A 57,671-nucleotide genomic window follows, 5' to 3' on the forward strand; every position below is an offset into this window, starting at 1 on the left:
GCGCCGGGCCGGTGGCCGTCGTCGATATCGGCTTGCTTGAGCCAGTTCTTCACACAGCTCTGCGATATTCCGAAGTCCTTCGCGATCTGGGTCAACGAGATCTCGCCCTTACGGGCGACCGCGACGATGTCACGGCGGAACTCTTCGGGATATGGCTTCGGCATGAGGGACATCCTTCCAGCGAGGAGCGATCCTCACAGGTCAGGAGTCAACCAAACCGGGGGCAGTCCCGACCTATGTTCGGGAAATTCGTCTGTTCCGTTGCGAACGGAACAGACGAATTTCCCGAACATTCTTCATACCTGCGCCCTCCAGGGATGGTCGAGTTCGACGAAACGCGGGCAGCCGGTCTCGTCAACATGCCCGCCCCGCGAACCACAGATTTCCGCAGTTCAGAGCTATCCGCAGACATCGGAATATGGCCGGTTCATGAGAACGCGCCCTTGAGCAGATAGCCGACGACCTGGAGGCGTCCCTGGACGATCGACAATCCCTCGCCGAGCCACCGACACTGGAGAAGGCCCCGATCAGGTCTCGAACGCCATCACAATCCTGGCCCAAGACCTCCTCACTGAGATCCGCGCCATCGAGCAAATGCCGTAACAACAGGCCCGATCTCCGGCGGGTGACATACTGCGCAGCCACACCGGTAGTGATTTCGGCCGGGCACACCGGACTGCTGGCCGGGAAACCTACTCGGTCTTGGCGTCGCGGTAGGCGACAAACATGCCCAAGACGGCGACTAGGACGCTGACCGCGGCTTCCCAGCCGACGAGGACGCCGACTGCGGTGGCCAGCGAGACCGCTGCCGCCAGGGCCAGCAACGGATGATCGTTGGGCGACTCGGGCGGTCAGGGTCGGAATTTGCGCCGGTAGGCGTTACGCTCATAACTGCTCCGTGTTTCTGAGTTGGCGCTCGGGATCATTGGACGAACGGTTGTCCCCTTTGCCTGCGTCACCAGGCTGGGGGCAGCGCCCGTTTCGGGGTTGTGTTGGCCGGCACCTGGATTGAAGCCGGATAGTCACCACGTTAAACCATACTGGTCAAGAGTCTATGTGCCACGCCAAAATTCATGCGTCATAGCAAATGTGTGGTTACCGTTCATTCGCTTTGAATACGGCAACCGCCCTGGAATGCCATTCCATAGCAATCGATCTGCGGCGATATTCTAGATATTCAGGCATCTCACGATGACGTTCCCGAACGGAATACTCGCCGATCACTCCGCGGTGCACCACACCGCGCGACCGGTGGCGCCGAACACAATTCCCCACGCCGGCCAGCATCTCCGGAATACCCCGAATGGGAACAACACCCCCGCGCAGTCAAGGGCAGCGAGCGGGATTCGCCGGAACGTGAGCTGGTGGAGCGGCCGACATCGCAGGTCACCGCGGAGGTATAGCAACACAAACGATTTAGAAATTCGGGCACTCTGTGTGCGTAATTTCATATCGAGGGAATCGCGGGAGTTTGCAGCAGCAATGCATTTCTAATCAATAGGCAAACAATCGATAACTTTTCACTGACCTCGGTCAGTAAAGTTTTGCATCGGCGCTGATTTCCACCTTGTATCACCCTCGGCAAGCTGAGACAGAATCATGTCCGGCCTGTCGGCCAGCGACGAGACCTCGTGGAGAAACCGGTTCTGAAAACGTAAGGCATTGAGTCCAGCAAGCGTCGCGGTATAAGCATTCCGCCGTACTAATCAGGACTCCCTTACCCCTCGGCGATCTGCGCAAATGCCTCGGCTTCTCGTTCCAGAAAGATCCGCGTCTTCCGAGAGAAGGCGGCCCGCGCAAGCCACGCACCTCGACCCAACCACTCAACCCCAAGGGTGAGGCGGGTAACCATCTCGTCGGCTGCCTCGAGAGAATGAGACGCCGAAACAACTACACCGGCCACCTTCGTCTTCCATGTGAACCCCGCCACCGGGCGCCATTCTGTCACCGTGTACACCGCAGCCATCAAGCCTGGTTGACGCACACGAAATCGGGCACCCACAGCGGTTCGATCGCACGGTTCGATCCGTGAAATCTCCTCGATCGTAGGCAACATGCGATGCCAGGAATCCAGATCCGCAAGGACCCCCCAAACCGTGGCGCAATCGGCGTCTATCGTCCGGTCAACCTGGATCATGAACAGGATGGTATCGCTGACCGAGCACCTCCGCGACGGTCCGATAGCCCATTCAGTGAGATGAGCCGTTCACCGGTACGTGAGCCCGCCGCGCCCCAGAGCACCTCCCCGTCTGCCGACTGCGCACATCCCCCGAGACCTTCCAGCGCGGCCGTTTTCGCCGGTAAGCCCAGCACAACTTCCTGATCACTTCCACATGTCAACACACGTAGGCCAACGGCCGTTGACATACGCGGCGACCCTCCGCTAATCTGATGTCAACAGGCGTTGGCTTATACAGGAGGAGCTATTATGCCAAAACCTACGGCGGACGTTCTGATCGTCGGAGCCGGGCCTGTCGGCCTCACAGCCGCAGTTGTGCTCGAGCAGCTCGGTCACGGTGTGGTGATCGTCGACGATCAGCGTGAAGGCGCAAATACCTCTCGCGCGGCTGTCGTCCACCCACGAACTCTCGAGTTACTCGAGCCATACGGCGTCACCCACGCCTTGGTGGATCGGGGCGTACACACCCCCACCTTCACCATTCGTGACCGTGATCAACTACTGGTACGGGTGCCGTTCGACACGCTCCCCACCCGGTACCCCTACACATTGATGATCTCGCAGGCCGATACCGAGAAGTTCCTGGTGGAACGGCTTTCCGAACTCGGCGGCAAGGTCGTCAGGCCAGCTGTCGTTTCCGAGATATCGCAAGATGAAGACGCCGTCACCGCCACCTTCGACGACAACGCACAGATCCGGGCACGCTACCTGCTCGGAGCGGATGGAATGCATAGCACCGTCCGGACACAAGCTGGAATCACGTTCTCTGGCGAGACATACGCAGAATCGTTCACTCTCGCTGACGTGCGCCTGTCGGGCGGAGTGCCGCAGGGCGAAGTAATCCTATATTTCTCCCCCGCTGGCCTGGTGGTGGTCGCACCGTTGCCTGACGATATGTACCGAATTGTCGCGACCGTCGACGAGGCGCCGCATGATCCGAATGTCACGTTCGTACAGCGTCTTCTCGATGAACGGGGTCCGCAAGCCTTTCCGGCCAAGGTAGAACGCGTCGTGTGGGGCTCCCGTTTCCGCGTCCACCACCGAGTCGCTGACAGCTTCCGGTCGGGCCGGATTCTCCTGGCAGGCGACGCCGGCCACATTCACTCGCCAGCCGGCGGACAAGGCATGAACCTTGGCATCGAGGATGCCGTTACCACTGCAGAGACATTGTCAAAGATCCTCAATGGCGCACCCGACGTGCTGCTCGACGAGCACGCAACAGGTCGCCGCGAGGCCGCGGAGGAAGTCGTCGCGATCGCGCGGCGGCTGACCGATATGGCAACAGCCTCAGCGCGAGTACGCCCCGTCAGAAACGCAGGCATGCGAATTGCAGGCAAGGTCCCCGCCGTGCAACAACGCATTGCTTGGCGACTGTCCGGCCTCGAGCGACGGTGAGAAATCCATCGTAAGTACCCCCCCCCGGAAAGGAACTCTCATGCAAATTGTTAACGATCACCTTGCCATCAAGGCGAAGCTCAGCACTCCGACAGACAGCGGATTCCTACTCATGGCTGCAGAGATCGGAGGATGGCTGGGGCCGATCGCTCGACCGTCCAAGTCTCGGCGCGAGCTGGTCCGGCAGCTCCGGCACCTGTGCGAACGACTCTGCCACCGTCACGATGTGGTCGAGGCCACCACGTTCCGGGCAGCTTTGCGCCCCCCCGGCGAGGGCGAGGAACTCCTTCGACGTGCGGGTGTTGCACCCGCACGCTATGACGTAGCCGTGCTAGTCCGAACTACCGACACCGATCAAATCGCGGCTGTGCGAGCCGACGAAACATGGCGTGAGATAGTTTCCCTTGTCGAAACGCAGTCGAGGCACACTTTCACCACTGCTACCTTCAGCCCCGCTCGCATCGCCGACGTTGACCATGATCCGGACAGCTGGTTCCTCTTCAACTACTTCCATTGCAAAGACGTTGCTGTCAATTATGACGCATGGGAATACACTGCTGGATGGTTTCAGCGTAATACCAAGCTCCCTGACTCCGTTCCTATGCAACCCCTTCAAGGCGAACCGCATGATTACAGCATCATCAACCATGCCAGCTGGCCCACGCTGCGCACATTCCTGCCGAGCCTCCTATTCCACCCTCATTTCCGGTCCTTCGTCCTAGCGAACTTCGAACGCAATGACATAGCGGCCCAGCCGATCATCTACCGTCGCGTCCGCTGAGCGTCTCGTCGTGAGCAGCCGCACACAAGTGACTGCACCCGGTGAACCCGCCCATCCGGAATTAGGGTCCTTTCTGGCCCTGACCAGGGCCAGAAAGGACGAGACAGGCCGCGGAGGGCTTGACCGGCGAGCAAATCGCCGCCGACCTGGAAGTATCGGCTGCGACGCGCTATAACTGGCGCCGCCAGTACAGCGACATGGACGCCGACGCCGCCCGCGAACTCAAGGAACTGCGGGAGCAGAACGCCCGACTGAAAAGCCGATGGCTGACGCAGAGTTGGAGAAAGACTCGCTGCGGGAGATCAGCAAGGGAAAATTCTAGGCATGGCGGCCAGCCGGGGGCCATCGACGTGCTCCGGGATATGCGGACTGTGTCCGGGAGGTTCGCGTGCAAGCTAGTCGGGCTCACTCCACCTATCACGGGTGCCGGCCTCGCAGACACCGGCCGAGCAGACACCGGCCGAACCCCCATACCGGGCGAAGAACCGGTTGCGCGGCTACGTCGGCAAGAATACGTGTCACGGATTCCGTAGGATCCGGGCCACGCTGCGGTTCGACATGGATATCGGGTGGATGGCAAACGGGCGCATCGGCTCTGACACGAGGAGGGTCTGCCGGTGCGGGCACTTTCGCTGCCCGCGGGATACCGAAAGTGCTGCGGCTGGACAACGGCCGGAAATGATTCAGCTGCACGGCATACTTTTGTGCTGATCGGCTCGGGATATCCTATATCCCGCCGGACACCACATAACAACGGCTACTTGGAATCGTTCAACGGAGCCTGCGCATGGAATGCCTGAGCCGCAATCATTGGATTTCCCCACCCGAAGACCGGGAGTGGTGATCGCCGGTTTCAAAGTCGAACACAACCACGCCCACCGGCACTCTGGCCTGGGCTACGCACCCTGCCGAGCACGCTGCGGCCTGCACATACACCCGTCACGCGGTGGGCTGCGGCATCAACTGAACACCGATGCAACAAACCGATTCTGAAACCGGTTGGCCGTTGATCGGGAGATTGGTCAAGGCGTCGACCACCCGCGCCGCGCGCGTAACACCGGGGTAGCCCCGTACGGAAGTGCGCTCGACTGATCACGATACTGCTCATGTGAGGGTAATGCGTAGTCAACGCTAGTTGACTATACTCGATGGAATGAGAAGGTCCTCAGACAAGACAAAAGCCGAAATTCTCGCTGCTGCTCGTGAGCGCTTTGCGGCCGACGGGTACGACAGAACTACCATCCGGGCTATTGCGGCGGATGCCGCTATCGACCCCGCGATGGTCATGAGGTACTTCGGAAACAAGGAGCGGCTGTTCGCTGCAGCGGTCGAGTTCGACCTCGAACTGCCGGACCTGTCTTCAGTACCGCAAGAGCAAATTGGAATGACCGTGGTTGTACATTTTCTCGAGCGGTGGGAGCGCGACGAGGCGTTACAAATCCTACTTCGCGTCGGCGTCACCAATCCAGCCATCGCGGAACGGATGAGAGCGATCTTCGCCGAGCAACTCGGTCCCGTGATCGCGCGCGTGGTGGACGACCCCCACGAAGTTCCTGTGCGGGCCGGGCTTGCCGCATCGCAGATTCTCGGGATGGCGTTATGCCGGTTCGTTCTGGCTTTTCCACCGCTGGCAGCAATGACCAGTGAGGAACTGATCACGTGGATCGGTCCGACGGTCCAGCGTTATTTGACCAGTTCGCCAGGATCTGTTTAGCGTGCGCGGCGCACAGTGGGCGACAAGGCGACCAAGGTTATTTTAGAAGCTCGTGCGATGATGGCATGCTCGGAGCCGCCATGTGGCGCAAGGACCAGCGATCGGCGAATCCGTAATTCGTGACAGGATAGCGAGAGTCAAGAAGTATGCGAGTTTGAAATCGTCTGCACTCCACTGCGGCTGCCGGACGTGCCGTCGCCCAGCCGTCGAGGAACATGACCTTGCGTTGGATCGGTGTCACTCCGGCGGCCTGGATGGTCACGACGGGGTTCATGGTGGTGTCGAAGGTGGCGGGGTCGATCACCACGTTCGCATCGACGCTCGTCGTCGCGACGACGGTGTCGACGACGGCACGGAAGTGGCCGGGTTCGGCGCGTTCGTGGTGGTAGCTGAGGCAGTATTTGGTCGAAGGCGGGAGCGTGCTGGCCCACCAGAGCTCCGGCCGGGTGCCGTTGGACATTACCGCGACGTCGATGCCGAGGGCGCGCAGGCCGGCGGGGTTGCGGGGCAGCTGCGGCCACAGGGATGAGCCATTCGGCGCGGCAGAACGGCGCCAGCCGCTTATCGATGGGCCGAAGGGCGGGTGCGGCGACCGAGCTAGTGCCCCGTCCAGATAGGTTGCGCTGGTAATCCGGGTGTCGGTTTGAGCTGCTGCTTGTCGTCGGTGATGCTGCTGTTGGAGGTGGCATCGATGGCCCGGAAACCGGAAGTGTTCGTGCGGGAGGTGTCCCCGGAAGAGGGACGCAAATTGCAGAAGATCACCAAGACAAGCCGACAACCGATCAGGACTCGCCGCGCGATCGTGGTGATGGCCTCGGCGCAGCATCAACCGGTGCCGGCGATAGCGCGGTTGATGCAGGTGTCGGAAGCCTATGTGCGCCAGGTAATCCACGATTTCAACGAACGGGGGTTCGAGGCATTGGACCCAAAATGGAGCGGGGGCAGGCCGAGCAAGGTAAATCGGGCGACGCGTGAACGCATCGCCCGCATCGCCCGGTGCTGCCCCCGCGACCTCGGCCGGCCGTTCTCGACGTGGAGCCTGTCGAAACTCCGAGACATGCTTGCCACCAGCAAGATCGCTGATATCAGCCGCGAAACACTGCGCACGATCCTGCGGACCCAGGGGGTGTCTTGGCAGGCCACCAAGACCTGGAAGGGCGGCACCGACCCCGACTTCACCGCCAAGATGAACCGCATCCTCGACCTCTACGATCACCCGCCCGCCGATGGGCGAGTGGTCTGTGTCGACGAGTTCGGTCCGTTGAACCTGCAACCCCGCCCGGGACGTGGCTGGTTCCCGGCCCGCAAACCCAGACGGTTGCGGGCGACCTACCATCGCGACCACGGGGTGCGGCACCTACTCGGTGCGTTGGACCTGGTCACCGGCCGTATTCACTACCGGATCCGGGACCGGAAACGATGGATCGAGTTCCTGGCGTTTTTGAAGACCCTGCGGGCTCGTTGGCCCGGCGAGAAGCTCTACGTCATCGTCGACAACTTCTCCCCGCACAAACGCGTCGAGGTCAGGGCCTGGGCTGCGGCCAACAATGTGGAGCTGGTGTTCCTACCGACCTATTCGTCGTGGCTGAACTGGATCGAATCGGAGTTCGCCGCGTTGCGGTACTTCGCTCTCAACGGCACCGACCACCGCAGCCACACCGAGCAAGACGCTGCGATCGGCGCCTACATCCGCTGGCACAACCAACACGCCCGACCCAAACGAGACTTCGCAGTCAACTCGCCAATCCGCCGCCCGGATTACCTACCCAACGTTGCCTGACAAGGCACTAGCTGTGTGTCGGCAGGTTCTCAGAGCTCCGGGTTTCCATGCCCAGCACCCGACTATTTACGCTGCTCCACCATGCCTCTAATATAGAGGCATGGTGGAGTCATCAGTACTGGCAGCGTGGCGCAGTGGAAGCGTGGCGGCCCTGTCTACTGTCGTTGCCGAGGATGTCGTGTTCTTGAGCCCGGTGGCCGAGTATCGCGGGCGTGATGTCGTCCTGCACATGCTTGGGCTGATCGCTTCGGTCATCGAAGACCTGGATGCCACGAATGTGTGGGTCGACGAGAATAATGTGTGCTCGCGTTTCGTCGGCCAGGTCCTGGGTGACGAACTGGAGGGGGTTCTGCACGAAGAAAGGAACCGGGAAGGGCAACTGATTCGTGTCACATTGTTCCTGCGGCCGTTGGAAGTGCTGCGGAGGGCGATCCGCTCGATGCAGGTGCTGCTCGAGCGCTCGCCACTACCCGCTTGAGGCGATACCCTCGCGTTCGTGTCTCCGACTCCTCGATCCGGAAAGCCGGTACGCGGTTCCGCAACAGGGCGCCCGATCATGGCACTGCTCGATCTCGTGGGTCGACGGTGGGCGTTGCGCATACTGTGGGAACTTCATGCGGTCGAGCAGCCAGTTACTTTCCGGGAGCTGCGTCAGCAATGCGATGACATGTCCTCGAGCCTTCTTACTCGTCGGCTGCACGAGCTCGGCGAATCCGGCCTTGTCGAGCGAACGAAATCGGGTTACGCGCTGACCGGTCAGGGGCATCGGCTGGTGGCTCATCTCCAACCGCTGTCCGCCTGGTCGGAATCCTGGGCTGCGGCCCTCGCCGAACCTCCAACGTAACTCGGGCTCGTCGGCCGCCTCGTAGTCCGAGGTCGCGCGGCCTTGTCATCGGGTTGTTTCGCAGTCTCCGCATACATAGTCCCGGCCCGCTGTTGACACCAGGGCCGGTGTCGTCTCGGCCCCCGCGCTGAGGCATCGAGAGCACCATCGCCGGGTTGACCGGATATCGGCGATTGACGATCCGCTACGAACGCCACGGCCATCTCTTCGCGGCATTTCTACAACTCGCTGCCGCTCTCACCTGCTACGAGAAACTCCCCAGGTAAGACACCCTCTAATTCTCGGAACCTGTCGGGGCCTCGGGAGGGACCGAGGAGTCCGCGCGGGTTTGCTCGCGCTCTGCGAGCAGAACGAGTAGTTCTCTCATACGGTCCAGGACGCCTTCTGTTCGCTGCAGCGAACCGTAGAGGTAATGCTGCAGGATCAACCCTTCGAGAGCGGCGAGCAGTAACGCCGCCCATTCTTCCGTCGAGTCGTGGATGCCGAGCGTCTGCAGAGTCTGAGAGATATCGGCGATATAATGCTCATAACCAGCGACTACCGCGCTCTTCTCGCTAGAACCGCGGATGGCCGTCAGCGCAAGGTCGAAGTACACGATCTGACGATCCTGCTCCGCGTCGAGAACCTCGACGAAACCGCGACCGAAGTCGTCGGCCGTCTTCACGTTCAGCGGAGCAGCGGCTCTGTCGCGTTGGACTGTGGCGCGCATCGCTTCGGCGAGCATCGCTTCGCGTGTCCCGAAATAATGTCGGACCAAGCCGTGTGCGACCGACGCGCGGCCCGAGACCGATCGGTAGGTCACCTTCTGCTGGCCTTCCCGGCCGATGATCTCGATCACCGCGTCGAGCAGCCGCTCTCTGGCGGGCTTCTCTACATTGTCGCGCGCCGTTTCGGGCGTATCCACCACAACCCTCTCCGTTGCGTCCGCATGCCTGGCCTTACCAAGCGTAGCGGTTAGGGTGACGCGGCCCGGATCACGGCGTTGCCGGTTCGCTCAGCGAAATACCGCGGCTGAGGTCCGCGTCCCGGCGACAGATCTCGCGCCTCATGGGTGCAGATGGCACCTGGTCGTCCGATGATTGCCGGCGGTTGCTTCCACGTTGGGAGACACTGATTTCGGAGATGGCCGAACTACGATTCCTCCTGCCCGCGTCTACCTTTCGTTGCTAATTCGTCGACATTCCGATGTCACTCGGTCGGTGCGCGCATTCCTGCGGAAAGACCGGCCCCGGCAGATCCGCATTCGAACTCCGCCGCCGCGCGTCGATGACCGTGGCGAAGTGGCGTAAACGCTTCATCGAACATGGTCTGCCCGGGCCGATGAGCCTCGGCCGATCCGGCCGCCGTCGATCCTGCTGGACCGGGTGGAACAGGGCTGGCGTTGCCCCCTGGAGCAGCCTCCGCGTGATGCCACGCATTGGTCGCGGTCGTCGACCGTTCGCCTGGCGCAAGACCGCCGAGGAAATCCTCGACTCCCTCGCCCGATATATCCAACGTATTTCAGACGCGGGACACTAGCCTCCCCTGTTCATGGCAATTCCGGCACGAAGTGCCGGAATTGGCGAAAAGGTGCTCTGACCTGCGATAATTCGATTTGCTGAAGACCGAAATCGAGATCGTGGGAGCACCCTTTCGGTGAGTGAGTCTATGTCGTGGTATCCATCGCTGAAGATCTCGGTCGACGGGTCGCCGGTCGTGTCGCAGGCCGGGGCGGGATTGCTGCTACGGACGGTGGAGAAAACCGGGTTGAGCAGGAGGTTGTCCGAGGGATTGGCGCCGTGGCGTCGGTCGGGTGCGGTGCATGATCCGGGCAAGGTCGTGGCCGATCTCGCGGTGATGCTCGCACTCGGCGGCGACTGTGCCTCGGATCTGGCGGTGCTGCGAGCCGAACCGGGCGTATTCGGTGCGGTGGCCTCGGATCCGACGGTGTCACGGTTGATCACTGCCCTGGCCCGTGATGAGCGCAAAGCACTGGCGGCCATCGCCTCTGCTCGCGCGCAAGCGCGAGCCCAGGCGTGGAAGCTCGCGCAATCCAGTGCCCCCGACCACGGGATCGACCCGGTGTCACCGTTGATCATCGATCTCGATGCGACCCTGATCGACGCGCATTCGGAGAAACAGCAGGCGGCACCGACGTTCAAGCGGGGATACGGTTTCACCCGCTGTGGGCGTTCATCGACCACGGCCAGACCGGCACCGGCGAGGCAGTCGCAGTGCGGTTGCGGCCGGGGAACGCCGGCTCGAACACCGCGCATGACCACAAGCAACTCCTGGCTGATGCCCTGGCGCAACTGCCGGGCGCCCGGAGTTGGCGTGTCGGGCGGAAAGTGCTGGTCCGCGCCGATTCCGGAGGCTGGACCCACGAGTTCCTCGACTACTGCCACCGCCGCCGGTTGCAGTACTCGGCCGGGTTCGTCCTGACCGGCGATATCGTCGCCGTCCTCGACGAACTCGGCGACCACGACTGGCTCCCCGCCTGCGACGGCGACAGGAAAACCCGCCTCGGCGCCTGGGTCACCGAGGTCACCGACCTGGTCGATCTGTCGGGCTGGCCGCCGGGAATGCGACTGGTGGTGCGCAAGGAACGCCCGCACCCCGGTGCGCAGTTGCGGTTCACCGACCACGACGGACTGCGGTTGACCGCGTTCGTCACCAACACGCGATCAGGGTCGCTGCCCGAGCTGGAGTTGCGGCACCGCCGCCGCGCCCGCTGCGAGGACCGCATCCGCGCTGCGAAAGACACCGGCGCACGCAACCTCCCGTTCCACTCCTTCGCCGCGAACCGGATCTGGGTCGAGATCGTCGCACTCGCCCTGGACCTGACAGCCTGGATGCAGACACTGGCCTTCACCGGCGATCCCGCACGCCGCTGGGAGGCGAAAACACTACGGCTACGGCTGTTCTCGATCCCGGCCCGGCTGGCCCGCCACGCCCGCCGACTTCACCTGCGCCTGCCGGCACACAACCCTTGGACCCCTCTCACGCTCACGGCCTTCACCCACCTAGCAGTCCCCTGACCAGCATAAACCCGCCCCTCAACACAGAAGGACACACTCTCCGGGCCCGTGGAACCCGGCAGCCAACCCGCTGTTCGGGCAGCTACCGCTGCCCGAACAGCGAAACAACCACCTCAGGCCCCGACCGGACCCATCAGCACAAATCACGAAAAATCGAGGCTAGGCGGCCGCCCGCGCCGACCAGCCGTAGAAGGTCGCTGAGGTCCCTGGCGCCACGACCGCGCTGGGCGCACCCGTGCAATCGTTGTTAGCGTAGACCAGGAAGTCCCGCGTGCTGCGGTTCTCAAAATGGATATCGCGCGCAAACCCACTGGCCCAGCACGCGTTCAGATCACTCAGCTCGAGCTCGTTGTCGACGATCACGACTTCCCGTCCATCGCCGAAACCGGCAGATCCGGTCGGGAACGACGACGCGGATGGCGCCGCGATGCACGCGGCGGCCAATGAGAGGGCGCCTGCGATGACAATTCTTCCGGAATTCATCCGTCGATGGTATAGCGGCCCTGCTCGGCTCCGCCCATCCAGGCTCCAGCCCTGTTGAGAAGGCATTCGTTCTACGAGGCAGCACAGTCCGCTGACTGCCGGAGACTCTGGGCGATCGTCGGTCCAGATTCTCGATGCGAAGTTGTGATCAGAGGACAAGATGCCCTCTGGCCGAAAGCTTGAGCGAGCGCCGAAGCCGCTCTCGGGAGTGGCTCGGCACAGCGCCCGGTGATCAGTGCATCGAGAGATCCTCGACCAGCTGGGCGCCGCCGATGATTTCGATAGGAGCGCAGCGCCCCTGGATGCGGCGAGCGTGCGCGCGGAAAAGGGGTTCACTGACCGGCCGCAGCCGGTCGACCGCGAAACAGAATCCAAGATCCACATCATCTCGGATGCGAACGGAATACCGATGGCCGCCGGCGTTTCTGTCGGGAACACCCACGATTCGGTGATGCCGACGCCAAGTGTCGCCTCAGCTCCGCCCGTGCGCTCGAGGCGATATCCGCGCCGCGGCAAGCCTGCCAATCTGCGCGGCGGGCAAGGGCTACAACCTCGATGTCCATCGCCGGTGGCTGCGTGCTCGCGGAATCCTGCCTCGGATCGCCCGTCGAGGGACCGAGGACCCCACTAGTCTCGGCAAGCACCGCTGGAAGATCGAATGGACCATTGCGTGGCTGACCGAATATCGACGGCTGACGATCCACTACGAACGCTATGGCCAGCTCTTCGCGGCATTCTCCAACTCCGGCAGCTCTCGCCTGCTGCAAGAAACTCCCCACGTAAGACACCCGCTTCGTATATTGGGGGTGCTTTACGTGTATTGGGGTGCTTTACGTGGAGCCCGCTGCCATTAATACGCTGATAGCGGGCCATATCGGCTTCTCGGTCCTGGCCGCGTGGCACGCCGACGCGGGGAGGAGTAGCCGCTGTTGACGCCGCCCGTGTTGGGTTCTCCGGCCCTCTTGCCGAATACCGCAACCGCGCTGCCGCCCCGTGAATGCAGGCTCTGACCGCGAAGTCATCGACGAGTTCGAGCCCACGCAGAGGTGGATTTCCCCACGTTGCTGCGACCATCCTGCTCTGCTCGCGGTCATCCGTACTAGCTGGACATTTTTACTGGACTTCTGCAGTTATCCATGTGGATAATGACATGAGGGGCGGCGAGCAGCGGAATCGGCCGTCGGAAAGCCACGACACAGTCAGGAGTGTGGAGTGATGTTTGCGAAAAGCGATGTTCCCTCCGCGCTGAGTGCACATCCCGCCTTTGTCGGCCGCGATATCGACCGCGCGAGGGCGACTACGAGTCGCGTCGTGGACCCGCACGGTGTCAGAGTCATCGGTCCGCGGGATCAAGCGCGCGTCCGGCTGTTCGCCGCCCAGATCAGCACCGTCACCCTGGCCTATCTGGACTGGGGGACCGAAGTCGAGATCACTGCACCCGATGTCTCCAACTGTTACTGCCTACACCTGCCGGTGCGCGGAAAAGCGCGGGTGGAGAGTGGCGATCAGAGAATTGTCGCGTCGGCGGCACGGGCGGCGCTTACCACTCCCGAGGACTCGCTGCGGATGATGTGGGCCCCGGATACGGCTCAGATGATCTTACGCGTGGAGCGCAGTGCGATCGATGAGGGCCTCAGAGAACTACTCGGCCGACCGTTGCGCAGAGGGCCGATCCGGATGCCCTTGGGTATCGATCTCTCCGGGGTTACCGGAGTTCGCTGGAAATCGGTGTTGGAACTGGTCACCGCGGAGATCGTCATGCGCGATTCGCTGGAACTGCACGGCGGGCCTACGGGCGGTGCAAGCGCTGCTGCAATCAACGATCTGGTGGTAAATGCACTGCTGTTGTGGCATCCACACAACTACACCGATCTGCTGACGGCGGCCGCCGCCCCCGCGCGTGCGCCGCACATTCGACAGGTCGTGGACTACATCCTGCAACATCTGGACGAACCGTTGCAGATCGGCGCGTTGGCCACTCAGCACAATGTCAGTATCCGCGCGCTGCAGGCGGGGTTCATCCGGGACCTGGGCTGCACCCCGACCGAGTTCATCCGGAATCAGCGCTTGGAGCGAATTCATCAGGAACTGAGCAAAGCCAGTCCCGTCGAAGGGGTCAGTGTGTCGGAGGTAGCTCAACGGTGGGGATTTTCGCACCTCGGACGCCTGTCGCAGGTTTACCGGGCGCGATATGGCGAACTACCGTCTCGAACCCTGCGCGAGCTGTGAACGCCGCGCTTTGTGAAAGTCGAGCTGACAGGCGGCATCCGCGATGACGCGTCGTTGACCGCCGCGCCACGGGCTGTGCCGGTGTGAACCCTGCACGGCAGCGCTGGAGAAGCCCCCATGGTGCGCCTGTGCTGGCGCCGGGCACGACGAGCGGATCGCCGTGGACGTCGGTGCGTTGCGCGAAGGAAGTCGTACCTATTGCGTGGTCGCGGCTGGATGGCCGAGAGTGGCGACCTGTGAGAGATCCCCGCGCGTGTGGATAAATCCGGATGTGCACGCTGTGTCGTAACCGACGCCCTCAGGGGCGGCACACCCGACGGCCGGACCCTCGAACTGCTCGCCGAATACGCCCGGACGCCACTGTTTCCCGGCCTGAGCCGTGGCCGCCTCCGGCCGGGTGCTCGCTCGGGCTGTACCGAGTTGTATCGGTGCTCGCCTGCAGGAGCGGCATGCAGCAAGGGTGACGGGCATCGGCGGGCCGAACCGGTGGCCCCGGCGCGCGGAGGAGCCGGGGCCGCGGATAACGGTTCACCGTTTCGCGGACGCCTCGAGCGCCGCGAGCACGACCGGCGGCGTCAGGGGCAGGGACACTATGTTCGCTGCGGCGGGCCCACCGATAGCATCGTTCACAGCGCACGCGATCGCGGCCGGTGTGGCGATCGAGGACCCTTCGCCCATCCCCTTGACGCCCTCCGGCGTATGCGGTGAGGGTGTCGTCAGATGGTCGATCGATATCTCGGGTAGGTCGTTCGCCCGCGGGAGCACATATCCGTGGTAGCCCGTCGCAAGGGGCTGCCCCGAGTCGTCGTACACCTGCTCCTCCATGAGGGCGAGGCCCACGCCCTGTGCCACCCCCCCGCGGATCTGCCCTTCTACCAGTGCGGGGTTGAGCATCGTCCCGCAGTCCTCGACCGCGACGAGCCGCTGGACCGAAACGCGGCCGGTTTCCGGATCCACCTCGACCACGGCGATTACGACACCGTTCGAAAAGGTCGGATCGGAGTCGAAGAAAGCCTCGGCAGTCATCGATGGATCGTCGAGCACCGAACGTATGCGCAGATCGAAGTGCGCAGCCTGCGCGAGTTCGGCGAATGAAATTCGAGCCTCGGCGACGCCCTTTATGCCGACGAAGCCGTCGCGGCACTCGAGTGCTTCCTCGGGCGTATCCAGGAGCAGCGACGCGACGTGCAGAAGTTTCTCCCGTAGCCGTCCCGCGGCCGCGAGGATCGTTCCGGTTCCGAAGACGGTGCTTCGGCTGGCGAACGATCCCATTCCCCATGGGGTTCGGCCTGTATCGCCGTCCACGATGACGACATCAGCCGGGGCGATGCCGAAAGCATCTGCCGTCACCTGAGCGAACACTGTGTGATGGCCCTGCCCGTGTGAACATGTCCCGACTGCGACGGTGAGCTTGCCGGTAAGGTCAATCGTCACCCGTGCTCGGTCGTGACTGAAGATATTGACCCCGCTGGTGAGTTCCGAACGTGTCCCCATCGCGGTCATCTCGATGAACGGGGAAATGCCGATTCCGAGCAGTCGGCCCTTCGCCCGCGCCGCGGCCTGGTGTATCCGGAAGTTAGGGTAGTCGACCTGTGACAGGGCCTTGTCCAGACTGGCCGCGTAGCTGCCGCCGTCGTAGTTCATGCCGGTCAGCGACCGGTGCGGTCGGCCGTTGAGCAGGTTGCGCCGGCGCAGTTCCACCGGATCGGTGCCCGTGGCGCGCGCGAGATCGTCGAGGAGCAGCTCACGAATGAGCTGTGCTCCGGTGAACCCCACTCCCCGATAAGGCGCGATGGGTGCTTTGTTGGTGAGGACGCCCGCGATGTCGAATGCATAGGCTCCGAAACGGTAGGGGCCGGGAACGGCCTGTGCGGTCATCGCGTAGTCGATCAGCCCGCCCGGCGCGGAGTACGAGTACGCCCCGGTATCCCCGACGAATCGTCCCCGCGCGGCCAGAAGGTGCCCGTCGGCGTCGGCGGCTATCTCGAGTTCGAGTTGCTGTTCTTTCGCCTGCGGCGCGGCGGTGAAGTTCTCGGTGCGATCCTCGATCCATTTGACGGGCCGGCGAAGCTGCATGGCCGCCCAGGCGACGCAGATGTCTTCGGGAAAAATGAAATCCTTCGGGCCGAACGCCCCACCGACCGCAGGCGCCACGACGCGAATACGATTCTCGGGTAGGCCCAGGGCCGTCGCGAGGAAGAATCGCTGCTGGTGCGGAGCTTGACTCGAGATCCAGCAGGTGAGTTCCTCGGTGGCCGGGTCCAATGCCGCCACGATGCCCCTGGCCTCCATCGCAGACGACATCGCCCGCCCCAGGTGCATCCGGCGGCGCACGATGTGGGCGGCGTCGCGGAACGCCGCCGCGGTGCCCGAGTCTCGTTCGGCGCGGTGGTAACAGTTGCCGGGTACATTCTCGTGGATCAGGGGGGCGTCGGGTGCGAGAGCACTCTCGATCGAGCTGACGGGCGCCAAGGGCTCATACCGGACCTCGACCAGATCGGCCGCGTCCTCGGCGACGTAGCGGTCGACCGCGATCACGACGGCGACCGGTTCCCCGACGAAGCGAACCTTGTCTCGCGCCAGCGCACCACGCGGGGTCGGTAAGACGTCGGGGACCTCGACCAGATGCGTCAACGGCGTGGTAGACACCATGTCCACGGCGGTATAGACAGCGAGGACACCCGGCAGTTGCCGTGCGGCCGCCACGTCGATCTGCAGGATGCGGGCGTGAGCGAACGCGGCGCGGACGAATGCGGCCTCGACGGTGCCGGGAGGGGTGAGATCGCCGACGTAGCGAGCGGCTCCGGTGAGCATCTTCGGGTCCTCGAAGCGTTCGAGAGGTCGACCCACCCAGCGCCGGTCGGCGAACGATGCGGTGTCGGTGCTCACGGCCGGACCTCGTCGGAAGAGTTCGTGTCCCGGGACTCGGCGGTGGCGACGACCGCGTCGACGATGCCCTCGTAACCGGTACAACGACAGAGGTTGCCGGTGAGGTGCTTGCGGGCGGTTTCGGCGTCGATCTCCACATCCGAGTCCAGCAGGGCTGTCGCGGTCATCAGGAACCCCGGCGTGCAGAAGCCGCATTGCAAACCGTGGAATCTACGGAAGGCCGCCTGTAACGGGCTCAGCGTGCCATCTTCTGCAAGGCCCTCGACGGTACGGATCTCCTGGCCGCTGACTTGGACTGCGAAGACGAGGCAACTGCGCACAGGCACCCCGTCGACGTGCAGGGTGCAGGTGCCACATGACCCGTGTGAGCATCCCACCTTCGTACCGGTGAGGCCGAAGTCCTCTCGGACAGCATCGACGAGAAGCTTCCGGTCCGGTATCTCCGCCGAGCGCTCGATGCCGTTGACGATTAGTTCGACTCGGGTCACAGTTCCTCCTTGATGCGGTGCACGGCCGTCGCGAGAGCACGACGCGCCAGAACTTCGACGAGTTGCTTCCGGTATGTGGCTGTCGCGTGGATGTCGTCGCGCGCTTCGATCGCACGCGCCAGCACATTCGCGGCTTCGGCGAAGAGCGTTGCGCCGGGAGCATTTCCGATCAGCGTGGTCTCCGCTGTCCGGGCGCGTACAGGTACCGGTGGGGCGCCGAGTACGCTCAGCGCGGCGTGGACGATCACCCCGTCCGCCATATCGACGCGGGCGGCGACACCCGCGAGCGCGTAGCCACCGTTGCGGGGAGCGACCTCATGGAAGGCCGTTCCCGAGGCGGTGCCGAGAATCGGGACCCGGACCGCCACCAGCAGCTCGTCCGGCGCCAACGCGGTCGTTGTGGCGTCCAGGAAGAACTCGGTGGCAGGAATCGTCCGACGTCCTCTCGAAGACATCGTCACCAGTTCCGCGTCGAGAGCAAGTGCGACCGAGGGCATCTCAGCGAACGCGTCGCCGTGCGCGAGGCTGCCGCAGACGGTGCCGGCATTGCGTACCTCAGGGTAGGCGACGAATCCGAGGGCCTCGATCAGCATAGGCACTGCGGGCCCGATCTCCGTGTTCTGTTCTACAACACGCTGCCGGACCGCCGCGCCGATCTCGACGTAGCCCTCGGAAACGCCGAGAGTGTCCAGACCCTCCACGTGCATGATATCCACAAGGCGAGTGGGCTTTTCGAGTCTCTGATTCATCAGCGGAATCAAGCTCTGCCCACCGGCCAGTACTTTTGTTTCGTTGCCGTGAGCAGCCAGCGAAGCGATAGCGCCCTCGAGAGATACCGCACGCTCGTAGACAAACGGCGCGGGCTTCATCGAGCCGCCCGCAGGCCACCGTTTACTGTATTCACTTCGTCACTATCTCCCGACCCGAGCACGGCTCACTATCCGCGTGACGCGCGTCTCTATCCGGTATGCGCTGTGATACGGGCCATGCCCTTGTCGTTCATTGGCTACTGAATACATTCGAGGCGTGGATGACGAGTTCGCCCCTGTGGAAATCGTACGATTGCCAGTGATCGGCGATCGGCGGCAAGAGTTGTTGACCCTACTGCAGACGCATTCCTATTTCGCGCAGACCGATATTGCGACCTATCGGATACTTACTGCTGGGGAAAACGACGAAGTCGTGTTGCTCATCGACTGGGCCGACCCCGGCGCGCCGGAACGCGCACTGGCATCGTCGGCCGGTGTCGACTTTCTCGAGCGAGTGAGGTCGATCCTGAGCGGTCCTCCGATCATTTCCTACCACCGAAGCGTGCCATGACCGCGGGCAGGCAAACCGGTGTGTCACGTGACGAACTGCGTGACGGTTACGCAACGGTCACCGAAATCGATGGTGCGAAGGTCATGTTGATTCGGCTCGGCGACGAGATCCGGGCGGTCTCGGCTTGGTGCACGCATCTTCGCACCCTCATGGGCGACCAGCCGGTCGCCGAGGACGGCTTGGTCGAATGCCCCCTGCACGGCGCGGTGTTCGACAGTGCCGACGGTTCTCTTCAGCTCGGGCCGTTCTGCAAATCCCTGCCGGTGTACGAGGTCGAAGTCGATTCGAATGGAGCCATCGCGATCACCCTGCATACCGACACCGAGAACGCACCCGCTCCCCGAACCTCGAGTTTCGGTTCGTGGGGGGCGCCCCGCAACTGAAACGTCCTATCTACTACGACCTCACGGAGTCGCGATATGACAATCGAAACGCAACGGCCAGCGGGCCGGCTGGCCGACGGTACCAGACTCACCGACCTGGTCGACGAGAAGGAGGGGCACGTCTCCCGGCGGATCTACGGTGACGCCGAGATATTCGAGCTCGAGCAGGAGCGAATCTTCCGGCGGACATGGAACTTCCTCGCCCACGAGTCCGAGTTCGCCCGCCCGGGAGACACAATCACCCGCACACTGGCCGGGGAGCCGATCGTCCTCGTCATGGGAGACGACCGCCAGATCAGGGCGTTTCTCAATTCGTGCCGGCATCGCGGAATGCGAGTGTGCCGTGCGGACCGGGACAACTTGAAGTTCATGCGCTGCGTCTATCACGGATGGGCGTACAACCGGGACGGATCGCTCGCCGGTGTCTTCGCCGAGCAACTCTACGACGCAAAACGGCTGCGCAAGGAAGAGCTGGGCCTGATTCCCGTGACGCAGGTCGATTCCTATGCGGGATTCATCTTCGGAACGTGGAATCCGGAGGCACCCACGCTGGCCGACTACCTGGGCAACATGCGTTTCTACTTCGACCTCATCGCGAATCGCTCCGCGGAAGGTTCCGAGGTAATCGGGGTCCCGCACGTGTGGGAGGCCGCAACCAACTGGAAATTCGCCACGGATAATTTCACCGGGGACAACTTCCACCTGTATACCGCGCACGGCAGTATGGTCGAACTCGGCCTGTTGCCGCCGGACCCCATGGCCCTCTCCGGTGGGCATCTGATCACCGCGGAGGGCGGCCATGTTCTCCACGTGGTGCCCGGGCCCCCGGAATTCAACTATCTCGGAATGCCGCGTGAAATGGTGCCGGAGTTCAAGCAGCATCTGAGCATTCCGCAGCAACAGGTCATGGAGAACATCTCGTTCAGTGTGGGAACAGTTTTCCCCAACTTCTCCTATCTCCACGTGCTCGTCGCGAAGGCGGAGGGGGCGCTACCCTGTCCGTTTCTCTCGTTCCGGTTCTGGGAGCCGATCGCGCACAACCGGACGCGCATCCACTCCTATCTGGTGGTCGACAAGTCGGCCCCCGAGCAATTCAAGCGGGAGACCGCCGAAGCATATGTCCGTACTTTCGGCCCCTCGGGAACCTTCGAACAGGACGATACCGAGAACTGGGAGGATTGCACGCTGGTCAACAGCGGCAAAATCGCGCAGCGATACAACTTGCATCACGGTATGGGTCTCGACCTCCAGCCCGACCCCACATTTCCCGGGCCGGGACAAGCGTACCCGGGCTCCTACGGTGAACGAACCCAGCTCGCATTCTATGGCGAATGGCTACGCTGGCTGACCGAGCACGACCCCATCGCGGCCCGAAGGGAGCCGTTGGGATGACCGAACGAACACACCGTCGCGCTTCGCTCGGCCACGGTACCGCAATCCACGACGAAATCAGCGACTGGACCACCCGCGAGGTCCATCTACTCGATGACGGGCTGCTGGAAGAGTGGTACGCGACACTGCATCCCGATATCACCTATTCGATGCCTCTGCGGCTCAGCCTGATGCCGAAGGACGGGCCGGGCTTCCGTGATGACATGGACTATTTCATGGACGACCACGCATCGATACGAATGCGGATCAACCGCCTGAAGACGGAGATGGCGTGGGCAGAACAGCCGGGTTCGCGTACCCGCCACCTCGTGACCAACCTGTCGGTCGAACTCACCGGCGTCCAGACATACGACGTTCGAAGTCAGTTCTTCGTCACACGGGCACGTGCCGATCAGTCGCCGGACCTCTTCTCCGGTGTACGCGAGGACGTACTGGTCCGTGACGAAAGTGGTGCGTTACTTCTGAAGAAGCGGCGCGTTCTGCTCGACCAGAGCGTATTGAAGTCTTTCAACCTCAGTTTCTTCTTCTAGAGATGCAACTGGTCCAACGAAAAGGTGAAACGTGGCCATGATGCGCTATGACGTCCACGCAAAACAAGAGCTCGAGGATCGGATTCGTCGATCCGTTGTTCCGGAACAGGGAAAGATCCCGATGTTCGTCTACACCGACCCCGGTGTCTACGAACTGGAACTGGAGCGCCTGTTCGGACGAACCTGGCTGTTTCTCGGCCATATCTCCGAAGTGCCGAATCCCGGCTCGTTCGTCGTTCGCACGATGGGTGAGGAATCGGTCATCGTGGGCCGTGGAGACGACAGCGTCATCCGGGTGTTCCTGAACGCTTGCCGGCATCGCGGAATGCGTCTGGCCTGCGAGGATTTCGGGGAGGTGAACATGTGGCGTTGCCCCTACCACGGTTTCACCTACGGCTCCAAGGGGGACTTCCTCGGTACTTTCATGGGAGCGCCTTTCGAACGGGTCGCCTACCCGGAAGGACTGGACCGGGGCGCGCTACATCTGGTCGAGGCGCGTTGTGAGGTCTATCAGGGCCTGATCTTCGCGACATGGACGGCAGCAGGCCCGTCACTGGAGGACTTCCTCGGCGATATCCGGTGGTATCTGGATCTCATCGTCGGCCGTGCCGAAATGGAGGTTGTGGGGGTCCCCGAGAAATGGGTGGTCCCGACCAATTGGCGCCTACCGTCGGAAAACTTCGCCTCCGATGCCTATCACACGGCAACGGCTCATTCGTTCTTGGCACGCCTGAACATGGTGAAGGGAGTCGACTTCGGTAGGGACGGCTACCATGTCGACCCCGGCGGCGGCCACGGGCTCGGCGTCGGGGTGCACTTCGACGAGCAATCCTACTTTCCCGACGAACTCCGCCACGAGTACAAACGCCACCTCGATTCCGACCAATTGACGACGCTGTCGCGGCTGAAGAATATGCACGGCAACGTGTTTCCGAACTTCACCTTTCTCATCCCGAACTTCATCGAGATCGAAGGCCGCCGCGTCAGCGGAGCGATGCTGCGGGTATGGCAACCCGCCGGACCGGGACGCACACAGGTCTGGTCGTGGCATCTGGTGGAGCGCGACGCCCCGGCCTGGTGGAAGAAGCTCGGCCGGCGCATGTACACCCAGACCTTCAGTTCATCCGGAATGTTCGACCAGGACGACACCGAGAACTGGGAATCTCAGACCAGATCGTCCGACGCTGCCCTGTATCGCCCCGTCGATTTCGATCTCCATTACGGAATGGGTTTGGGGATGACGCCGCTCGACCGTGCCGAATTCCCCGGCCCCGGTCAGGTATTCGACGGCAAATTCAGTGAATCCGCCGCACGGTCGTACTACCGGGTGTGGCGCGAGCATCTGCTGGAGGTGAACCGATGACCCGCACAATCCGAGCCGTCGATCTGTCCACGCGAGTGGAGGTCGAGGACTTCTACTCACGAGAGGCCGAGCTACTCGACAACCGGCAGTGGGAACAATGGCTGGAACTCTTCGCACCCGAGGTGGAGTACACGGCACCGATCCGGGTGACCCGGAAGAGTCCCGCATCTGACATCATCGATGCTCTAGGGCATTTCGACGACACGCTGCCTTCGCTCACGCTTCGGGTGCGCCGGCTCCGGACCGATGTTGCCTGGAGCGAGGACCCACCCTCACATACTCGCCGCTTGATCACCAACCTCCGGGTCAGTGCTGCTGACGAGCCTGGCCGGCTGGACGTCCGAACCAATTTCCTGCTGTACCGCAGCAGGGGCGATTTGGGTGCTCACGACCTGATCGTCGGAGAACGGCAGGACCGGCTGCGACGGGAGAAAACGACCCTGCTGATCGCACGCCGCCGGATCATCATCGACCAATCCTCCATGTCCACAAAGAACTTGGGAGTGTTCCTCTGATGCTGGTAGCCATCGACCTCTCACTGTGCCAGGGCTACGGCAACTGTGTGTCCGCCGCCCCTGACTATTTCGATATCGACGACGCGGGCCAGGCCGTACTGCGGAAGGCCCACGCTGTCTCACCCGAAGAGATAGAGCAGGTGCGGGCCGCCGTCCCGATGTGCCCGGTGGCCGCGATCACCCTGCACGAAGGGGAGCGCGAGTGAGCGGCATCCGCGCCGGTGCCTCCGGCCACATTGAGTACATGGACCAAGCGCCGCGCTCGACCGGCAGCAGGAAGGTGGTCCGGTGAGTACCGCAGTCGTCTCCATCGGCCTCAGCCACACCGGTGATTCGGCCGGTACTCCCTTGGCCGGTGACGCGATCATCTGCGACGGCGGCATGATCACCTGGATCGGATCGTCGAGTGAGGTATCGGCAGCCGACCATGAACTGGTGATCGATGCCCAGGGCGCGGGAGTCGTACCCGGTCTGATCGATTCGCACGTGCACACGACTTTCGGCGACTACACCCCCCGACAGAAAACTGTCGGGTTTCTGGAGAGCTATGTCCACGGCGGTGTGACGAGGGCGCTCAGCGCCAGCGAGGTCCATGTCCCGGGCCGCCCTAGCGATGTCGAGGGAGTCAAGGCCCTTGCGGTCGCGGCTCAGCGGGCCTTCCGGAATTTCCGGCCCGGCGGAATGACCGTCCATGGCGGGTCCGTCATCCTGGAGCCCGGGCTGACGAGACAAGATTTCGACTACCTGCGGGCCCAGGGCGTACGCCTGGCGAAGGGCGGATTCGGCGCGGTGTCCTCGCCACTGGATTATGTGCAGCTCGTTGCTGACGCACGTGCTGCCGGAATCGTCACCACAGTGCACACGGGCGGCGGCTCGATTCCGGGAACTCTGGAACGGATGGATGCCGACGCGCTGCTGGAGATCGATCCGGATATCTCCTTCCACGTCAACGGCGGGCCCACCGCCATGTCGGTGCGGGACAACGAACGAGTGGTGCGAGAGAGCACCATGGCACTTCAACTCGTGATGGCGGGCAATCTGCGATCCTCACTGGATATCTGTCGTGTGGCACGCAACCACGGGCAGGAGCACCGCATCCTGATCGCCAGCGATACGCCGACGGGCACCGGTGTGGTGCCTCTGGCGTTGTGGCACCTCACTGCCGAGCTCGTCTCGCTCGGCGGCCTGACCTGGCAGCAGGCCGTTGCGAGCATGACCGGGCAGGTGGGTGCGGTCTACGGGCTCGACGCGGGCCGGTTGGAGGTCGGGCGTCCGGCCGATCTCGTGGTCCTGGACGCGCCGCTGGGATCGATGGGGAAGACGTGGGCGGACGCACTCGAAGTGGGTGACGTGCCCGGCGTGTGCGCAGTGGTCACCGATGGCGTTCTGCGCTTCACCAAGAGCCGGAATACGCCGGCGGCCCGCCGTTCCGTGCGGCTGTCGGGGCCCGCCGCATTCGACCGAGAGAACTACTGATCACCGATTGATGTGAAAGAGGACCAACGATGAGTGAGCTCAGGATCCGAGCCTGGCAGACGACGGTGGAAGAGATCCACATCGACGGTGGAACACCGGTCGAGACACCACTGGTGAAGGCTGCGGTGGCAGCGGTCGTCGAGAACCCCTACGCCGGTACCTACAGCGAGAATCTCGACGATCTGATCGCACCGAGCGGGGAGCTCGCCGAGGAACTGGTCGCTCGTTGTCTGCGGGCGCTCGGAGGCGCGGAAGCCCAGAGCTGCGGAAAAGGCGCGATCGTCGGATTGGCGGGCGAGCAGGAGCACGGTGTCGCATGCTTGACGACTCCGTTCGGCGACGCGATGCGCGACGGAATCGGCGGCACCGGGTGGGTGACCTCGGCCACCAAGCTGGGAACCGCGGGCACCAGTATCGATATCCCGCTGGCCTACAAAAAGGCACTGTTCGTCCGTGAGTTCTACGACGCGATCACCGTGTCGATCCCAACCGGCCCCCGGCCCGATGAGATCGCCGTCATCGCGGCCATGGCAACCCGCGGACGTGTACATCACCGGGTCGGCGGGCTCGCTGTCGAGGACGCGATCGGAGACGGCCTGCGGTGACCGAAGGAATCCTGTTCTCCCAGATGTCCCCGCCGCCCGGCTGGGAAGAGGACTTCGACGACTGGTACGAGAACGAGCATATCCCCGCCCGACTGGTGATCGATGGTTTCTCCCACGCACTGCGCTACCGGCAGCAAGGGGACCCGTGGCACCTGGCGTGCTATTTCCTAGACGACATGGCCGCGTTGAAAACGCCGGCCTACGAGACACTCAAGTCCGACCCGCCCGACCGGACCGCGCGAATGCTCGCGAACGTCAGCCACTTCACAAGGTATATCGCCGATCAGATCTCCGACACCGCTCCCGACGGCACCCCCAGCGACGAAACCGGTGGTGACCACGTGCTGTTCGCCGTCGCGTTCAATGTTCCGGCTGAGGAAGAGGGCGATTTCGAGGGCTGGTACGAGGACGAACACGTACCGCTGCTCATGAAGGTGCCCGGCTGGCTGCGGGTGCGCCGGTATCGCGTTCGCCCGGGCTCTGCGGGGCCCGAGTGGACGCACCTGGCACTACACGAGATCACCGGACACGACGCGCTGGCGGCGCCGGAGCGAAAAGCCGCCCGCGATACCCCGAGGCGGGCCGAGCTGGCATCGCGGCCCTGGTTCACCAGCGGGCGCTGGGTCTACGACCCGATCTCGATCACCCGATCTGTTTCGAAAGGCAATCGATAATGGCACTGCCGTACAGCCGTGGAGATATCAAGGACCGCGCGAAGAACGAATGGGAAGGCGGTTGCGCGGTCACCCTTCCCTCCTTTACCGAAGACTTCTCCGGTCTGAACGAAGCCGGGATCCGGCACGATGTGGTGCACGCCGCCCGCCTCGGGTTCTGGGGGACGCTGGTGGCTTCCGAGAGCGGCACCGATTTCGACGAGTACAAGCGTTTTCTCGAGGTGGCGGTCGAGGCGGCCCCTGCCGGTTTCAAGATCGTCGCCCACCTCAGTTTCGACACAGTGGAGCAGTCGTTGGAGGTCGCCCGGCTCGCCACCGATCTCGGTGCCGAGGCGGGACTCCTGTCCTATCCGCAGAGTTTCCGACCCCGCAGCGCCGCAGAGATCGTCGAGCACACCCGGTACGTAACCGACCGTACCGACCTGGCGATGATCCTGTTCGCGGCGTCGACCTGGGGGTTCAAACCACTGGCGCCGAACGGATTCCCGCTCGAAGCGCTCGAGGAGATGAGCAAGCTGGAAACCGCCGCGGCGCTGAAGTACGAAGGTGGCGGCGGAGCGTTCCTGTCGTCGTTCGTCGAGGTCCACGACAAGTGCGCGTCGCATCTGATCGTGCAGAACCCGATGGAGCAGCACGCACCGGCACTGTCGCGCCTGTTCGATGTGCGGTGGTGGGGGACCAGCGGATACGACTCCTTCGGCGACAGAGTTCCGGCCATGATGCGCGAACTCAACGCCGGCAATTACGACACGGCGATGCAGATCTTCTGGAGTTATAACGCCGGCCGCGAGGCCAAGAGCGCCTTCCACGCCACCTTCGCCGGGGCGAACCTGATCCACCGCAACGGCTGGAAGTACCTGGGCTGGTTGAACGGGTTCAACGGCGGGCTGCTTCGGATGCCGCAGATGAGGCTGGCCCCTGGACAGATGAAGGCGTTGCGCGCCGGGCTGGCCGCGTCGGGGTTCGACCTCCCCGCCGACGACGACGAATTCTACGCGGGTCGTGCACGGTGACCGTTCATCTCGATAGTCACACGATCAGGTCCCTGTGTACCGAGGAGGTCGCCTACGAGGCCGCGCAGATCGCGCTGGAAGGCCAGCGGCAGGGCCGCTTCGCGCTACCTCCGCGCATCGACGTGGACCTGCCGAGCGGATTCTTCCGGTCGATGCCCGCCGCCCTCGGAGACGTGATGGGCACAAAGCTCATGACATCGGCCCGGGGCGTGGGCAATCGCTACTTGTTGCTGCTCTACCGTCAGGAAACCGGCGAGCTGCTGGCAACTCTGGACGCCTCGGAAGTGACCAAGCTACGGACCGCGGCCACGACTGCCGTCGCGGGTAGTTTGTTGTGCCCGGACGGCACCGATGTGCTTGGTTTGGTGGGCACCGGATTCGAGGCGGAGGGTCACCTGCGTGCCTTCGCGCGGCTGTGGCCACTGCGGAAGGTACGGGTCTTCGGCCGCGACGCGCGAAGGCGGGGCGCCTTCGCCGCCCGCTTGAGCGCGGAAACCGGTGTCGAGATCGAGCCGGTCCAGGATATCTCCGAGGTGGTAGCCGCCTGCTCGGTCACGGTGTTGTGCACCAAATCGCCCAAGCCGGTGGTCGACGGAACGGCTTTCGCCACCGGTGCGACGGTGCTATCCATCGGATCCACGCGGCCGGATCTGCGCGAACTCGACGATACGACGTTCTCCCGCGCCAGGGCGGTCCTGGTCGACGACGTGCGCCAGGTTCTCCAGGAGTCCGGGGACGTGGCCAGCGCGGTGGACAACCTCGCCATCTCGGGGCGGTCTCTGGTGAACATGTCCGATTGGGACGCCGGTTGCACCGTTGAGAGCGAAGGCCGGGACCTGCTGTTGTTCAAATCGGTGGGTACCGCGCTTCAGGATCTCGCGCTGGGCGCGGCGATCTTCGACAGCGCTGTCCGGCGCCGGCTCGGCCGTGACATCGGGGATATCAGCGAACTCAAAACCGCACCGACATCGAACAAGGAACGAGTATGACCGCAGCAGCAGAAGCGATCGCGACAGCCCGGGACGTGCCCAGTGGGTTGTTGATCGACGGCAGGTGGTCGACAACCGGGGCGACCTTCCCGGTATGTGACCCGGCGACCGGTCAGGAACTCGCGACAGTGGCCGATGCGACTGTCGACGAGGGATTGCTCGCCCTGGAGTCGATAGTGGCCGCCGCGCCGGACTGGGCCGCGACGCCCAGCCGTGTCCGCGCCGAACTTCTTCGGCGTGCCTACGATGCGCTCATCGGCCGCCGCGAAGAATTTGCTCGCCTGATCGTCGCCGAGATGGGTAAGCCACTGGCCGAGGCGCGGGCGGAAGTCGACTACGGGGCCGAATTCCTCAGATGGTATTCCGAGGAGGCAGTGCGACCAGAGGGCGCTTACCACCGGGCTCCCGACGGAGGGTCGCGCATGCTCGTGTCCCGGCGCCCGGTCGGACCCTGCCTGCTCATCACGCCGTGGAACTTCCCCCTGGCAATGGCCACCCGCAAGATCGCGCCGGCACTGGCAGCCGGTTGCACCGCGATCATCAAACCGGCGGCCGAGACCCCGCTGACAACAATAGAATTCGCTCGACTGTTCGTCGAAGCGGGGTTACCCCCCGGAGTCCTCGATGTCGTCACCACCCGCGACTCCGCAGGGGTGTGCGGTGCGCTCCTGGATTCGGGACAAATCAGGAAACTTTCCTTCACCGGCTCTACCGAGGTCGGCCGTCGGCTCATCGCACAATGTGGACCGAAAGTGGTCAGGCCGTCGATGGAACTGGGCGGCAACGCCCCGTTCATCGTGGCGGCCGACGCCGATATCGACCGTGCGGTCGAGGGCGCGCTCATCGCCAAGATGCGGAACATGGGCGAAGCATGCACCGCGGCCAACCGTTTCCTCGTGCACCGCGATATCGCCGCCGAGTTCGCCGAATCGGTGACCGCCCGGATGACGGACTTGGTCCTCGGGCACGGACTCGATCCATCGACTCAGGTGGGCCCGGTCATCGGCGAGCGCGCTCGGCACACCCTCGCCACACTGATCGCGGACGCGGTCGGCAGAGGGGCACAGCTCCTGACCGGCGGGAATCCGGTCGACGGACCGGGCACATTCTTCGAGCCCACAGTTCTGGGCGATGTGCCGGTCGAGGCGCAGATGTTCACCGAGGAGATCTTCGGCCCGGTGATCGGAATAACGGCTTTCGAAGATATGGACGAGGCAATTCGGCTCGCGAACGCCACCGAGTACGGACTCGTCGCCTATCTGTACACCCGCGACGTCGAGAATGCTCTGCGGCTCACCGAACGGCTCGATTTCGGGATGGTGGCGATCAATCGCCCACTGGTGTCCAATGCTGCCGCACCTTTCGGCGGTATCAAGCAGTCAGGTCTTGGACGTGAAGGCGGAAGGGAGGGAATCAATGACTATCTCGACCTCCAGTATGTCGCGATCGACGCTTGAGTACGGGGATATCGGTCAGCTCGAGCGCCTGGTGGTGCGAGTTCCCGATCCCGAGGCAACAGCGACATTCCTGTCCACCGGCTTCGATCTGCGGATCGAACCGAGCGAGAGCGGGTTGCTGGCGGTCTGCCACGGAGAGTACGGGCGTGACGCGGGGCAGGGGGCCATCGAGCTGGTGGCGGGACCCGAACTCGCGGTGGAGAAAGTGGTATTCGGTCTTCCCCGCGACGCTGAGCTACGCGAGCTCGGATCGATGCTCGAGGGCAGCGAGGTCACCGACTCGGCCTTGACGCTGACCGAGCCCGGAGGCATCACGGTCACCCTCGAGACACGTGACTCACTGCGGGTACCGCTTCCTCCGTCCTCGACGATCCGGCCTCGGCGGATGGGCCACATCAATCTCAAATCTCCGGCACCCGCCGCTTCCGCGGCATTCTTCACCGACGTCCTGAGGTTGCGGCTGTCGGAGTACATCGGCGAAACGCTGTACTGGATGCGCACCGATACCGAGCACCACAACGTCGCATTGCGCCCGGGATCACGACCGAGCGTGCATCACGTCGGTCTGGAGGTCGCCGGATGGCACGGCTACCAGCCCATTTTGGACAACCTGGATGCCCAGGGATACAAAATCGAGTACGGACCCGGCCGCCATCGTCCGGGCCGGAGTCTGTTCACCTACGTGTGTGACCCGTCGTCCGGGCTTCGTATCGAGCTGTTCGCCGATATGGCGCATATCGCCGATCCTGACGCTGCGCCGATCGGGTGGGAGCCGGGAGACCGCCTGTCCACAACTTTGAACGCGTGGGGACCGTTGCCGCCGCAGTCCTTTCTCGAGTGACGCGATGAGCCAGTACCCGGGCCCGGTCGGCCCCGATCGTCGACAAGCTCCTCCGGAGGAGGGTTCCATGGATTCTGCCACTGTAGGCGGTGGGCTCGACCTGTCGATCGTGGGAGTCGACGCGCGGCTCACCGGCCGCCGCATCACGGCCGACTACATCGCGGAGTCGTTACGAAACGCCATCAACGCGGGCGACCTCGGGGACGGAGCCCCGCTCAACCAGGTCGAACTCGCCGCTCACTTCGGAGTTTCCCGGGTGCCGGTCCGCGAGGCGCTGCGCCAGTTGCAAGCGGAAGGGCTCATCGACTCCCGAGCGCACAGATTCTCGTCTGTGCGCGGTACCGACCCCGAGCAGCTCATGGAAGTGTTCTCGTTACGCGGCGTGATCGAGGGTTGGATCATCGAACGCGCGGTGCCGGTTGTCGATGCGGGCAGCCTGGCGCGAGCAGCGGGGATCAACCAGCGATTGCGCGAAGAGAGCGACCACCCCGCCTGGCTGGCCCTGAATACCGAATTCCACGACGCGATCATGGCGCCGGCCGGTACCCGTACCGGGCTCGATGTCCTGAGGCCGTTGCGGCAGCGTTCCGAGCGGTATGCCCGGTTGTGGTCCAGGAGCAACGGAGTGCACCGTCCCATTGCCTCGACCGAGGAGCACGAGGAGATCCTGCAGTTCATGGCGGCGGGCGACGCTGCAGGGGCGAGGGCAGCTGCTGAACAGCATGTTCTCCACTCCTGTGCGGCTGTTCTCGAGGCCGGGCGCCGGATGCGCGGGGACGACGCCGACCGCTCCGGCCTGTCGCCGAGCTGACCGACACATTCCCGAAGAACCAGGAGAAGATCTCGTGACCCTCGCAGTTCCACCACCACGATTCGGCTCGGACGTCATCGTCGACCTGCTGATCGAGGCCGGTATCGAGCATGTCGCCTTCAATCCCGGCGCCAGTTTCCGTGGCATCCACGATTCGCTGGTGCATCGTCCGGGAGCGCCGGAGATCACGTTGTGCATGCATGAATCTGTCGCGGTCAGCATGGCGCAGGGGTACGCGAAGGCAGCAGGTAAACCGATGGCTGCGCTGCTGCACAATGTGGTGGGCCTGCAGAACGCTAGCATGTCGATCTACAACGCGTGGTGCGACAGAACGCCGATGATATTGATGGGTGGCACCGGGCCCAAAGCCACTCAACATCGCCGACCCTGGATCGACTGGATCCATACTGCGTCGGTCCAGGCGAACATCGTGCGCGACTTCGTCAAATGGGACGACGAGCCGCACGATGTGGGCGGGGTCGAGGAATCGTTCGCCAGGGCGCTGGGCGCAGCTGCCAGCGCGCCACACGGCCCGGTGTACCTCTGCTACGACGTCGACCTCCAAGAGGAGCCGCTGCCCCCCGAATTCGCCCCCGTCGGTATCTCGGAATACACGGTGCCCCGCGATCCGGCGCCGGCAGCCGAGGACGTCGACTGGATGTTCGCCCGGCTACGCGAGGCCCGCCGGCCTGTCGTTCTGGCGGGTTACGCGGGGTCGACTCCGGAGTCGTTCGCGGCGCTGGTGGAGCTCGCCGAAGCGCTGGGTGCGCCGGTGGTCGACACTGGGGTCCGACACGCTTTTCCCACCAATCATCCGTTGGCGGGTATGCACATTCCCGAGTTCCTGGACGAGGCGGACGTCCTGCTCGCTCTGGATGTCGAGGATATCCATACCCATCTGCGCAAGCGTTCGAGCCGGCACGACCTGACGATCCTGAACGTGTCGGTGGCGAATCTGAAGCTGCGATCGTGGGCGCACGACTACCAGTCCATGGTTCCGGGACGGTACATCACGGCGACCGCCGATCACGCGGTGGCCGCCCTGCTCGACCGTGTACGGTCGGCTCCCCTCTCACCGGAACGTGTCGGGAACAGAAGCGCTGCGATCGCAGCGCGGACCTCCCAGGCCAGGCGCCACTGGAAACTCGCGGCCAGCGCTGCGACCGGTGACGGTGTCATACCGCTCGAGCGTGTCCTCTACGAAATCGCCGACGCGGTGACCGGTACCGACTTCGTTCTCGGCGGCGGCACCAACGCCCGCCTGGAGCACACGCTGTTCGACCTCGATAGGGCCAGGCAATACACAGGATGGGCCGCCGGCGGTGGACTCGGCTACGGTGTCGGTGGCGCCTTGGGTGTCGCTCTCGCGCAACCACCCGGGACGATCACCATCGATATCCAGGCCGACGGGGATCTGCTGTTCCTCCCGTCGGCGCTGTGGACCGCGGCCCACCGCTCGCTTCCGGTACTGATCGTCGTCAACAACAACCGCCAGTACGGGAACACCGTCGAACACGCGATCCAGATCGCCGAGCAGCGCGGGCACGACGACCGCCTCCGCTATGTCGGAGCGGGACTCGCGGACCCGGCGGTGGATCTGGCCGCCATGGCCCGCTCTTTCGGTGTCTGGGCATCCGGCCCGATAGACCGCGCCGATCTGCTGGCCGAGACCCTCGGGGAAGCGATGTCGGTAGTGGGCAGCGGTAAGCCGGCGCTCATCGACGTCCGCACGCCCGGATTCTGAAGTGGAAGGACTTTCTCATGTCAACAACTCAGACCACGAATCCCGTCGACGAATACGTGACTTCAGGAAGCTTCAAAATGCTGATCGACGGTCGCTTTGTCGAGGCCTCGGATGGTGCGACACAGGCGGTCTTCGATCCATCGACCGGTGCCCGGCTCACCGAGATACCCAGAGCCTCGTCCGTCGATGTGTACGCCGCCGTCGACAGTGCACGGGCCGCCCGGCCCGCATGGGAAGCTCTCGGCGTACGTGGGCGGGCGGCGTGCTTCGAGCAGTTCGGGCGATTGGTTCGTGAGAATCGTGAGCGTCTGGCCATGCTCGACGCGATCGACTGTGGCAATCCGGTGAAAGCGATGCGGTTGGATGTCGATCTCTGCGACGCGTACCTGGACGGCTGGCCGGCCTTCGCGAAATCCTTGACCGGAGAAGTTTTTCCGGCCAGCGCGGGCAATCTGCACTACACCGCGCATCGTCCGTACGGCGTGGTGGGGCGGATCACCGCCTTCAATCATCCCGTCATGTTCGCGATCACGCGACCACTGCCCTCGCTGATCACCGGAAATACCCTGGTGATGAAACCGTCCGACGAGACATCGCTGTCGACGCTGGCCCTGGCGGAACTGTTCGCCGAAGCGTTCCCTCCCGGGGTCGTCAACATCGTGTCCGGAGGAGCCGAGGCCGGCGACGCCATCGTTACGCACCGGAGCGTGAAACGCCTGGCCTTCACCGGCTCGGTGCCGACCGGCCTGCTGATCCAACGCCGCGCGGCAGAAAGCGGCCATGTGAAGCATGTGAGTCTGGAGCTCGGCGGCAAGAACGCAATGGTCGTATTCCCCGATGTGGATATCGATCTCGCCGTAGAGGGGGCGATCTACGGGATGAACCTCGACGTCTGTCAGGGGCAGTCCTGCGGATCGAACTCCCGCGTCATCGTTCACACATCAATCTACGACGAGTTCGTTGCCCGAATGCAATCCCGGCTGGGGGACTACCGCGTCGGTATCGCATACGACGAGACGACCGATATCGGACCGGTCGTGAGCAGAGCGCACAAGGAAAGGGTGACCGAGTACATCGAATCGGGCGTGCGGGAAGGCGCGTCGCTGGTGTGCGGAGGCGGCCGGCCGCCCGGACTGCCCGACGGTGGCAACTTCATCGAGCCAGCCCTGTTCGCCGATGTCACCGGCCAGATGCGTATCGGTCGCGAAGAGATCTTCGGCCCCGTGATCTCGGTGTTCGAATGGAGTGACTACGACGCCATGCTCGCCGAGGCGAACGGGCTCGATCTCGGACTGACCGCCAGCGTCTGGACCAACGACCTCGCCGTCGCGCATAAGACAGCGGATGCACTGGAGGCAGGATACGTGTGGATCAACGACTCCACCCGCCACTATTTCGGGACCCCGTTCGGCGGATCGAAGAACAGTGCACTCGGACGGGAGGAGTCGAAGGACGAATTGTCGACCTACCTCGAGCACAAAGTCGTTCACACGCGGCTCGGGGACGCGAAGGCATCCCTGAACCGTCTGCTCGGCTGACGACCACCGAACCACGGAGTAACTGACATGCACAATCCATTCTTCCCGTACTCGGCCATCGTCGACCGACCGACCCGAGCACTGCCCGACGGAAAACGGATCGCGGTATGGGTGGGTCTGAATGTCGAGTACTACGAGTACGGTCAACCGGCCTTGAGCCTAGCGCCTTTCACCGCGGGGCTCACGCCGGATCCACTCAACGCAGGCTGGCGGGACTACGGCCCACGGGTGGGTATCTGGCGCATGCTCGCGGTCTTCGATGAGCTCGGAATTACGCCCACCGCCATAGTCAACAGCGATGTCGCGCTGCACCATCCGGCGATCATCGCCGCCGGTGTCGAACGTGGCTGGACCTGGGTGGCCCATGGAAAGAACAACTCCACTCTGCAGAACGGAATGGATGTCGAAGCCGAGCGGACCTACATCACCGAGGTCGCAGAAGTACTGGCCCGCGCTACGGGGAAGCGGCCGCGCGGGTGGCTCGGGCCCGCCCTCACGGCTTCGGCGGCGACCAATGAACTGCTCGCCGAGCTGGGCTTCACTTACACCCTCGACTGGGGAGTCGATGATGAGCCGTTCCACCTCGAAGTCGGCTCCGGACAGTTGCTGTCCGTTCCCTACAGCACCGAAGTGAACGACATCCCGGGTTACGTGCTACACGGACAGACCGGCCCGCAGTTCAAGCAGGCGTTGATCGACCAGTTCGATCAGATGTACCGGGAAGGCACACAACGGAGCAGGGTCATGGGATTCGGCCTCCATCCGTTCCTGTCCGGCCAACCCTATCGCACACGCTATTTCGCCGAGGCGCTCGAGCATATGCTGTCCCACGACGACGTGTGGTTCACCACTGCCGACGAGGTCGCCTCCTGGTACCTGAAGGAGAGCCGGTGAGCCCAATGCAGAACATCGTCGTGGTCGGCGCCTCACTCGCGGGTGTCCGCGCCGCAGAAGCCTTGCGCCGTGAAGGTTTTACCGGATCTCTCACGATAATCGGCGACGAGCCGGAAATGCCCTATGACCGTCCACCACTGTCGAAGGAGATCCTCCGCGGCGAGTTCGACACCGAAAATGTCGTACTACCCGTCGACGAGGGTCTAGGGGCGGTCTGGAAGCTCGGCAGCCCGGCCTCCGAGCTCGACACGACCGCACAGCATGTCCTCACCGCGGACGGCGAGCGAGTTTCCTACGACGGCCTGGTGATCGCGACCGGGAGCAGGGCGCGGACACTCCCCGTCTTCGAAACCGATTCTCCCAACGTCCACTATGTTCGCACGCTCGCGGCCGCCCACCGGCTCGCGGCGGCACTGCGTTCCTCGACTCGGCTGTTGATCGTCGGATGTGGGTTCATCGGGATCGAGGTCGCATCGTCGGCGAGGTCCAGGGGAGTCGAAGTGACTGTGTGCGGCATCGACCCGCCGGTGTCGCCGGCCGGGCCCCTGGCGAGTGCTCGTGCGACCCAGTTGCTGTCCGACGCCGGTGTCCTCCTGCATATCGGACACACGGTGGATTCCGTGGAGGTCGTCGACAATATCCATCACGTGAGTCTGTCGAACGGGTCGCGGATAGCGGCAGATCATATAGTTGTCGCCGTCGGGGCGCATCCGAATACCGAGTGGCTCGCCGGGGCAGTGCTCGATACCTCAGACGGGGTGCTGTGTGACAAGTCGTTGCGCGTTGCGGGCTCGACGAACATTGTCGCGGCGGGCGATGTCGTCCGATGGCCGAATCAGGCATTCGGTGGGCGCCTCATGCGTGTCGAACACTGGAGCAACGCGGTCGAGCAAGGTCAGGCCGCAGCACGGACGCTGCTGACCGGCGACGCTGCGGACGGGTTCGGATCCATACCCAGTTTCTGGTCGGACCACTTCGATCTCCGTTTGCAGAGTGTGGGTCTACCGCGGCTCGCGAACAGATTCGAGATCGTTGCCGGCGATCCGGACGAGCGATTCTGCGCTCGCGCGTACCTCGACGACGTTCTGGTAGGCGGGGTCTCCTACGGGTTGGCACGACCACTCGCCTCCGTACGGGTCGAGTTGGCCGCGACCGGTGTCGAACTGCCGGTTTCGGTGGCCTGAGATGACTATGACAGGAGAAGCTGTGGGCTGGTTGGAAAAGCAAGTGGCGATCGTCACCGGAGGCGGCTCCGGAATCGGTCTCGCGGTCGTCGAGCGATACATCGCCGAGGGCGCGCGAGTGGTGGTGGCCGACCTCAGCGCCGAACGCCTCGAGGCCGTGAGCCGGCGATTCGGTGACAAGGTCGCGACGATCACCACAGATGTGCGTGACCACGCACAGAACGCTGCCGCGGTCTCGCTGGCGTTGAACACCTTCGGAAAACTGGACATCTTCGTCGCGAACGCGGGCCTGGGTGACAAATTCACCGAACTGGCCGATCTCGCTCCCGACCGGATCGACGAGGGATTCGCCCAGATCTTCGATGTCAACGTCAAGGGCATCATCCACGGTGCGAAAGCGGCGTTGCCTGCGCTGCTCGCGACTCGCGGCTGCCTGGTCATCACGCTGTCGAACTCGTCGTTCTGGCCCGACGGCGGCGGCGTGATGTACATAGCGAGCAAGCACGCGGCACTCGGGTGCCTGCGCCAGCTGGCGCACGAGTTCGCGCCCTACGTCCGGGTGAACGCGGTCGCGCCCGGTGCTACCCGGACCGGTATCACCAGCCCGGCCGCCTTCGGCGAACCCGTCTCCGGCCCGCAGTTCGATGACGATGGTGACCTCGGTGACCGTGCGGAAGCCATCGCCGGAACTGCTCCGCTGCGGGTCTTCGCCGAGCCCGAGGATCACACGGCCGCCTATGTACTCGCCGGCTCTCGATCGCAGGGGCCGGTGATGACAGGGACCGTCATCGAGTCCGACGGGGGCCTGGGTGTTCGCGGTCTGCGCCGAGTACGTGGCGGCGACGATCTGCTACAGCGAGTGCTCGGTGAGCAGGACTCACGATGAGAACAGTCGAAAGGGACAACATGGCCGACGATTTCACGTCGACACCCTGGTGGGTGCAGCTGTTCGAGGACTTCGACGACACCGGCTACCACCAGCGGCACTGGTCGGCGAAGAACACCCTGGGGAAGTGCCCGGCGGTACTGGTGATCGATGTCGTGCGCTCCTTCACCGGAGACAAGGGGCAGACGGTCGACGAAGCGGTAGCGGCGTTCCCGACGGCCTGTGGTCCCAGCGCCTGGGAAGCGATGCCCAACCTGAAACGGGTGATCGATCACGCCGAACGCAGCGGTTGGCCCACCGTCTACACGACTGCGCTTCCCGGAGGAGCGTCGGCATACGGCGGGACGGTCAAGAGCGAGTCGTCGGGCTTGGGATCCCCGATGGACCTCCCGCGCGCCCAGGAGATACCCGTCGACATAGCGCCCTCGGACAAAGCGCTGGTCTTCGCGAAGCCGAAGGCGAGCGCGTTCTTCGATACCGCACTGCTGTCGTTCCTGATCCGGCGTGGAGTTGACTCTGTCATCGTCGTCGGTGCGACCACCTCGGGATGTGTCCGGGCGACAGTGATCGACTCACATTCGCGCGGATATCCGACCTTCGTCGTCGAAGATGCAGTATTCGATCGCTCCAGACTGAGCCACGGGGTCAATTTGTTCGAAATGAACGCAAAGTACGCCGACGTTCTCACCGCCGATCAACTCCTCGGCTCCCATGCAAGCTGAGCTCGGGGTGACGGTCCACCGCACCGAGCACCCGGGCCGATAAATTATCCATGAACGGTACGGCGGACGAGACTGTCGCGTCCGGAAGCTCGGCCGGCGTAGTTGGAAGCAAGGTCAACCGATGCTCGATCAATTCGAGGTCATAGCGGAACTGCTCCACAAGAGAGAGCCCTTCGCGGTGGCGCGGGTCGTGAGTACTTTCGGCTCGGCACCCCGTCTACCTGGCGCGTCCATGGTTGTCACCTCGGCCGGGACCGCTTTCGGCTCGGTATCGGGTGGATGCGTGGAAGGGGCGGTGTACGAGTCAGCGGTCGATTCGCTGGCCACGGGCACCCCGTCCCGGCAACGCTTCGGCGTCAGCGACGAAGCAGCCTTCGGGATCGGGCTGACGTGTGGCGGCATCATCGATATTTTCATCCAGCCGTTCGTAGAAGTCGATCACTTCCCGCATTGGCGAAGGCTCGAGACCACCCTCCGCAACGATCGGGCCGTTGCGTTGGCAACTATCGTCGAACACCCGGATTTCGACGTTGTCGGGCAGCATATCCTCCTCGAGGAGACAAAGACGTCGGGCACGTTCTCCGACCGGAAACTACTCGCCGCAGTAGCTCACGACGGCCGCGGTATCCTTTCGACCGGGACCAACCGCGTTCTCACCTACGGAGTGGGTGGACGACGAACCGGCTCCGATATCGCGGTGTTCGTGGAATCGTCGGTTCCGCGGCCACGCATGATCATCGTCGGAGCTATCGACTTCGCCGCGGCGGTCGCAGAGGTCGGCTCCTTCCTCGGATACCACGTGACGGTATGTGATGCACGTGGGGTGTTCGCCACTGCTGCCCGCTTCCCAAGCGCCGATGCGGTGGTCGTCGGGTGGCCGAGCGGGTATGTCTCGACGGAGGTCGAACACGACCGAATCGATCCACGCACCGTTGTCTGCGTGCTGACCCACGATCCGAAATTCGATATTCCAGTCCTTCGGTATCTGCTCACTCTTCCCGACGAAGTCCGACCGCGCTATATCGGCGCCATGGGCTCGCGGACCACGCATGAAGACCGGGTCGGGGCTCTGCGCTCGGCCGGCGTAACCCCATCACAACTCGCCCTTCTGCGCAGCCCGGTAGGTCTGGACCTGGGTGCGCGGACGCCGGAGGAAACAGCGATATCGATTGGCGCCGAGATCATCGCCGACCGCTGGGGCGGTACCGGAGAACGTCTCAGCTCGGGTACTTCCTCGATCCACCGTTGAAACCACCCGACGGTCGGCGGAGCCGACCTCCACCATAGAGCTCTCACCACCCGCGCCTTCGTTATCAGCTCCCTCTGCCCTACGAGGTCCGACCGCGCTGTATCGGCGCCATGGGCTCGCGGACCACTCGCGAAGACCGGGTCGGGGCTCTGCGCTCGGCCCGCACCAGGAATACTCAACCGGGTCACGCCGACCGCGAGAACCGTGGGGCGTGCCCCGAAGGGTGGCCGCGAACACTGATCGCGGTGCCTGTGCTCGGGGAGCCCAGTCGAGTCTTCAGATGTTCTTGTGGTCCCACACCTTGTTGAATCGGACGGTGTCGAGTCCGTAGTCGTTCGCGGGCGCGGTCATCAAACTTCCCACCGAGAGCGTGCGCGGCCCCGAGCGGATTCGCGGTTCGCTGCATATTGATACGAGCGGTTACCTTCCGATCCAGCCCACCTGGCGGAGGCGGTCCTTGGTCCGACGCCAACGTTGTCGTCGGCGGATGAGCTGTCGACAACGAGGTCGCGGGGTTTCGGTCGGCTCGTCGATGCGGAATGCCGCCGGCGCCGGCGGCGCCACAGTCCGAAAGGCCCACGCCGATCTCAGGGAGCGACGTGCTCGTCCAGTCCTCGTGAAACCGGGTCACCGACCGCCGATCGAGCGGCCGATAGAACGGAACTGCCTACATTTTCCGTCTGGGGCCGGGGGCGTCGTCGGTACCCGGCTTCCCCAGCTCGAGCCCGGAGCCCGTCGATGTAGACATCGACCAGCCACTCCAGCTGACCGGGGACCAATTGTGCAGTGACATCGGGCAGCGGACGGGAGACGATGACAATTCCTGCTACGAAGCGCCGGGGATCCAGATCTTCGGGTGCGAAGCCGCATGCGGCAGCTTTGGCGAGTGTGTCCTGCACACGTTGCATATCGCGCCCTCGTGCCACCTGAACGAAGTCATCGACTTGGTCCTGCGCGACGGCGAAGTTGGAGGCACTCACTGCCAGCGGCGCAACTCCGAGTGCCGCGAGCCCATGCACTATACCGGTCCACGCTGCCCACGAATCGCGATCCCATACCGCGTCGTAGCTGTCGATGATTGCCGCTGCTCTGTCATGAAGGCGGTCGGCCACTGCGTTGATCAACGCTTCCCGGTCCGGAAAATGCCGATGAAGGGTGGCCACTCCGACTCCCGCCCGCGCGGCGACGGTCCGGAAGGCGACAGTGACTCCTTGCTCCTGGAATAGCTCCTTTGCCGCTTCGAGGATGTCGTCCCGGTTGGCTCTCGCGTCGGCCCGCACAGCACCGTCCCTTCTTGGTTGCATCAGTCTATATGGAATATTACACTCCACTTAAGTGGAGCATCCTGTTCCAATTATCCAGAGGAGTGTCCCGTGTTCGAAGCCTTCCCCGATCAATCAACCCGGCCTGCCGGCAGCTGGCCTGGGATCTTTGCGCTCACCATCGGACTACCGATTGTCATTGCGCTGATGCTTTTCGCGTTCCTGGCCCCGAGCTTCGGATCCGGCCCGAAAGACCTACCGCTCGCCATCTCCGGTCCAGAAAACGCAGTGCCGAAGCTGACGCAGAGCATCGAGGACCGATCTCCCGATGCCTTCGAGATACGCGCGCTCGACAACGGCGGGGCCGTCCAGGCCGCAGTGCGCGATCGGGAGGCGGTCGGCGGCATCGCAATCGACCCCGCCGACCGCACGACAACCATCTACACTGCCGCAGGCAACGGAACGCCTTACGCGGCTCTCCTGCACAACATTGCCGCCGGCATGAAGGCACAGGGCCAGGATGTCGAGATCATCGACCTCGCCCCACTGACCGAGGATGATCCTACCGGGGCCGGCCTGGCCGCACTCGGCCTTCCACTCGCCTTCGGAGGAATGGCCTCGGCTGCGATCCTGATACTCCTGTTCGCGGGCCGCCCGTGGCATACACTGACCGGCGCGCTGGCGATCAGCATTGCCGCCGGATTCGTTGTGGCCGCGATTCTGCAGTACGGCTACCGTTCGATGGATACCGACTACTTCGCCGCCGCCATCGCCATCGCCGCTGGTATTGCTGCCACATCGCTGCTGGTGACCGGCCTGGGAGCGCTGATCGGTCTGCGCGCTATCGGGATCGGCGCAATCTTCACAATCTTCGTCTCCAACCCCCTGTCCGGACTGGCCACCGGCTGGTGGTGGCTTCCCAAGCCCTGGGGCGAGATCGGCCAGTATCTGCCGATCGGCTCCGCCGGTCACCTCCTCCGTTCTATCGCGTTCTTCGACGGCAACGGCGCCGGGCGCGCCTGGGCTGTACTGCTCACCTGGATGGTCATCGGTATAGCTCTCAATGCCTACGGCGGTATCCGCCACCGGGCAACAAACAACCCGGAAAACGAGAACCTCGAACGAGTGAACGCCTGACCGTGGCCGTCAGTCCTGTCGGCCTATCGTTCGATTCCACGGCCGAAGACGCCGTGAAACGTACAGCATGGGCTTGACCGGCCGACGTCTGAGGGACCCATGTTGCCACCGCATCGGATAGGGGACGGGTGGTCGACATTCACCCGAATTGCCACAGCGTGCTTGGGCGTGCGGAGATTCCGTGGGCAGGATCAATCCTGTCACGGCCGGCAATCGGCCAATAAACCGGGCGAGTCTTCAAGGGAGCTCGGGGAGCAGCCGCGTGCGTGCTCGGCAGAGCCCCCCGGGTACCACTGTGACTCGGCGGCTCGGCCGTCTGGCAACCTCTCGTTCTCGGCCGGGTGTATCCGGCAGAGGACGAGGTTCGCGGTGCGCGGGATATCCGAACACGACGCGGCGACCGCCCGGCTGCTGGCGACCATATCTGGGTGGGCCTCGCCGGACAACACAGTGGGGCTGCATCGAGGGGTGTGCGGACCGGGCGAGCTGTCGAGCCGGTCGCCTTCGAAGGTAATCGAACGCGTATTCCGCTGAGCGAACCGGATGGTGGCCTGGGCCGCGGAGAAAGCGTGTAATCGGGATACGAGCAGTTGCCTTCCTGATCCAGCCCGTCTGGTGAAGGCGCTCCCCGGTCCGGCGCCAACGTCGTCGTCGGCGGATGAGTGGTCGACAACGAGGTCACGGGGTTTCGGTTGGCTCGTCGATGCGGAACGCCGCCGGCGCCGGCGGCGCCGCTCGTGGAAGAGACTCTGCCGAGTAGGTGCGACTGCGGTTCTTCCGCCGCCTGCCCTGTGCCGTGCAGAGGGGCCGAACGCGGACATACTCGAACAATGACGCTGCATCGGGCATCGTCACCGGAAAAAGGTGAAAATGGAAGTTGGTCGTAGAGAGTTCTTCCGGAGCGTAACTCCGTTGCTCGCAGGGTTGTCTGTGCTCCCATCGGGATGTGCCTCGTCACCCGGGCCGATCGTACGCGACAACGAGGTAGAAGAACCTCTCCTTTCGGGAAGCGAACAGATCGCCATGGTGTTGTATCCCGACTGCACTGCATTGGATTTCGTCGGACCGCAATATGCATTCGGTTGCCTGGCCGGCGCGACAGTCCATCAGGTCGCGGCCACAACAGCCCCGATTGTCACCGATACAGGCGTAATACTGACTCCCACCTCGACCTTCGCCGAGTGCCCGCGCGAGGTCGATGTCTTGTTCGTACCGGGCGGGACGAACGGGACACTGGCTGCGATGCGCGACCCCGCGACGATCGAGTTCGTCACGGACCGGGGCGCAAGGGCGCGATTGGTCACCAGCGTGTGCACCGGGTCGCTGCTCCTGGCGGCGGCCGGGTTACTGGAAGGGTATCGGGCAACCTGCCACTGGGCGGCCTCGGATCTGCTCACGCACGCCGGCGCAATTCCGGTGGATAGCCGTGTCGTAATCGATCGGAATCGGGTAACCGGAGCAGGCGTAAGCGCCGGACTGGACCTTGGTTTGCTGGTGATCTCGATGCTGCGCGACCGACGTTATGCCGAGACGGTTCAACTGATGGCCGAGTACGCGCCGCAACCGCCATTCGGGGCAGGCTCTCCTGCAGCCGCGCCTGATGCGGTCAGAAGTGCTGTGGCCGAGATGTTCACCGACTTCCGAACTGCAGCGCAGCACATACTACGAAAGCCGAACTGACATCTCACTCTACCGGGCCAGACGTTCCCGCCAAGTCACAGTCGGTCGAACTCAACCGATCGCGGCACGACCGCGCGGAACATTCCTTGTCCTCAATCAGCAGAGGCTCTTGCTATGCAAGCGTGAATGACCACCTGACCAGTAACACAGATCTCGACTCGCCCACCGACAACGACTCCTGGCCGCTGAAGTAGGCAGGTGGGCGCGGGGCGATCGCGCTCGCCTGCGCGAAGGCGCCGGCCGTTTGCTCGAACGAATCGAACGGGTGTGCGAGGATCTTCGGCGCCGTAGTGGCGTCGTCGAAGCGACTGCATTCGGCGCGGTATTGCGCCACCAGGAGGGGGCCGACAACGAGCGCGTCCGTGCGTTCGACGCCCAACATTAGCGGATGCACAGATTTGTCAACGACAGGCGAATCTTGGATCTGGCACGGTTTGCGTGATTGACCCGCCCCGGATCGCGTACGGGGGCTTGATGATCGATCATGTCGCCGGTGTTCTGATCTCGGACCGACGGCTGTCTTGTTTCCTCACCTGGACGGGTTCCGGATCGAGGCGGTGACCTTGACCCGGTCGCGGGTGAACCTCGATGTGAGTACCTGCGGCGAGACGGTGTCCTGCCCGGGCTGTGGGACGTCGTCATGGCGGGTCCACAGCCGCTACCAGCGGCGATTGTCCGATACCGCGATCGGCGGTCGGGAGGTATTGATCCGGCTGCAGGTGCGGCGGCTGTTCTGCGACAACCACGAGTGCGGAAGAAGAACGTTCGCCGAGCAACCGTGCGGGCTGGCAGGGCGGTATGCCCGGCGCACGAGGATTCTGCAGCGTGTGCTGTGTGCGGTCGCGCTGGCCCTGGGCGGCCGACCGGGTGCTCGGATGTCTCTTCATCTGGCGGCGGCGGTCAGCCGGATGACGCTGTTGCGGCAGGTCCGGGCACTTCCCGATCCCGACAAGGTCTCACCTCGCGTGCTGGGTGTCGATGACTTCGCCCTGCGGCGTGGGCACCATTACGGCACGATCCTGATCGATATCGAAACCCGCCGGCCGGTCGATGTGCTCGCCGACCGCACCGCCGAAACCCTGGCCGGCTGGTTGCGCGCTCACCCCGGAGTCGAGATCGTATGCCGGGACCGGGCCGGCGCCTACGCCGAAGGCGTGGCCACCGGGCGCCGGATGCGCTGCAGGTCGCGGACCGATGGCATATCTGGCACAACCTCGGCGAAGCCGTCGAACGAGTGGTCGCCCGCCACCGCACCTGCTTGAGTGCCGCCGCCGATATCGACAGCGATGCCGCACCAGCGATTATCGACCTGCCACAACCGTCGCAGAGTTCCGAAGTGAGCGAATCCCCACCGGACAGGACCGACAAGTGGGCCGTCCGGACCAGGGAACGCTACGCGGCGGTCCACACACTGCTCGGCGACGGCGAGAGCCTGCGTGCCATCGGGGTCCGGCTTGATCTGGCCCGAGGGACCGTTCGCCGTTTCGCCCGTGCCACCAGCGCGGAAGAACTACTGGTCAACAACGGCACCGGTCGCCGTCCTGGTCTGCTCGACGAGTTCAAGCCCTACCTGCACCTGAGATGGAATGAAGGCTGCACCAACGCCACCCAACTGTTCGGTGAGATTTCCGAGCTCGGCTATCGCGGAAGCAAGAAGGTCGTGCTCAACTACCTGCACCCCTTCCGCAGCACCGGCCGTATTCCCCGCCCGGCGCGCAAACCGCCGTCGGTTCGTCGGGTGGTGAGCTGGATGATGAGCGATCCCGCACGCCTCGATCCTGGCAACCAGCAGCGTCTCGATGCCATCCTGGGCACGAGCACCGAGCTCACCGCGCTGGCCGGTCATGTCCGAGCCTTCGCGGAGATGATGGTCGGCCGTCGGGGCCGTGAGCTGGAACGCTGGATGGCCGCCGTCGATGCCGACGATCTGCCCGCACTGCACTCGTTCGTGCGCGGATTGCGCCGGGACCTGGACGCTGTCACTGCCGGTCTGACGTTGCCCTGGAGCAGTGGCCCGGTCGAGGGCCACGTCAACCGCATCATTCTGTGGAATCTGAAATGTCAAGTTTATGAGGGTTTTCCATGGCGGACGCCGACGATCGGCAGTTGGATTGCGCCTGCCGGGCCGACCTCGCGAGGCGTGGGGCCCGCCGGAGTGGGAACGTCGGCCAGGCGCGTCAGTAGTTTGTTGACTGCGGTCTGGCCGTCTTCGACGGCGGCTTGCTCGTCGTCGGTGAGTGGGATGCTGACGGCCATGCGTTGCAGGTTCGATTTTGCCTGCAAAAGTTGGCTTTTGCTGGATTCTTTGGGGCTGTAGAAGTCGCAGCGGGCGCAGGCCATCCGGTGCGGGCATTGCTCGAAGAAGGTGTAGGTGCAGAATCCGTGGCCGAGGTCGTAATGCTGCCAGGGCTCCCCGGCCGCTGCGGCGCCGCTGGTGACGGCGTCGCGGTCGACGAGGACTTCGATGGTGCGTATGTTGCGGGCGAAGTAGCCGGCGTCGTCGTATGCCTTGGTGAGGGTGTTCGGGCTGATCTTGGCGTAGAACTGGGTCGACTGCGGCGAGCGGTGGCCGAGCCATGCCTGCAGCTCGAACAGGGTCATCGGGTCTTTGGCGTTGTAGAGCTGGCTCGCGATGGTCGATCGGGCCCGGTGGCTGGTGATACTGCCGCGGACGTCGGCGGCCGGGACTCCGGCTTTGCGACAGAGCATCGGGATCACGGTGTTGTTGATGTAGGCCGAGGATATGCGGCGGGCGCGGACTGCGAACAGCAGATCGACGTGTTGTCCGGTGCGGCGGTCGAAGAACGGCGGCTGCTCGGGCCGGTTCGCCTGCCAGGTGTCGATGGCCTGGCCCAGGATTGGGTCGACCGGTTTGGTGAATGCGGTGCCGGTCTTGTGGGTCGGGACGTCGAGCAGGCAGACCGCGTCACGGGCCAGGATCTGTTGGGAGTCACCGGGAATAGGCGTCCCGTTGTGCTGCCAGCGGATGCAGCCGATGCGCAATCGCGCGATCTCGTCACTGCGTTGCCCGGAGAACAGCCAGGTCAGGGTGACCGCCCGAACCAGCTCGATCGGATAGAAGTTCCCGGCCTGGGACTGGGGCAGGTCATCAGGAGCCAGGTTCAACCCGGCCCAGATCAGTTTCGCCCAGACATCGTCGGCGATGATGCGGGGATCGGGGCCGAGTAGGGCGGCGATGCTGCGTGGGGTGGACAACGCCCGGTTCGGGTCGAAGCGCCGTGGCAGCCACTCCCATTCCTGACAGTCCCGGAAGAATCGGCGGGCCGCAGCGATTTGTCCCGCCTTCGTAGAGGCTTGCAACGGTTTGCCGAGGCGGTCGCTGAGTCCGGTGGTGCGTTGGACGTAATCACCGACCTTCATCCGGTCCAGCGCCGCGATCCAGGCCGCGCAGGTCTGTCGCGTCCAGTCGGCCGGATCGGCAGCCTTGGGATGTTCGGCCTCCAGCCAGCGCCCGACCCGCAGCAGGGTGGAGCGGAATCCGCCGCGGACCCGGGGAGTCAGTGTCGAGGTGTCATGCCAGCGATCGACCCATTCGGCCCATTCGGGTGCGCCGCCGGTAGTGCGGGGTGAGCGCCGCCCGGTGAGTTGCTGCGGCGGATCGCAGTAGCCCAGCGCGGCGACCGCCCGTTGCATCGCGTGCAGTGTGTTGCCGCGAGCCGCAGGTAGCAGCCGTTCACGACGGATCCACTCGAACAGTTCGGTGTTCAGCTCGTCGAGGTGCGGGCTGCGGTTGAGCAGCAGCACCTGGCAAGCGACCCCGGGCAGCAGTCGATCATCGCCGCGGCCCAGCTGATAGCCCCACCCGGCCAGCACCAACCGGATCCGGCCGATCTCACCCTCGACCAGGTCATGGCCGAAGATGTTCTCGGCCAGCGTCACACGGCTGAAGCTGCCGAGCCGATAGAACGCGGTGAACCCGCCGAGCAGAAACGCGTGCGTGGCCAGATAAGGACGCACCGCATCGTCGGCCCACCCCGGGGTCGTGGCCCGGAACTCGTGCAGGTCTGCGCCGATCAGCGCAGCCCACTGCTCGTCTGTCCATGACCAGAACGACGTGCCGGTCTGCGCGCAGTGCAACAACACCACCGCGGTCGCGTCCAGCATCGCTCGCCGCCGGTGCGGCGTCCGCGGTGCCTGGACTGCAGCGGTGGAGTCGTCCAATGCCAGCAGCAGTCGACGGATCTTCGTCCACCCTCGAGCCTTGGGGTCGTGGCGGGCCAAGCGTCGCAGGTTGTCGACACCGAGCTCGGTGGTCGCATCCTTCTCCGCCACCCGCAGCGCAGGTGTGACGTCGTAGCGGCCGGGATCGATTGGTGACCGCCAGCGCAGGTCGTCACCGGCCGAAACCGCGGCAGGGACGGCGCTCACCGCGCCGCCACCAGGTCGGTGCCGGTCAGGGCCTCGATCCGCGAGGCATGGATGTGGTCCATGCCGCGGGCGAGTTTGTCGGCCAGATCCCGGCCGGACAGGTGGATATATCTGAGCGTGGAGTCGGTGTGCCGGTGTCCGGCGAAGGCGGCGATCGCATGCACTTCCCACCCCATCCGCGCCAAGTCCGTCAAACACAGATGGCGGGTCGAATGTGTCGAGAATTGCGAGACCCCGGCGGTGATTGCGATGCGCCGAACCACCTTCGACCACGTCCACAAACTCAGCGGCTCACCACGATTACGACGTGACTCGGACAGAAACAACGGTCCGCGGGCACGGCTGATCGCTGACCGGTGGACCAGATACTGCGACAGCAACACCCCGGTGGACGCTGAATACGGCACCACACGCTCGAGCCGGTTCTTCGTCGTCTCCGCCCGCACCCGCAACGTCCGATGAGCAGGATCGAGGTCGTCGGTGCGCAACGAACACAGCTCCTCCCGCCGCAACGCCGCGTCGTAGGCCAGCGCCAACATCAGCCGGTTGCGGATGGGCTCACGCCGCGCCACGTCCAGGACCTGCATCCACTGCTGCTCGTCGGGAATCCACGGCAGCTTCGTCAGCCGAGGCACCAGGCCCCGCGCCATGCCGCCGGCCCGCCGACCCGGCGTGTACTGGCCCCGGCCTACCGGATTCGACTGCCGCAGGCCCTCTTCCATCAGATAGTCGTAGAACAACCGGACCGGCACCAACCGCTGCTGGATCGTCGCGTTCGCCAAACCCGAACCGGAATCGAGCGACACCACGTTCCCGCCGTGGCGGTGTGGACGAGAAGTCCACTCCCGCACAAACACTGCGACATCGGCACGGGTCGCGGTCACCGGATCGACCTGTTCGCGCTCGCACAGCAGCAGATACTCTGCCAGCCCACGCCCATAAGCGTCGATCGTGCGCGGCGCCCGCCCGAGATCAACCCAGATGCCCAGCCACACCGCCGCTTGCTCGTGCCGGCCCAACACCGGCCACTTCTCTGTCAACGCCACCGCGACGCCCAAGCCCATCTCCCAGTCCGTGGTCACCCGGACGACATGATCACCGCCCGGGCCAGATTCCACGTAACTTTTAAAATGATCAAACGCCAGATGTTCGGACGCGCGAAACCCGACCTGCTCCGGAAACGAATCCTGCTGATCGACTGATAATCCCGAGGGCGGCCAGGTGCCGAGCTTGTCGATGGGTCAGCCGGTGATGACCGAGCACTCAGAGGTGCTTTCACCGTGACTGTGCCTCCTGTGGGGAGTATGCATCCTGCGTGGCGGTTTCCTCGAGATCGGTGGCCTTTATGTCGTCGAAGTTTCGATCGAGGTGGGGGAAGTTCATGGGGTCGACCGCGGGCCGGTGCTCTACTCTGTGGACGCGGCTTCCGCAGGCAAGGGCTGCGGGCTCCATGGAGTCGATGGCTTGTTCTGGGCAGTGGTCGGCGACTCGTCCGCCCGATCTGGAGCGGGGTATGTGCCGGTACCCGCTCGGCTCGGTTCATGTGGCGTGCCTGAGTGAGGCGGGCTGTCCAGTGTATTTTCGGGCGGATCGCTTCTGATGAACCGACCGGGTACGAGGTCTCCGTTGCGATCAGCCGCATCGATCACCGCGATAGAGGAGATGGCCGGGTTGGCGACGAAATCTGGCATCTCGGTTTCGTCAGGTGAATCCGGCGCCACGCGATCGTTCCGTCCGTCGGGATGGTGCGGGTATGCGTAAATGGTGCCAGTAGCGCCCCATGTGGGTCGATCCAGGCCATTCTCGTGGAGAGCTTCCGACAGATCCCCGAAGAGCGTGCCGTCTGGATGTGCGGGTTTACATGCGGCGTGCATAACCAGGTGGCCACCGCGTTCGTCGGCGATACGCCAGAAATCGGGAATCGCGGCCAGGAGGTGGCCAAGTGATCGGCCGTCTATGGCGACCTTTTGCTGCACTGGCGCTCCGGTTGGGCTTCTTGCGACAGCTACATCCACGATGAAAATATCTGGGTTGGCATGGCCGCCCAGCAGTACCGGGCCTCCTCCGCGAGCTTCCAACTCGGAGTCATGCCAGCCAGCGGGGACGGTCTTGACTTTGCTGCGGTCGACCCATTGCATCCACGGCTTGTCGCCGTACTTCTTGATGTCCCCCTGGCCCGCTACATCGTATTCCCGAGCGCCTCGCAGGTCGTGTGCCCGTGCCCACGTACCACGTCTGACCGCGTCTTCCGGCGTAGAGTCGAACGACAACCCGATATCGCGGTCTCGGCTGTCCTTCAAAATGCTGTATCTAGCAGCTCTCGAGTCGAACCAAACCGGCTGGAACGGTCTCGTCCAGGTATGGGCAGGCAGCCACAGTGCCTCCTGAGATTCGGCGTCGACCATTCGTCCACACCTTGCGTCTTCGTTTTGGACGCGACGTACGTAGAGGTTGATAGCAGATACCAATTCCGTGGTCCTGTCCCGGTACACCGTGGCGGAGCCACGAGCAGTGGCGACCAACCGGGCCGTTGCGCGACAGAACAATTCAGCCGCGGGATTTCCGCTAACGCTCGCGCCAGCATTGGCCATGTTTGCGAATCCCCTTCAAAGTTCGAGTTTGCCGTCCGGGCGAATTGGCTCCCCACCGCCCGGAACTCGAATGTCTTAGGCGAGCAGACATCCTCTTTGAGATCCAGTTGGCTGGTCGACAAAGCGATCACCCCGGGCACGGGACGCGATTCCCGCTGGGTTCCCTCTCGATCGCGCCCTGTGGACCCCCGCTTCCTGCGTCCGAGGTCATGCCGTCGTTGCTTGCTGATAAGCGACCGTTGCACCGACGGTGCCACTGGCGATTCGATCGCCACCAGCTCGGTCAACAGGTCCCCTCCGAGCGATGTGCATGCCGAGAGTGTAGATCAACACTTGATGGCCAACAACTGTTGGCGAATCTTTCTCTTCCGAATCCGTTGGTGCACTAGGAGTTTGAACATCCAGGGGCTACAACAGGCGGATTCCGGTCGTGCTGGGCATTTGACAGGCCAAACGTCGCGCCGGAATCACCGGCTACGACGCTTGTACCCGAAGACCAGAGCGCAGACGGCGCAGCGTCTGTGCCGGCATCAGAGCCGCGATCACGATTCTCCCGGGCAAGGCTCTCGGCAGAGACCGTCGGCGTGGTGGCCTCTGGCATCATGGAACGGCTCCACTGAACTATGCTCCGAACTGCCACCATAAGGGTCTTCGGCGTTGCGGGCCGGACAGATTCTCAGGACAGTGGTCATCCAATCTGTCCGAACGACAGTGTCGGTCGACCCTGCAACGATGCTGGTCAAGTCCCGTGGGGTGGTGTAAAAGAGGTGGTCACCGCGTGATCGGTTTGCTCGGTCAGGCGGTGAGTTCTGCGGGGGTGGTGTCCTCCTGTTCGTCGGGTCCGCTGGTGGCTGCGCGGGCTCGGGCCAGGACTTCCAGGCCGAGGTAGCGTTTGCCCTCGATCCATTCGTCGTGTTGTTCGGCGAGCACGGCACCGACGAGGCGGATGATCGAGCCGCGGTCGGGGAAGATCCCGACGACGTCGGTGCGGCGCCGGATTTCTTTGTTCAACCGTTCTTGGGGGTTGTTGGACCAGATCTGGCGCCAAATCTGTTTGGGGAACGTGGTGAAGGCCAGCAGGTCCGCGCGTGCGGTGTCGAGGTGTTCAACGACCTTCGGGAGTTTCTCACCCAGGGCGTCGAGCATCCGATCATATTGTGTGTGAACGGATTCGGGGTCGGCTTGGTCGAACACCGAATGCAGCAGTGTCCGCACCCACGGCCACGAGGTTTTCGGGCAGATGCTCATGAGGTTAACGGTGTAGTGGGTGCGGCAGCGCTGCCAGCTCGCGCCCGGCAGCGTGGCAACGATCGCCGCGACCAGCCCGGCATGGGCGTCGCTGGCGACCAGAGACACCCCGGTCAGGCCGCGGGCGACCAGATCGCGGAAGAACGCTAGCCAGCCGGCGCCGTCCTCACCCGAGGTGACCTGAACGCCGAGGATCTCGCGGTAGCCATCGGCGTTTACCCCGGTCGCCACCAGGGTGTGGACGTTGACCACGCGTCCGTTCTCCCGAACCTTCAACACCAGGGCATCGGCAGCAACGAACGTGTAGGGGCCTTGGTCGAGCGGGCGGGTGCGGAACGCTTCGACCTGGGCGTCGAGGTCGCGGGCCATCATCGATACCTGCGATTTCGACAGGCTGGTGATGCCCAAGGACTCGACGAGTTTCTCCATCCGCCGCGTCGAGACCCCGAGCAGATAACAGGTCGCCACCACCGAGGTCAGGGCCCGCTCGGCGCGTTTGCGGCGCTCGAGCAGCCAATCAGGGAAGTACGATCCCGAACGGAGTTTCGGCACCGCGACATCGATCGTGCCGAGACGAGTGTCGAAGTCACGGTGGCGGTAACCGTTACGACTATTGACCCGTTCCGGGCTGCGCTCGCCGTAGTCGGCACCGCATATCGCGTCGGCCTCCGCACTCATCATCGTGTGCACGAACGAGGCGAGCATCTGCCGCAGCAGATCCGGACTCGCTGCGGCGAGTTGCCGGCGGACGAGGTCGGCTGCCAGGCCGTCGCCCAGGATGCGTTTCTTCTCCGCACTGTCGAGGTGGGTGTGGCCCGTAGTGCGAGTCGGTGTCGTTTGCACTATGAATTGCTCGATATCTGCGCTGGTGTCGTGATCTACTCGATCCCTACGACTGCCCGCACCAGCACATACACCGTCGCCGTGGCGCGGTCTCCACATAGGTAACGCCGAGGCCCGCGCGTCTAGTTGTTGGGGGCGGGATGTAAGTGGCACGCGGGATGCGATCGCGGCTGCATCGCAAGCTACCGGTGCGGTGCAAGTAGTGCCTTGCGGAGGACTGCGCGTATGTGGTCGGGGTCGGGCTTGTCGTCGTTGAGGAGGATGGCCGCGCACAGCCCGTCGGCAAGGGCGACGAAAGCTTCGACCGCGTCGGGGTCGTCGGTTTGCGTTCGGGCGAGTTCGGCGACGTTCTCGCGCCAGCCTCGCGCGATCGGCCGTAGCGCGGGTCGGCGAGCCGCCAGTGTCGACAGCTCCCGTTCGGCGAGGGCGCGTTCCCGTCCCGGGCCGGCCGATTCGGCGATGAGCCGGGTGAGGCCGTCGACGGGGTCGTCGGAGTCGATCAGCTGACGGATGCGGCGGGTGTATTGGTCGGTGATGCTGGTGAGGGCTGCGACCAAAAGGTCGTCCAAGGTCGCGAAGTAGTAGAGGGTCAGGCTGGTGGTTATACCTGCCTCTTTGGCGACGGTGCGGTGTGTGACTCCGCTGGCACCATCGCGGTGGACGATGGCAAGAGTCGCCTCGATGATCTGGGCTCGACGTCGTTGACCGCGTAGTTTGCGGCCATCGACGCCGGCCGTCTCGCGGTCGTGTTCTGTCGCCGTTATCTGTTCCGCACTCATCACCGCTCCCGGTTGTCGAGGCTATACTCTCGCGCCTCGGGTTCGGCGTCGCCGAGCGGTTGAAGGTGTCGCAGTGTCGTCAGGCAGACCAGTGATGCCGCCGCGATCGCGATGCCTGCGACGATGGCGGCGGTATTGAGTCCGCTGGTGAACGCGGCGTGTGCGTGATCGAGGGCCCCAGCCGACAGCCGGTGCGCAAGGGAAGTGGCCGCCGACAGACTGTCGCCGTAGGCTTCGGCCGCGGATGGGGAAAGCCCAGGCGGGACCTCGACACTGGTTCGGTAGATCACGGTGGTGAGACTTCCCAGGAAGGCCACCCCGAGCGCGATACCGAGTTCTTGAACGGTCTCGGATAGTGCGGCCGCGGATCCGGACTTCTGCGGTGGTGCCGCGCCCACGACGATGTCGGTGCCGAGAGCGGCGATGACGCCGAGTCCGAGGTAGACGAATGCGAAGCCGGTGACCACGCTCAGCGTGCTATCGGTCCCGGCCGATGCGAGCAGGGCGTACCCGGTCAGCGACAGCGCCAGCACGCCCGACATGACGACACCGGGTGACACGCGAGCGGCCACCAGTGGTGCGCCGATGGCGCCGATGAGCATGGCCAGCGCAGGCGGCCCCATCCACAACCCCGCCGTCGTCGGAGACAGGCCCGCGACGAGCTGCAGGTACTGGGTCACGAGGAACATCACCCCGCCAAACCCCACCAGCCCGACCAACAGGACCGCCAACGCCGCGGAGAACGCCCGGCTCGTAAAAAGTTTCATGTCCAGCAGCGGCTCGCTCAGTCGCAGCTGACGGCGGACGAACGCGATGGCCGCGCTACAACCCACCAAGGCAGTCGCCAATACCTGGATGTCGATGCCATGGGCGGCGGCATGCTTGATCGCGTAGATGATCGGCAACATCGCGGTGAGCGACAACCCGACGCTCAGCAGGTCGAGCCGACCGGCCGGCGACCGATACTCCGGTAACAGCGCCGGGGCGCCCACCAGCACCAGCACGGCAATCGGCACAGCAATGAGGAAGACCGCCCCCCACCAGAAGCCGGCGGCCAGCGCTCCACCCGCGATCGGGCCGGCGGCCATCCCTAGAGCGAACATCGTCGCCCAGACGCCGATCGCCAACGCTCGCTGCGCGGCATTGGTGAACATATTGCTGATCAGCGACAGCGTCGACGGCATCAGCGTCGCACTCGCCACCCCGAGCAGCGCCCGCGCCACGATCAGCCATCCGGCGCTGGGAGCGAACGCCGCAAAGACCGAAGCTGCACCGAATGCCGCCATCCCGATCATCAGCAGCCGCCGGCGACCGACCCGATCGCCCAATGTCCCCATCGTGATCAGAAATCCCGCGATGAAGAAGCCGTAGGCGTCCATGATCCACAACGACTGCGTGGCGGACGGGTTCAAATCGGCAGACAGGTTCGGAACCACCAGATAGAGAGCCGTTACATCGAGCCCCAGCAGCATCGTCGGCAGCGCCAACAGACCGAGCCCGCCCCACTCGCGCCATCCAGCCCGCGCTGACTGCTCCATGGTCATCACCCTTCCATGCATACTTGAACTTACGTACTATTTGTACCATAGTTCAATATGTGGCCGGTGGGACTTGCCGGGTTCCGGAACGGAGGAGTGCGCCACTCGGTACCGAAGGGCGGCCCCGGCTCGAGGTGCGATCCCGGGCAGGTCCCGACCGGCCACTGGCGTCGCGACAGAGAAGGGCTCCGTTCGGGACGTCGACACGGAAGGGATTCCGGATTGTTCGAGCGCTGGACTTTGGATTATCCACATGGATAATAGACGGTAGGTTGTGCAGTCGAAGGAGGGTTGATGACAGCGACAGTTACCGACACGCGCTTGGTGACCCACACCGACAGCGGCGAATATCCGAACTCGGTGCTCGGGAAAGTGCAGTTGCTGCTCAGCGCCTTCGAGTCGGGTGGCTATCGGCTGAAACTGACCGATCTCAGCCGCCGGGCGGGAGTACCGAAAGCTTCTGCCTATCGGTTGGCCCAGGAGCTCGTGCAGTGGGGTTTATTGGAACGGCGCGGCGACACCTATCAGCTGGGTATGCGCCTGTTCGAGCTGGGTCAGCGAGTTCCCGCGGCTGCCACCTTGCGGGCGGTGGCGCGCCCCTGCCTGCTCGACTTGTTCATCGCCACGCGTGCGAGTATCCACCTCGCGGTGCTCGATGGCGGCCACGTCCTCTATCTGGAGAAGATCGCAGGCCAGGGCAATCTCGACGACCACAGTTATGTGGGCGGCAGGTTACCGGCAACATGTACTGCGACCGGAAAGGCGCTTCTCGCGGTCACGGCGGAAGGTGCGGTGACCAGCCAGCAGCTCGTCGATGCGGACCTCGTGCGATTCACCTCACGGTCGGTCTCATCGGTCGCTGCCCTGCGCGAACAACTCGCCGAGGTGCGTCGGCGCGGATTCGCTGTCGAGATCGAGGAGACGAGGGCACGTTCGGCGAGTATCGCCGTACCAGTGACCGGTGCGGACGGGAATGCCATTGCGGCTGTATCGGCTACTGTCCCCAATGGTCGTCTGGATGTTCCGCGCCTGTTGATCCCATTGCAGAGCGCCGCGGCCGTTATTGCGCGGAGTCTGCTGGGGCGCAGAGATGCGCGAAAGGTGCCTTTAGCGTGGGCTGAGCTCTGCGACAAGGGCGAAACTCGAGATTCGTCATCACACCTTCGGTAAGGTCGGTTCATGCTGCAGTTGTGGCACGTCGGAATGGGTTGCACCGTCGTTGATCCGCCGGTCCCCGAGACCGCGCGTTTCGGCCTCTCCGGCATCGCCCTGGACGGCAAGAACTCCGGCCGAGAAATTACCCAGGCGGATATGGACAATGTGCTCGCCTCATATGCCACGGCAGCGGCGACTACCGAGGCGCTACGCTTCAGTAGCGTCGGCCTCCACGGGTCCCACGGTTATCTGACCGACCAGTTCATGCGGGCCCACGCAACCGGCGCACAGACACCTACGTGGCGATATCAAGGCCCGTACCCGTTTCGCCACCCAAATCGTGGCCGCCTGCCGGGACATCGTCTCCACCGACTTCCCGATCTCTTTCCTATTTGGTGACGAATAATTGAAGGATTGGAGCAAAGCAGAATGCAAACCCGACCCACTCTCGCTGATCCATCGCGCGCTACCACGGCTCACCAGATAGCCTCGCGGTTCGCCGAAGGGCTGCAACAGTCAGTCGCAGCAGGCGACGCGGACGGCTACGACGCTGCTTTCGCGGCAGATGTGATGTGGGGCAGTCCATATGGTGCGTCGATAACCGGCTACTCCGAATTGAACGCCATCCACCACCGCTTGATGAAAGCCCGGGTCGCGCCACCGTCACACTTCGAAGTTGTCGGCGCGACTTCGCCCGCGCCAGGAGTCGTGCTGACCCAGATCCGCCGGCTCGCCGCCGAAGCGGGCGGATTCTCCGAGATCGCCATGTATGTATTGGTCGAAAGGGATGGGGGATGGTGGCTCGCCGGGGCCCAGAACACGCCAATCACGAATCCACCCCAACGAACCGAGTCCAGTTCATGATCTACACGCGTCGGGCACTTATTATTCCTGGTAGTCGATGCTGAATCGCCCCGGTGCGTTTGGAGACTTCATCTCTTGAGGACAGGGGAGTCTGTGAGTTCGAGGAAGCATACGTCGGGTTTGCTGAGCGGGCGGTTCGATAGTCGCCGAGGTTCAGGATGCGGCGGGGCCGCGGCTCTCCAGCGGCATGCTGGTGGGCACCCATGATCGTCGAATCCACACTCAACCTGCCAATCGATGCCGCCGCTCGCCTCGGCGAATGCCTGCCGGCATTTTCAGGATGAAGCCCCGTGTTCCGGCGCATTGCCAGCGCCGGAACAGGAAATAGATCGCCTGCCAGGGTCCGTACTGCGGTGGCATGTCGCGCCAGGGCGACCCGACCCGACCCGTATCCGCCGCCGGATCCCGTCGATGAGCTGTCGTTTCGTCCACATCGATGGACTGCCTGGCTGCTTGGGTCGGGGGCAGCAAAGGCGCCAACCGTGCCCATTGGGCATCGGGCAGGTCCACGCGCCCCATCACCGCTACGCTGGTCACGAGGTCTCCCGTATCCAGGTTCTTCTCTGTCGCTGAACTATTTGCCGGAGACCTCGCTTGCATCAGGTCACCGATACACCAACGCAGGCAATGCTTCTCACCACATGAGTTGGGGATCGCCGCACCGCGGCGATCCCCAACTACCCACCACTTCGAGATGCCCGATCGACGCCGCCCGATCCAACCCTGCCGCCCACGCCGCCAGGTCCTCGTCCGCAACCACGAAACCGCATGCTCCGAACAACATAGCGAAGTGGTGCTGG

General features: G+C 63.9%; 56 protein-coding genes and 1 pseudogene (1 of these 57 running past the window's edge). 37 read left to right on the plus strand and 20 right to left on the minus strand.

The features are described 5' to 3' along the window. From ACYR7D_RS05800 to ACYR7D_RS05810, 3 genes are all read right to left on the minus strand, one after another. The gene (locus ACYR7D_RS05800; protein ID WP_459545742.1) for an IS3 family transposase occupies positions 1-164 on the minus strand (it extends 981 nt beyond the left edge of the window). Within the gene, positions 1-164 belong to an annotated coding region that runs on past the window's edge; the region does not span the whole gene. A gap of 528 nt (positions 165-692) precedes the next feature. Next, positions 693-824 (minus strand): hypothetical protein, encoded by a 132-nt coding sequence (locus ACYR7D_RS05805; protein WP_459548593.1) that lies wholly within the window; start codon positions 822-824, stop codon positions 693-695. A gap of 893 nt (positions 825-1,717) precedes the next feature. Next, the gene (locus ACYR7D_RS05810; RefSeq protein ID WP_459548594.1) at positions 1,718-2,137 is read right to left on the minus strand and encodes an SRPBCC family protein; all 420 of its coding nucleotides are present in this window, start codon (positions 2,135-2,137) and stop codon (positions 1,718-1,720) included. 291 nt (positions 2,138-2,428) lie between these two features. On the opposite strand from ACYR7D_RS05810, the gene ACYR7D_RS05815 reads away from it, so the two are divergent. From ACYR7D_RS05815 to ACYR7D_RS05830, 4 genes are all read left to right on the plus strand, one after another. Continuing rightward, entirely contained in the window at positions 2,429-3,574 is a 1,146-nt protein-coding gene (locus tag ACYR7D_RS05815) for an FAD-dependent oxidoreductase (protein ID WP_459548595.1), read from the plus strand. A 40-nt stretch (positions 3,575-3,614) separates the two neighbouring features. Next, positions 3,615-4,355, plus strand: a complete 741-nt coding sequence (locus tag ACYR7D_RS05820) for a hypothetical protein (RefSeq protein ID WP_459548596.1) — start codon at positions 3,615-3,617, stop codon at positions 4,353-4,355. A 119-nt stretch (positions 4,356-4,474) separates the two neighbouring features. Continuing rightward, positions 4,475-4,888 (plus strand): transposase, encoded by a 414-nt coding sequence (locus ACYR7D_RS05825; protein WP_459548597.1) that lies wholly within the window; start codon positions 4,475-4,477, stop codon positions 4,886-4,888. Between the two features lie 620 nt (positions 4,889-5,508). Continuing rightward, positions 5,509-6,069, plus strand: a complete 561-nt coding sequence (locus ACYR7D_RS05830; RefSeq protein ID WP_459548598.1) for a TetR/AcrR family transcriptional regulator — start codon at positions 5,509-5,511, stop codon at positions 6,067-6,069. Between the two features lie 37 nt (positions 6,070-6,106). Here the strand turns inward: ACYR7D_RS05830 and ACYR7D_RS05835 are convergent, their stop codons facing one another. Further along, complete coding sequence (locus ACYR7D_RS05835; protein WP_459548599.1) at positions 6,107-6,529, minus strand: hypothetical protein; 423 nt, start codon at positions 6,527-6,529, stop codon at positions 6,107-6,109. 288 nt (positions 6,530-6,817) lie between these two features. Between ACYR7D_RS05835 and ACYR7D_RS05840 the strand changes: the two genes are divergently transcribed. The 3 genes from ACYR7D_RS05840 (at position 6,818) to ACYR7D_RS05850 (ending at position 8,693) form a co-directional block, all read left to right on the plus strand. Further along, entirely contained in the window at positions 6,818-7,849 is a 1,032-nt protein-coding gene (locus ACYR7D_RS05840) for an IS630 family transposase (protein ID WP_459546370.1), read from the plus strand. Between the two features lie 100 nt (positions 7,850-7,949). Next, on the plus strand, positions 7,950-8,327 hold the full coding sequence (locus ACYR7D_RS05845; RefSeq protein ID WP_459548600.1) for a nuclear transport factor 2 family protein: 378 nt from the start codon (positions 7,950-7,952) through the stop codon (positions 8,325-8,327). 78 nt (positions 8,328-8,405) lie between these two features. Beyond that, positions 8,406-8,693, plus strand: coding sequence for a winged helix-turn-helix transcriptional regulator (locus ACYR7D_RS05850; RefSeq protein WP_459548601.1), 288 nt, complete (start codon positions 8,406-8,408; stop codon positions 8,691-8,693). A 274-nt stretch (positions 8,694-8,967) separates the two neighbouring features. Here ACYR7D_RS05850 and ACYR7D_RS05855 read toward each other — a convergent pair whose 3' ends face one another. Continuing rightward, the gene (locus ACYR7D_RS05855) at positions 8,968-9,600 is read right to left on the minus strand and encodes a TetR/AcrR family transcriptional regulator (protein ID WP_459548602.1); all 633 of its coding nucleotides are present in this window, start codon (positions 9,598-9,600) and stop codon (positions 8,968-8,970) included. 728 nt (positions 9,601-10,328) lie between these two features. On the opposite strand from ACYR7D_RS05855, the pseudogene ACYR7D_RS05860 reads away from it, so the two are divergent. Next, a pseudogene (locus tag ACYR7D_RS05860) lies at positions 10,329-11,710 on the plus strand (IS1380 family transposase). Positions 11,711-11,869: 159 nt separating this feature from the next. On the opposite strand, the gene ACYR7D_RS05865 reads toward ACYR7D_RS05860, so the two are convergent. Both ACYR7D_RS05865 and ACYR7D_RS05870 read right to left on the minus strand, forming a co-directional pair. Next, the gene (locus ACYR7D_RS05865; protein ID WP_459548603.1) at positions 11,870-12,193 is read right to left on the minus strand and encodes a hypothetical protein; all 324 of its coding nucleotides are present in this window, start codon (positions 12,191-12,193) and stop codon (positions 11,870-11,872) included. 232 nt (positions 12,194-12,425) lie between these two features. Beyond that, the gene (locus ACYR7D_RS05870; protein ID WP_459548604.1) at positions 12,426-12,635 is read right to left on the minus strand and encodes a hypothetical protein; all 210 of its coding nucleotides are present in this window, start codon (positions 12,633-12,635) and stop codon (positions 12,426-12,428) included. 773 nt (positions 12,636-13,408) lie between these two features. On the opposite strand from ACYR7D_RS05870, the gene ACYR7D_RS05875 reads away from it, so the two are divergent. Continuing rightward, entirely contained in the window at positions 13,409-14,422 is a 1,014-nt protein-coding gene (locus ACYR7D_RS05875) for an AraC family transcriptional regulator (RefSeq protein WP_459550041.1), read from the plus strand. A 528-nt stretch (positions 14,423-14,950) separates the two neighbouring features. Here the strand turns inward: ACYR7D_RS05875 and ACYR7D_RS05880 are convergent. From ACYR7D_RS05880 to ACYR7D_RS05890, 3 genes are read right to left on the minus strand one after another with little or no spacing between them, the layout of a single operon-like run. Continuing rightward, the gene (locus ACYR7D_RS05880) at positions 14,951-17,311 is read right to left on the minus strand and encodes a xanthine dehydrogenase family protein molybdopterin-binding subunit (RefSeq protein WP_459548605.1); all 2,361 of its coding nucleotides are present in this window, start codon (positions 17,309-17,311) and stop codon (positions 14,951-14,953) included. After that, positions 17,308-17,799 (minus strand): (2Fe-2S)-binding protein, encoded by a 492-nt coding sequence (locus tag ACYR7D_RS05885; protein WP_459548606.1) that lies wholly within the window; start codon positions 17,797-17,799, stop codon positions 17,308-17,310. Before ACYR7D_RS05885 ends, ACYR7D_RS05880 begins: the two co-directional genes overlap by 4 nt. Next, positions 17,796-18,668 (minus strand): FAD binding domain-containing protein, encoded by an 873-nt coding sequence (locus ACYR7D_RS05890; protein ID WP_459548607.1) that lies wholly within the window; start codon positions 18,666-18,668, stop codon positions 17,796-17,798. The genes ACYR7D_RS05885 and ACYR7D_RS05890 overlap by 4 nt, the downstream gene beginning before the upstream one ends. Before the next feature lie 157 nt (positions 18,669-18,825). On the opposite strand from ACYR7D_RS05890, the gene ACYR7D_RS05895 reads away from it, so the two are divergent. The 22 genes from ACYR7D_RS05895 to ACYR7D_RS06000 all read left to right on the plus strand — a co-directional run bounded on the left by ACYR7D_RS05895 (position 18,826) and on the right by ACYR7D_RS06000 (position 39,385). Beyond that, positions 18,826-19,119, plus strand: a complete 294-nt coding sequence (locus ACYR7D_RS05895; protein ID WP_459548608.1) for a hypothetical protein — start codon at positions 18,826-18,828, stop codon at positions 19,117-19,119. A gap of 20 nt (positions 19,120-19,139) precedes the next feature. After that, a complete protein-coding gene (locus ACYR7D_RS05900) occupies positions 19,140-19,502 on the plus strand; it encodes a Rieske (2Fe-2S) protein (RefSeq protein WP_459548609.1) in 363 nt (120 codons plus the stop codon). Positions 19,503-19,538: 36 nt separating this feature from the next. After that, a complete protein-coding gene (locus tag ACYR7D_RS05905) occupies positions 19,539-20,894 on the plus strand; it encodes an aromatic ring-hydroxylating oxygenase subunit alpha (protein WP_459548610.1) in 1,356 nt (451 codons plus the stop codon). Further along, complete coding sequence (locus ACYR7D_RS05910) at positions 20,891-21,424, plus strand: aromatic-ring-hydroxylating dioxygenase subunit beta (RefSeq protein WP_459548611.1); 534 nt, start codon at positions 20,891-20,893, stop codon at positions 21,422-21,424. Before ACYR7D_RS05905 ends, ACYR7D_RS05910 begins: the two co-directional genes overlap by 4 nt. Positions 21,425-21,545: 121 nt before the next feature. Then, positions 21,546-22,787: an aromatic ring-hydroxylating oxygenase subunit alpha gene (locus tag ACYR7D_RS05915; protein WP_459548612.1), complete on the plus strand. Its 1,242-nt coding sequence runs from the start codon at positions 21,546-21,548 to the stop codon at positions 22,785-22,787. Then, positions 22,784-23,302: an aromatic-ring-hydroxylating dioxygenase subunit beta gene (locus tag ACYR7D_RS05920; RefSeq protein WP_459548613.1), complete on the plus strand. Its 519-nt coding sequence runs from the start codon at positions 22,784-22,786 to the stop codon at positions 23,300-23,302. The genes ACYR7D_RS05915 and ACYR7D_RS05920 overlap by 4 nt, the downstream gene beginning before the upstream one ends. Next, positions 23,302-23,508 carry a ferredoxin gene (locus tag ACYR7D_RS05925; RefSeq protein ID WP_459548614.1) on the plus strand — a complete coding sequence of 69 codons (207 nt, stop codon included), beginning with the start codon at positions 23,302-23,304 and terminating at the stop codon, positions 23,506-23,508. Before ACYR7D_RS05920 ends, ACYR7D_RS05925 begins: the two co-directional genes overlap by 1 nt. An 82-nt stretch (positions 23,509-23,590) precedes the next feature. Next, a complete protein-coding gene (locus ACYR7D_RS05930; protein WP_459548615.1) occupies positions 23,591-24,778 on the plus strand; it encodes an amidohydrolase family protein in 1,188 nt (395 codons plus the stop codon). A 29-nt stretch (positions 24,779-24,807) separates the two neighbouring features. After that, complete coding sequence (locus ACYR7D_RS05935; protein WP_459548616.1) at positions 24,808-25,383, plus strand: amino acid synthesis family protein; 576 nt, start codon at positions 24,808-24,810, stop codon at positions 25,381-25,383. Beyond that, complete coding sequence (locus ACYR7D_RS05940; protein WP_459548617.1) at positions 25,380-26,057, plus strand: hypothetical protein; 678 nt, start codon at positions 25,380-25,382, stop codon at positions 26,055-26,057. Before ACYR7D_RS05935 ends, ACYR7D_RS05940 begins: the two co-directional genes overlap by 4 nt. After that, positions 26,057-27,070 carry a dihydrodipicolinate synthase family protein gene (locus ACYR7D_RS05945; RefSeq protein ID WP_459548618.1) on the plus strand — a complete coding sequence of 338 codons (1,014 nt, stop codon included), beginning with the start codon at positions 26,057-26,059 and terminating at the stop codon, positions 27,068-27,070. Before ACYR7D_RS05940 ends, ACYR7D_RS05945 begins: the two co-directional genes overlap by 1 nt. Then, positions 27,067-28,059: an ornithine cyclodeaminase family protein gene (locus ACYR7D_RS05950; RefSeq protein WP_459548619.1), complete on the plus strand. Its 993-nt coding sequence runs from the start codon at positions 27,067-27,069 to the stop codon at positions 28,057-28,059. The genes ACYR7D_RS05945 and ACYR7D_RS05950 overlap by 4 nt, the downstream gene beginning before the upstream one ends. Then, positions 28,056-29,516, plus strand: coding sequence for an NAD-dependent succinate-semialdehyde dehydrogenase (locus ACYR7D_RS05955; protein ID WP_459548620.1), 1,461 nt, complete (start codon positions 28,056-28,058; stop codon positions 29,514-29,516). Before ACYR7D_RS05950 ends, ACYR7D_RS05955 begins: the two co-directional genes overlap by 4 nt. Further along, on the plus strand, positions 29,476-30,357 hold the full coding sequence (locus tag ACYR7D_RS05960) for a VOC family protein (protein ID WP_459548621.1): 882 nt from the start codon (positions 29,476-29,478) through the stop codon (positions 30,355-30,357). The genes ACYR7D_RS05955 and ACYR7D_RS05960 overlap by 41 nt, the downstream gene beginning before the upstream one ends. Before the next feature lie 67 nt (positions 30,358-30,424). Continuing rightward, entirely contained in the window at positions 30,425-31,168 is a 744-nt protein-coding gene (locus ACYR7D_RS05965; protein ID WP_459548622.1) for a GntR family transcriptional regulator, read from the plus strand. Positions 31,169-31,202: 34 nt separating this feature from the next. Further along, the gene (locus ACYR7D_RS05970; RefSeq protein WP_459548623.1) at positions 31,203-32,912 is read left to right on the plus strand and encodes a thiamine pyrophosphate-binding protein; all 1,710 of its coding nucleotides are present in this window, start codon (positions 31,203-31,205) and stop codon (positions 32,910-32,912) included. A gap of 77 nt (positions 32,913-32,989) precedes the next feature. Further along, positions 32,990-34,450, plus strand: coding sequence for an aldehyde dehydrogenase family protein (locus tag ACYR7D_RS05975; protein ID WP_459550042.1), 1,461 nt, complete (start codon positions 32,990-32,992; stop codon positions 34,448-34,450). A 27-nt stretch (positions 34,451-34,477) separates the two neighbouring features. Further along, positions 34,478-35,344 carry a polysaccharide deacetylase family protein gene (locus ACYR7D_RS05980; RefSeq protein ID WP_459548624.1) on the plus strand — a complete coding sequence of 289 codons (867 nt, stop codon included), beginning with the start codon at positions 34,478-34,480 and terminating at the stop codon, positions 35,342-35,344. 5 nt (positions 35,345-35,349) lie between these two features. Next, positions 35,350-36,528 (plus strand): NAD(P)/FAD-dependent oxidoreductase, encoded by a 1,179-nt coding sequence (locus tag ACYR7D_RS05985; RefSeq protein WP_459550043.1) that lies wholly within the window; start codon positions 35,350-35,352, stop codon positions 36,526-36,528. A 22-nt stretch (positions 36,529-36,550) separates the two neighbouring features. Next, entirely contained in the window at positions 36,551-37,414 is an 864-nt protein-coding gene (locus ACYR7D_RS05990; RefSeq protein WP_459548625.1) for an SDR family NAD(P)-dependent oxidoreductase, read from the plus strand. After that, a complete protein-coding gene (locus ACYR7D_RS05995) occupies positions 37,411-38,136 on the plus strand; it encodes an isochorismatase family protein (RefSeq protein WP_459548626.1) in 726 nt (241 codons plus the stop codon). Before ACYR7D_RS05990 ends, ACYR7D_RS05995 begins: the two co-directional genes overlap by 4 nt. Positions 38,137-38,257: 121 nt before the next feature. After that, a complete protein-coding gene (locus ACYR7D_RS06000) occupies positions 38,258-39,385 on the plus strand; it encodes an XdhC family protein (protein WP_459548627.1) in 1,128 nt (375 codons plus the stop codon). Between the two features lie 587 nt (positions 39,386-39,972). Here the strand turns inward: ACYR7D_RS06000 and ACYR7D_RS06005 are convergent. Beyond that, on the minus strand, positions 39,973-40,665 hold the full coding sequence (locus ACYR7D_RS06005; RefSeq protein WP_459548628.1) for a TetR/AcrR family transcriptional regulator: 693 nt from the start codon (positions 40,663-40,665) through the stop codon (positions 39,973-39,975). A 93-nt stretch (positions 40,666-40,758) separates the two neighbouring features. On the opposite strand from ACYR7D_RS06005, the gene ACYR7D_RS06010 reads away from it, so the two are divergent. Further along, entirely contained in the window at positions 40,759-41,784 is a 1,026-nt protein-coding gene (locus ACYR7D_RS06010; RefSeq protein ID WP_459548629.1) for an ABC transporter permease, read from the plus strand. A 1,023-nt stretch (positions 41,785-42,807) separates the two neighbouring features. Then, positions 42,808-43,464 (plus strand): DJ-1/PfpI family protein, encoded by a 657-nt coding sequence (locus ACYR7D_RS06015; RefSeq protein WP_459548630.1) that lies wholly within the window; start codon positions 42,808-42,810, stop codon positions 43,462-43,464. 112 nt (positions 43,465-43,576) lie between these two features. Here the strand turns inward: ACYR7D_RS06015 and ACYR7D_RS06020 are convergent, their stop codons facing one another. Beyond that, positions 43,577-43,846 (minus strand): hypothetical protein, encoded by a 270-nt coding sequence (locus tag ACYR7D_RS06020; protein ID WP_459548631.1) that lies wholly within the window; start codon positions 43,844-43,846, stop codon positions 43,577-43,579. 175 nt (positions 43,847-44,021) lie between these two features. Between ACYR7D_RS06020 and ACYR7D_RS06025 the strand changes: the two genes are divergently transcribed. Continuing rightward, positions 44,022-44,726, plus strand: a complete 705-nt coding sequence (locus ACYR7D_RS06025; RefSeq protein ID WP_459548632.1) for an ISL3 family transposase — start codon at positions 44,022-44,024, stop codon at positions 44,724-44,726. A gap of 248 nt (positions 44,727-44,974) precedes the next feature. Here the strand turns inward: ACYR7D_RS06025 and ACYR7D_RS06030 are convergent, their stop codons facing one another. The 7 genes from ACYR7D_RS06030 to ACYR7D_RS06060 form a co-directional block, all read right to left on the minus strand. Next, positions 44,975-45,529, minus strand: coding sequence for a hypothetical protein (locus ACYR7D_RS06030; RefSeq protein ID WP_459548633.1), 555 nt, complete (start codon positions 45,527-45,529; stop codon positions 44,975-44,977). A 2-nt stretch (positions 45,530-45,531) separates the two neighbouring features. After that, complete coding sequence (locus ACYR7D_RS06035; RefSeq protein ID WP_459548634.1) at positions 45,532-47,853, minus strand: tyrosine-type recombinase/integrase; 2,322 nt, start codon at positions 47,851-47,853, stop codon at positions 45,532-45,534. After that, positions 47,850-48,911, minus strand: coding sequence for a tyrosine-type recombinase/integrase (locus ACYR7D_RS06040; protein ID WP_459548635.1), 1,062 nt, complete (start codon positions 48,909-48,911; stop codon positions 47,850-47,852). The genes ACYR7D_RS06035 and ACYR7D_RS06040 overlap by 4 nt, the downstream gene beginning before the upstream one ends. Before the next feature lie 348 nt (positions 48,912-49,259). Continuing rightward, a complete protein-coding gene (locus tag ACYR7D_RS06045; RefSeq protein WP_459548636.1) occupies positions 49,260-50,258 on the minus strand; it encodes a hypothetical protein in 999 nt (332 codons plus the stop codon). Between the two features lie 981 nt (positions 50,259-51,239). Then, the gene (locus ACYR7D_RS06050) at positions 51,240-52,472 is read right to left on the minus strand and encodes an IS256 family transposase (RefSeq protein WP_459550044.1); all 1,233 of its coding nucleotides are present in this window, start codon (positions 52,470-52,472) and stop codon (positions 51,240-51,242) included. Between the two features lie 245 nt (positions 52,473-52,717). Next, a complete protein-coding gene (locus ACYR7D_RS06055; RefSeq protein WP_459548637.1) occupies positions 52,718-53,314 on the minus strand; it encodes a TetR/AcrR family transcriptional regulator in 597 nt (198 codons plus the stop codon). Continuing rightward, complete coding sequence (locus tag ACYR7D_RS06060) at positions 53,314-54,858, minus strand: MFS transporter (RefSeq protein ID WP_459548638.1); 1,545 nt, start codon at positions 54,856-54,858, stop codon at positions 53,314-53,316. The genes ACYR7D_RS06055 and ACYR7D_RS06060 overlap by 1 nt, the downstream gene beginning before the upstream one ends. Positions 54,859-55,146: 288 nt before the next feature. On the opposite strand from ACYR7D_RS06060, the gene ACYR7D_RS06065 reads away from it, so the two are divergent. From ACYR7D_RS06065 to ACYR7D_RS06075, 3 genes are read left to right on the plus strand one after another with little or no spacing between them, the layout of a single operon-like run. Further along, positions 55,147-56,022: an IclR family transcriptional regulator gene (locus ACYR7D_RS06065; RefSeq protein ID WP_459548639.1), complete on the plus strand. Its 876-nt coding sequence runs from the start codon at positions 55,147-55,149 to the stop codon at positions 56,020-56,022. Between the two features lie 9 nt (positions 56,023-56,031). Continuing rightward, complete coding sequence (locus ACYR7D_RS06070) at positions 56,032-56,406, plus strand: oxidoreductase (RefSeq protein ID WP_459548640.1); 375 nt, start codon at positions 56,032-56,034, stop codon at positions 56,404-56,406. A gap of 30 nt (positions 56,407-56,436) precedes the next feature. Continuing rightward, positions 56,437-56,871 (plus strand): nuclear transport factor 2 family protein, encoded by a 435-nt coding sequence (locus ACYR7D_RS06075; RefSeq protein ID WP_459548641.1) that lies wholly within the window; start codon positions 56,437-56,439, stop codon positions 56,869-56,871. A gap of 222 nt (positions 56,872-57,093) precedes the next feature. On the opposite strand, the gene ACYR7D_RS06080 is transcribed toward ACYR7D_RS06075, so the two are convergent. Then, positions 57,094-57,408, minus strand: a complete 315-nt coding sequence (locus ACYR7D_RS06080) for a transposase (RefSeq protein WP_459548642.1) — start codon at positions 57,406-57,408, stop codon at positions 57,094-57,096. Between the last annotated feature and the right edge of the window lie 263 nt (positions 57,409-57,671).

The sequence above is a fragment of the Nocardia sp. X0981 genome, assembly GCF_977089955.1.

Bases quoted from the DNA above. Each gene is read 5' to 3' on its own strand.
- ACYR7D_RS05810 (WP_459548594.1), bottom strand. From the start codon at position 2,137: ATGATCCAGGTTGACCGGACGATAGACGCCGATTGCGCCACGGTTTGG.
- ACYR7D_RS05815 (WP_459548595.1), top strand. From the start codon at position 2,429: ATGCCAAAACCTACGGCGGACGTTCTGATCGTCGGAGCCGGGCCTGTC.
- ACYR7D_RS05820 (WP_459548596.1), top strand. From the start codon at position 3,615: ATGCAAATTGTTAACGATCACCTTGCCATCAAGGCGAAGCTCAGCACT.
- ACYR7D_RS05830 (WP_459548598.1), top strand. From the start codon at position 5,509: ATGAGAAGGTCCTCAGACAAGACAAAAGCCGAAATTCTCGCTGCTGCT.
- ACYR7D_RS05835 (WP_459548599.1), bottom strand. From the start codon at position 6,529: ATGTCCAACGGCACCCGGCCGGAGCTCTGGTGGGCCAGCACGCTCCCG.
- ACYR7D_RS05845 (WP_459548600.1), top strand. From the start codon at position 7,950: ATGGTGGAGTCATCAGTACTGGCAGCGTGGCGCAGTGGAAGCGTGGCG.
- ACYR7D_RS05850 (WP_459548601.1), top strand. From the start codon at position 8,406: ATGGCACTGCTCGATCTCGTGGGTCGACGGTGGGCGTTGCGCATACTG.
- ACYR7D_RS05865 (WP_459548603.1), bottom strand. From the start codon at position 12,193: ATGAATTCCGGAAGAATTGTCATCGCAGGCGCCCTCTCATTGGCCGCC.
- ACYR7D_RS05875 (WP_459550041.1), top strand. From the start codon at position 13,409: ATGTTTGCGAAAAGCGATGTTCCCTCCGCGCTGAGTGCACATCCCGCC.
- ACYR7D_RS05890 (WP_459548607.1), bottom strand. From the start codon at position 18,668: ATGAAGCCCGCGCCGTTTGTCTACGAGCGTGCGGTATCTCTCGAGGGC.
- ACYR7D_RS05905 (WP_459548610.1), top strand. From the start codon at position 19,539: ATGACAATCGAAACGCAACGGCCAGCGGGCCGGCTGGCCGACGGTACC.
- ACYR7D_RS05910 (WP_459548611.1), top strand. From the start codon at position 20,891: ATGACCGAACGAACACACCGTCGCGCTTCGCTCGGCCACGGTACCGCA.
- ACYR7D_RS05915 (WP_459548612.1), top strand. From the start codon at position 21,546: ATGTTCGTCTACACCGACCCCGGTGTCTACGAACTGGAACTGGAGCGC.
- ACYR7D_RS05920 (WP_459548613.1), top strand. From the start codon at position 22,784: ATGACCCGCACAATCCGAGCCGTCGATCTGTCCACGCGAGTGGAGGTC.
- ACYR7D_RS05925 (WP_459548614.1), top strand. From the start codon at position 23,302: ATGCTGGTAGCCATCGACCTCTCACTGTGCCAGGGCTACGGCAACTGT.
- ACYR7D_RS05935 (WP_459548616.1), top strand. From the start codon at position 24,808: ATGAGTGAGCTCAGGATCCGAGCCTGGCAGACGACGGTGGAAGAGATC.
- ACYR7D_RS05945 (WP_459548618.1), top strand. From the start codon at position 26,057: ATGGCACTGCCGTACAGCCGTGGAGATATCAAGGACCGCGCGAAGAAC.
- ACYR7D_RS05955 (WP_459548620.1), top strand. From the start codon at position 28,056: ATGACCGCAGCAGCAGAAGCGATCGCGACAGCCCGGGACGTGCCCAGT.
- ACYR7D_RS05960 (WP_459548621.1), top strand. From the start codon at position 29,476: ATGACTATCTCGACCTCCAGTATGTCGCGATCGACGCTTGAGTACGGG.
- ACYR7D_RS05965 (WP_459548622.1), top strand. From the start codon at position 30,425: ATGGATTCTGCCACTGTAGGCGGTGGGCTCGACCTGTCGATCGTGGGA.
- ACYR7D_RS05975 (WP_459550042.1), top strand. From the start codon at position 32,990: ATGCTGATCGACGGTCGCTTTGTCGAGGCCTCGGATGGTGCGACACAG.
- ACYR7D_RS05980 (WP_459548624.1), top strand. From the start codon at position 34,478: ATGCACAATCCATTCTTCCCGTACTCGGCCATCGTCGACCGACCGACC.
- ACYR7D_RS05985 (WP_459550043.1), top strand. From the start codon at position 35,350: ATGCAGAACATCGTCGTGGTCGGCGCCTCACTCGCGGGTGTCCGCGCC.
- ACYR7D_RS05995 (WP_459548626.1), top strand. From the start codon at position 37,411: ATGAGAACAGTCGAAAGGGACAACATGGCCGACGATTTCACGTCGACA.
- ACYR7D_RS06000 (WP_459548627.1), top strand. From the start codon at position 38,258: ATGCTCGATCAATTCGAGGTCATAGCGGAACTGCTCCACAAGAGAGAG.
- ACYR7D_RS06015 (WP_459548630.1), top strand. From the start codon at position 42,808: ATGGTGTTGTATCCCGACTGCACTGCATTGGATTTCGTCGGACCGCAA.
- ACYR7D_RS06020 (WP_459548631.1), bottom strand. From the start codon at position 43,846: ATGTTGGGCGTCGAACGCACGGACGCGCTCGTTGTCGGCCCCCTCCTG.
- ACYR7D_RS06045 (WP_459548636.1), bottom strand. From the start codon at position 50,258: ATGGTCGACGCCGAATCTCAGGAGGCACTGTGGCTGCCTGCCCATACC.
- ACYR7D_RS06055 (WP_459548637.1), bottom strand. From the start codon at position 53,314: ATGAGTGCGGAACAGATAACGGCGACAGAACACGACCGCGAGACGGCC.
- ACYR7D_RS06060 (WP_459548638.1), bottom strand. From the start codon at position 54,858: ATGACCATGGAGCAGTCAGCGCGGGCTGGATGGCGCGAGTGGGGCGGG.
- ACYR7D_RS06065 (WP_459548639.1), top strand. From the start codon at position 55,147: ATGACAGCGACAGTTACCGACACGCGCTTGGTGACCCACACCGACAGC.
- ACYR7D_RS06070 (WP_459548640.1), top strand. From the start codon at position 56,032: ATGCTGCAGTTGTGGCACGTCGGAATGGGTTGCACCGTCGTTGATCCG.
- ACYR7D_RS06075 (WP_459548641.1), top strand. From the start codon at position 56,437: ATGCAAACCCGACCCACTCTCGCTGATCCATCGCGCGCTACCACGGCT.